We start from the raw sequence: 48869 nt of genomic DNA, 5'->3' as shown, positions 1-48869 counted from the left end.
TAATACGAGGAAATTATACACATCAATTCTGTAGAAGCGTTTTTCAGCTTCATGAAATTCATTTATTGTGAATTAAACATCCTAAAGAATAAAAACAAGAAAATTGAGCGCCTGCCAGTTTTCCTCACATGCGTTTGGAAAGGCAGATGCGCAAAAAAAATCGACGGCTCATAGTCGCCTTAACGATTTTTTTGTATTTAAAAACAAAAATGGAGGTAGCAATATGAAACTTGAAAAATTAATTGGTGATCGTTTTAAAGAAAGACCATCTGATTGTGTAGTTGATAGTCATGCATTGATGGTTAGAGGAGGATATATAAAAAGTGTTTCCAATGGAATCTATTCTTCATATACTCCACTGAAAAGAATCACAAGAAAAATAGAGCAGATTATGCGTGAAGAAATGGATGGGATTGAAGGACAGGAAGTACAGTTTCCAGTAGTTATGCCTGCAAGTTTATGGGAAGAATCTGGGAGATATGAAAGTATAGGTAACGAACTTGTTAGATTTAATGATAGAAATAAAAGCCCTCTAGTTCTTGGTATGACACATGAGGAGGCGGCTGTTCAACTTGTACGTGAATATGGAAAAAGTTATTTAAAATACCCATTTATGATTTATCAAATACAAACTAAATTTAGAGATGAAGCTCGTCCTAGAGCAGGATTAATTCGCGTTCGTGAATTCACTATGAAGGATGCATATTCTTTCCATACAAGTAAAGAGGATTTGGAAGAATACTATATCAGTTGTTATGAAGCTTATGAAAGAATCTATAAAAGAACAGGAATACCAGAAGTAATATCCGTAGCCTCTGATTCTGGTATGATGGGAGGAAGTATATCTCATGAATTTATGCTTTTAACTCCTATTGGAGAGGATTCAATAGCTATATGTAAAGAATGTGATTATCGCGCAAATATAGAAGCTGCTGAAAGTATAATTCATAATAATAAAGATGAAGTTTCAGAAAAACTGACACTTGTTCATACACCAAATATTCATACCATTGAAGAGGTTTGTAAGTTTTTAAATAGTAAAGAAAGCCTTTCTTGTAAAGCTGTTGTATATCAAAGAAATTCGGATGATAAGTATGTTGTGTTATTTATACGTGGAGATATAGAGGTAAATGAAACTAAATTATCGAATTATTTAGGTGAAGAAATTCATCCAGCAATAATTACTGAAGATAGTGGACTTACTCCAGGATATATAGGACCATATAATTTAGAAGGTGATTTTATTGTGCTTTTTGACTCTTCACTTAAAAATACTAACAATCTTTCTTGTGGGGCAAACAAGGAGGAGTATCACTATACTGGATTAGATATTAGTCGTGATATCGGAGAGGTTGAGTATCATGACTTTGCTAAGGTTATTGAAGGTGGTATATGTCCTAATTGCGGAAAGCCAGCTATTACAATTTCACGTGGGGTAGAAGTAGGCAATATTTTTCAACTAGGCGACAAATATACTAAATCTATGAATATGACTTACCTTGATCAAGATGGTAATTTACAAAATCCTATAATGGGTTGTTATGGTATTGGAGTAGGTAGACTTGCTGCTGCAGTATGTGAGGCGCATCATGATGAATTTGGTCCAAGGTGGCCAATATCAATTGCTCCATGGCATGTTCATTTATGTGCGGTACGATCTGATAATACTGAAATAAAGGAATGTGCAGATAACTTATATAAAGAGTTGCAACAAAAAGGTATAGAAGTTATTTATGATGATCGTTCTGTAAGCGCAGGAGTTATGTTTTCTGATGCTGACCTATTAGGAGTTCCAGTAAGAGTAGTTGTTAGTCCAAGAAATTTAAAACAAAATATCATAGAAGTTGTTGCTAGAGATAAGAGCTTTTCTATAAATGTACCAATGGAAAATGCATTAGAATCTATATTGAAGATAGTTTCTGATTTAAGAGCTAATAGCAATATGTAACAAGACTATTTATTTGAAAAAAATAGCAAATTATAATATAATCATCATAAGCCCTCTAAGCATAGAGGGCTTTAATAGTAGGTTGGGGGAATTTTATTTTGTATAATGATATATTTAGCGGGGTAGATTCTATAGGAGGATTCTTTAAGCGAATAGGAATAATAATTATAGCAATTATCATTTTTTTTGGTTATGTTGGAGGAATGGGTACTTTAACATTTAAGGTAATTAGTAGAAATTCTAAGGGATATATGTTGCTTGATACTTCAGTATTGAATTATATTATGCTTATGGCTATACCTATACTTTTAGTTATATTATTGTATATATATTTTAAATTTAGAAATGATGCATATGAACCTTTAGAGTATACGCCTGTTTATAGTGGTATATATAGAAAAAATAAAAGTAATAAAATACAATATAACGTAGTCTTTGCGGGGTTATTTGCAGTATTATTAAGTGCTTATTTATATGGAATAAATAATTATTACGCAGTATTCGAAGATAGGATAGAAAAGCATAATTTATTAAATTTTAAGGATAAAAATTATAGCTATAAAGATATTGAAGAGGTTTCTATCTATGTTAAAGAACATAAATCTGGTGGAAGTTTATATTATAAAGTTTATTTTAAAGATGGATACAAAATAGATTTGTCTAGCTTTGGATCAATATATGATTTGTTGGATATAACTGAGATAGTTAAAGATAATAATGTTAAAATAAATATTGACCACAAGCACTTTAATGAACTTGTTGAAGATTTAGCTGATGAGCATGCAAAACCTTATAGGATACTATTTGAGGAATAATTTATAGGGGAGGTGAGATTTTATGTACAGTATTATGCTTATAGAAGATGATAAAAAGTTACGGGAACTTATTAAAAATCATCTTGAAAGATATGGATATAATATTCAAGAGGTTGAGGATTTCTCTAATATAAAAAGTGAATTTATAAAAAATAATCCAAGTTTAGTACTTATGGATATTAATCTTCCTTTTTATGACGGGTTCTATTGGTGTAGGGATATAAGAACTGTGTCCAATGTTCCTATTGTATTTATATCTGCAAGGGATTCAGATATAGATCAAGTTAGGGCCATAGAAAATGGTGGAGATGATTATATAACTAAACCTTTCTCATATGAGGTATTGCTTGCAAAGATAAAAGGGGTAATAAGAAGAGTTTATGGAAGTTATTCAGAGGGAGTATCCCAAGAGGTCTTTGAGATAGACGGACTATTTATTTATACTGATAAAAATATTATAGAGTTTAGGGATAAAAAGCTTGATTTAAGTAAGAATGAATTTGTGCTATTATTTACTCTCGTAAAGAACATAAATAAGATTGTAAATAGAGATATGCTGCTTGAAGCTTTATGGAGTGATATTGATTTTGTAGATGATAATACTCTTTCGGTGAATATGACTAGGTTAAGAAAAAAACTTGAAGATATAGGTATTAAAGATTCTATTGAAACCAAACGAGGACAAGGATATAAACTTATAAATAATTGGAGATAATTAATCTATGAATAAGGAAATAAATTTTTTTCAATACCTTAAAGATAGGATAGGATACATAGTTATTTATTTTGTAGCTATTTTATTGGTTATATTGACCATGCATCTCACTTTAATAATAGCTTTAAAAGAAGTATTTTTTGAGAATATAGTATATTCTTTATTGATATCAGTTATTTTGCTTAGTGTTTTTTTAGTCTATGATTATAGAAAAAATAGAGATTTCTATAAACAATTAAGTACCTTAGTAAATTCTGATATAGATTTAGATGATTTACTCTACGATGTACAAGGAGTAACAAGAGAACAGGAAATTTTTCAAGTTATTCTAACAAAGCTATATAGAAATTACAAACAGGAAATAACTAGATATGAAGATATACATAACGAGTATTTGGAATTTATAAATCAATGGGTACATCAGATGAAAACGCCGGTATCTGTTATCAATCTTCTTGTGCAAGAAGCTGTTAATAATGAGGGTAATGAAGCCTTTGAAAGTATAGGGGAAGAAAATGATAAGTTATACCATGGATTAGAGATGGTTCTTTATAATGCTAGATTGAATAAGTTTAATTTAGATTTTGTAGTAGAAAATATACACCTTAATGAGTTACTTAGAGAAGTTATAAATGATAATAAGAAGCTTATTATAAAAAATAGAGTTTATCCAAAGATTAAAGGAAAAGAAAATTTAATAGTAAGAAGTGATAGAAAATCTTTATATTTTGTAATAAATCAATTGCTTATCAACGGTGTAAAATATTCAAAAGATGGTGAGAAAAGAAGCATAGATTTTATTATAAAAGAGGAAGAGAAAGAAAATATATTGGTTATTGAAGATAATGGAATAGGTATAGCTAAAGAGGATGTAGGAAGGGTTTTTAGAGCTTTTTTTACAGGCAAAAATGGAAGAAAAATAAATGAATCAACAGGAATGGGATTATATCTATCTAAAAAAGTGTGTGATGAGCTTGGACATAGAATTTGGGTTGAGTCTGAAGAGGGAGTAGGAAGCAAGTTTTATGTAGCATTTAATAAAGAAAAGAGTATATTCAATATGTAGTCTTACAAAATTGAAAGAAATGTAAGTTAAGTTGAAAGAGAAATCGATAGGTAGGTTTCTCTATTTTTTTTATAATATAAATATACTTTTTAATTTAGGAGGATAGAATGGGAAATATAGTTACTGTTATAAAAGGTGTAGTTATAGGTTTGGCAACTTTAGTTCCAGGAGTTAGTGGGGGAACTATGGCAATAATATTAGGTGTGTATGATGATTTAATTCATTCTATTAGTTCTTTTTTTAAAGATTGGAAAAAGAATAGTTTATTTTTAGTTCAAATTGGAATAGGTGCTGTTGTAGGTATGGGTGCGTTTAGTAAAATTATAGAACAGGCACTAGTTAAGTATGAGAATCCAATGATTTATCTGTTTTTAGGTATAATATGTGGGGGGATTCCTGTTTTATATAAAAAGTCATTGAGTTCTGAAAGAAAAAAAGCAGACTTAATGTTTTTAGTTATAGGTTTTATAATTGTATTTATAATGACTTTACAGCCAAGTGCAGTGCTTACTTTAGCTACAGATACTGGTGTTAAGAGTACAATATTTCTTGTAATAGCTGGTTTTATAATAGCTGTAGCTCTTATTCTTCCAGGAATAAGTACTTCATTTATGCTTTTAACTTTAGGATTATATAGTATTACTTTAGAAGCTATAAATACTTTTAACCTTGCGTATTTAGTTCCAATAGGAATAGGGGCTATAATAGGAACTTTATCTACTACAAAGGCTATAGAAAATTTACTTGAAAAGTATCCGAGTAAAACTTATTTACTTATATTGGGTTTTGTAATAGGGTCTTTATTAGAAGTATTTCCAGGAATACCTGAAGGATTTGATATAATATACTGTATAATCACATTTATTGTTGGATTTGCAGTTATTAAATATATGAGTAGAGATACTTAATTTGGAGGAAGGGTAATGAGTATACTAGAAGCAAAAAATATAACTAAAGTGTACACCTCTAAGAGAGGTAGCATGAAAGTTAAAGCTCTAAATAATTTTAGTGTTACTGTAGAAGAGGGGGAGTTTATAGGTGTTATGGGACCTTCAGGAAGTGGAAAAACAACACTTCTTAATATCCTAGCCACATTAGATTATCCATCCTCAGGAGAAATACTTATTAGTAATATTACCCCTTCCACCTTAAATGACAAGGAGATATCTTTATTTAGACGTAGAGAAATAGGATTTATATTTCAAGATTTTAATCTATTAGAGTCGCTATCTATTGAAGAGAATATACTTTTACCATTAGCTTTGGAGAAGGTTGAAGTTTTAGAAATAGAACAAAGACTTAGAAGTATAACTGAATTTTTGGACATAAGAAGTATATTAGGTAAAAGAGTTTATGAAATTTCTGGTGGTCAGAGGCAGAAGGTAGCTTGTGCAAGAGCTTTAATCAATAATCCTTCTATTATTTTTGCAGACGAACCTACAGGAAGTTTAGATTCAAAATCAGCTTACGATATAATGGATGGGTTAAGTAAATTGAATAAAGAGAAAAAATCTACTATCTTAATGGTTACTCATGATCCTTTTGTAGCAAGTTTTTGTAATAAAGTTATCATGATAAAAGATGGAAGATTTTTTCTTGATATAGTGAAGCGGAATAGTAGGGAAACTTTTTTTAAGGAAATTATAGACTCACTTTCACTTTTGGGAGATATAAGGAGGAGTTATAATGACCTTAAGTGATGTTGTATATAAGAATATGAGAGAAAACTTAAACAAATATATTATGTACTATTTAAGTAATGTAATTATAATAATGATATTTTTTATGTTTGGAAACTTTCTCTATAATTTAGAGGTAGGTAATATTCAAGAACTAAACAATATGGATAGGGTTATAAAAATTATAATATATTTTTGTGAAATTACTATAGTAGTGTTTACCTTGATTTTTTCTAGTTATTCTATTTCTAATTTTTTGAAAATACGTAAAAGAGAATTTGCGCTTTTAAAAACTCTTGGATTTACTAATTCTAATATAACTTTATATACATCTATAGAAAATTTGTTGTTTTCACTTATTTCTATAATTACTGGAATTATAGTGGGTATGCTATTTTCAAGATTATTTTTCTTAATTATAACTGTAATTTTAGATTTAGATGAGGTAATAAAATTTCATATATCTAAAAGAGTAACCTTATTAACTTTGGTAGGATTTGTAATTTTATCTCAGGTAATAAATTATATATGTAGTTACAGAATAAAGAAGAGTAGTGTTATTAAACTTTTGAAAGAAGAACAAGAGTCTAGATATGAAACAGAATTTTCTACAGGAAAAGCTATATTATGTTTAGTCCTTTTAGGCTTAGGTTATGGATTAGCTTTATTTTCGGGAAGAGCAATAGAAGTTACAATGGTACCTATCTTAGTTATAACTATACTAGGAACTTATCTATTGTACGCTCAGTTAAGTATATTTTTAACAGATAGACTAAAGAAAAATAAAAAGAAGTATTACAAAGGTATAAACTTAATAAGTATATCTCAGTTAATTTATAAAATAAAAGATAATATTATAATTCTATTTATTGTTTCAATATTTAGTGCTATTAGTTTAACAGCTATAATAAGTGTCTATTCGGTACAAAAGAATGTATTAAACAGTATAAGGCTTAATTTTCCACAGGATTTTGACTTTATTGGGAGAACTGGAGAAAATAATGAGAAATTAGTGTCTGATATATTAGTTTCAAATGGATATGATATAGAGGATAAAATAAGTATAACATTAATAAAAGCTGAGAATTTAGATGCAGTAGAGCCTAAAAAGGGTAATCTTAATACGATTAATAACAAAAAGGACTTTTACTTAATGTCTAATTATGATTACAATAAGTTGGCTTTAAAGCAGGGAAGAGAAGCAGTAAACTTAAAGGATGATGAGGTTATAATACGTACTTATAATGTTATGGGGGGGATTGGAAGTCATTATTTTATAGATGAGAAAGATAGGATAAATTTAGGTGTAGATAAATCAATTGTGGAATTGAATATAAAAAATGAGATTAGTGGTGGAATAATAAATGATGACTATGAAAATACCAATGCTAATACAGCTGTTTTAGAAGATGGATTGTATAACAAAATACTAAGTTACACTAGTGAAAATAATAAGGTTATATATTACGGATATAATTTTAACAACTTTAATAAAGATTTTAATTCTATGAATGAGGTTGGAAATTTATTTAGTAATGATATAGGAAAGTCTTTTATTGAGAGGATACAAAGGTATTCGCCCCTTATTAAAACTATGTCCTTGCTTTTCTTCATAGGAAGTTTTATATCCATAATATTTTTTATTTCAACTAATAGTATATTATATTTTAAAATATTCAATGAAGTTCAAAAGGACAGATATGAATTTATAGCATTAAAGAAAATAGGAATAACAAATGAAGAAATAGAGAAGACAGTAGAGGGCCAGATTTTTATAATATTTTTTATTCCTTTTATAGTTTCTATTTCTCATACATTTTTTGCTATAAAAGCATTAAGCAATTTATTAAATGATAACCTATCAGCATATTTTGTAGTTACAACATTAATTTTCGCCCTTATTCAACTAGCATATTATAAATTTGCCAAAACCATGTATATTAAACAAATAAGAGTTTGGAAAGGATAAGTAATGGATAATTTAATTTTTTTAATAAAATCAGCTATAATAGGTGTGGTTGAAGGGATAACAGAGTTTCTTCCTATATCTTCAACAGGTCACATAATAATATTTCAGAATCTATTAGGGTTTCAAGGTGATAATGAAACCTATGTAAATATGTATGCATATGTTATACAGTTAGGAGCAATACTTGCAGTTGTAGTTTTATATTGGAGAAAAATAAAAGAAACTCTACTAAACTTTTTCCCAGGAAAAGTTGGTTATGAAAAGTCTGGTTTTAAGTTTTGGTTTATGATAGTTATAGCATGTATTCCAGGTGCTGTAGTTCAATTAACTTTAGACGATTTAGCAGATAAGTATTTATTTAATACCGTATCTGTTGCTATTACTTTAGTTTTAGGTGCTGTATGGATGCTTTACGCTGAAAATAGATTTAGAAATGTTTCAGGTGCTAAAGAAATAAATATTAACCCTAAACAAGCAATAATTATAGGTTTATTTCAATGTTTAGCTATAATACCAGGGATGTCTAGATCTGCCTCTACAATAATAGGTGGATGGATAGCTGGATTATCTACAGTAGCAGCAGCGGAGTTTTCATTCTTCTTGGCTATACCAGTAATGATGGGAATGAGTCTTTTAAAATTTATCAAAATTGGAGGAGTTTCTACATTGACTTCAATTGAAATAATGTCATTAGTAGTAGGCTTTCTAGTATCGTTTATAGTTGCATTAATTGTAATAAAAAAGTTTATAGAGTACTTAAAGAAAAAGCCTATGAAGGTATTTGTTATATATAGAATGGTATTTGGAATAATGATTCTAATAGCTGGCTTTTCAGGATTATTTAGTATTAGTTAAATAGTAGAAGAGGTAGATTAAAAAGTTTATGTGTTTATTAATGCACATAGGCTTTTTTGATTACTTAGATATAATTTAATATATTGTAATATACTAAATTCAGGTGTAAGATTATACAGGGTAAATTTAATAGGGAGATGAAGGCGTAATGTATAAACTAACAGACTTGATAGATAAAATAATTAAGATAGAGGAGCTTGGTGCCGAGCTTTATATAAAAAAATCAGAAGGACTTGAAGGTCAAGAGAATATAAAAGTATTAGCTAAAGCATTAGCTAACCAAGAAAGAAAACATGTAAAGATTTATGAAGACTTTAGAGACAACATACTGAACTGTGAGGATATAGATGTTGAATTTGATATATACGATAAAGCAAGTAAGTTAGTATATGAGTTTATGCATTTAAGTGTGAGTAAAGAAATACATGAAGTCAAAGACTTATTAGATTTGGCTATAGGCTTTGAAAAAGATTATTTGGCTTTAGTTAAAAGGATAAGGGGATTATTTGTTAGTGAACCTAATGATATGGAAACTAATAATTATAAGCTGTTGACAGTAATAATAAGCCAAGAAGAAGAGCATGTTAGGGACTTAGAAAGTGTACTTAAAAAGATAAATACTAACATGTGAATAAAAGCATTCAATTAAGGGTTGAATGCTTTTTATGTTAGTTGATACAATTATAAAAAGTAAAAAAGGAGACGTTGATTTATATGAGAAATATGATTGAAATTGGTGATACTATTGGGTTAATAGCCTGTTCAAATGGGCTGGCTATTGAAAGTAATAAGAAAATAAAGAAACTTGAAGAAGTTTTGGTAAGTTTAGGGCTGAAGTTTGTTTATGGAAATGAAATTTACAGAAGTAAAGATGTCTATAATGGAACTCCAAAAGAGAAGGCTGAAGGACTTATGAAGCTTTTTAAAGATAAGTCAGTTAAAGCCATATTTGATATATCTGGAGGAGATTTAGCCAATGGAGTTTTAAATTATTTAGATTTTAATGAGATAGGGAATAATAAGAAACCATTCCTTGGGTATAGCGATTTATCCGTTTTATTAAATCCACTCCATGACTTAAGTGGAATAGATACGTATTATTATCAACTTAGAAATCTTGTTGGGGAGTATAAAGAAGAACAGTTAAAGCTGTTTAAAGGTTTCTTTTTTGAGGGAAGTACTGATTTATTGAATTTTAACTATAAATGGATTAGAGGAAATAAGATGAGTGGAGAAGTAGTTGGGGGAAATATCCGATGTTTTTTGAAGCTAGCAGGAACAAAATATATGGTAGACTTTAAAGATAAGATTTTATTTTTAGAGAGCCTAGGTGGAGATGTTTCCAAAATAACAACCTACTTAACTCAATATGAACAGCTAGATGTTTTTAAAAATATAAAGGGAATAATATTAGGTAGCTTTAGCGAGATGGAGGAGAAAAATTATACACCAAAAACTGAAGAGATTTTGTTAGATATCTTAGGGGATTTAGATCTACCAATAATAAAAACAAATGAGCTTGGTCATGGGCAAAATAGTAAAAGTATAGCTATAGGTAAGCTGATTAATTTATCTTATTAAATAGAGAATATTGATTTGGATGTATTTACTTGAGGATTAACTTTAAATTTGACAACTTAAGTGTTATAATTAAGTTGTTTATAAAATTAGAAAAGAGGAGAATAGCAAGTGCTTTATGATATAAATGAAAGAAAATCAGTTATATCTTATGACAGATACAGTGATAGAATAGATTTAATAAAACTTAATGATGAAGAAAGTGACTACATCATAGACATATTAGAAAAGGCAGTTAAAGTAAGAAGATATAGTAAAATTTCTGCTAAGATTGCATATAGAAATAGAGAATCTTTTTTAAAAAAAGGATATATTATAGAGGCTAGAATACCTAACCTGTATAGAGGGAATGAAGATGGACTATTTTTAGCAAAGTATTTTTCTGTAGAAAGAGAAACAGTGAGATACAAAGAGATTCTTAATAAAGTTATACATGAGGCTGCTAAAAATAAAAATAAGAATAAATATTGTAGACTTTTATTAAGAGAAGATTTAATGTATAGATTAGTGAGAGAAAAAGAGTTAGATGAATTAGTGGACTTCTATAGAAAAAATATAAAATCAAGACTTCTTTCAGTATTTGAGTATAAATATATAGAAGATTTTATTAATAATAATACAGTGTATGGAGCTATATGTAAGAAAGAAAAAATCATAGCGGCTGTTGCGTGTGAAGTAGATAGAGAAAATTTATATGCTGAAATGACTAATTTTGCTGGTGATGAGAATTTTAGAGGGAAAGGTTTAGCACGTTATTTAGTAATCTCTATGGAAGAAGAAATGAAGAAAATAGGAATAAAAACTTTATATTCTGTAGTTAGAGCAAAATCTTTTGATGCAAATATACTCTTCTCCAAAATAGGTTTTAAGTTTTCAGGAACCTTAATAAATAACACTAACATATCTGGTAGAATAGAAAGCATGAATGTATGGTATAAAGAAATATAACCCAGGGGCATTATAATGATGCTCCTTTTATTATGCTAAGATGTTTAGATATTTATATTTGGAACGATATAGAAGATATAGGAATTTATATCGGGATAATAAGGGGGAGAGGTTTTGGAAAGAAGAGTAAAGCATATATATATTGAAGACTTGAAGGATGGAATGGTATTATCAAAAGACTTAGAGATTAATGGAAGAGTGTTATTAGTTCAAGATACATCTCTTACAGAAAATATTATATATAAACTAAAAAATCAATATATTTTAGATAAAATAGAGATCTACGATGATAAATCACAACTATATGAAAATATGTTTTCTGAAAAAGAAAAATCCATAGAAGAAATTGAGGAAAGTTTTCAAAAGTTAACTGATAATATGAAAGAAATATTTGAAGGTATATACAGCATACAGAGTAATGGAATTGAGGAAGTCAGAAAATTTGCTAAAAAAATTCAAGAAGAATTAAAATCAACAAGCTCAGTAATTAAAAATATTGTAATAAAGGGAAGCGGAGATGATGCAATATATAGACATAGTGTAAATGTTGCGGCATTAAGCGCTATTTTAGGGAAATGGATTGGATTAGATGAAGTAAAAATAAATCTATTAACCTATTCAGCTATATTACATGACTTTGGAAAAACTCAAATAAATCCCCAAATATTAAATAAAAAAGGAAAATTAAGAAAAGATGAGATTAAAGAAATAGAAAAACATCCTACAATAACATATAATTATATAAAGGAAATTTCTTTTCTTGATAGTTCTGTAAGTTATGGTGTATTAATGCATCATGAAAGAGAAGATGGATCAGGATATCCATTAGGAATTAAAGGTGATAAAATACATATTTTTTCAAAAATAATAGCTATAGCTGATGTATTTGATGTTGTTAATTCTAATAGAGGTTATAAGAAGAAAAAGGGTGCATTAGAAGCTTTAGAAATAATAAAAGAAGAGGGTTTAAGAAAGTTAAACTATGAGTATTGTGATATTTTTTTAAAACATATAATTAATTACTATATGGGAGAAAATGTTTTATTGAGTGATGGCAATGTAGGTAAAATAATTCAAATTGATATAAACAATATCTCCGAACCTCTTTTATTATGTGAAGATAAGTTTATAGACATAAAAAAAGAAAAAAATATTGTTGTAGAGAATTTAATTTTGTAGTAAATAAGATGTATGAATTGTTATAATTTATACATCTTATTTAAATGTAAAAAATTAACTTTAGAAAAATTTAATACTTATTTTATACATAGATAATAACTTATTTAATATTAGTTTATACTTACTATATAAGATAATTACATAAATTAAAAAATCATGGGGGTTACATAAATGAAAAAGAAAGTAATAGCAATAATTATAGCTGTAGTAGTTGTTGGAGGAGTATTTGGTTTAAATAGAATAAATAGAGCTAGAAATCAAGGAAGTACAGTTAAAACATCAGAAGTTACTCAAGGAGACTTGCAGGTATATTTATCTAGTACAGCTTTAGTTAAATCACAAGAGGTTAAAGATTATTATGGTGCACAAGCAAAAGTAACCAAAGTAAATGTTAAAGTTGGAGATACAGTTAAAAAAGGTGATGTATTAGTAACGTATGATCAACAAGATTTAAATACTCAAGTAAAACAAGCAGAAATACAATATAATAATGCTTTACTTCAAAAACAGGATTTAGTAAATCAAAATAATGATATTAAAAATAAGATAGCTGAATATGATAAAGAAATTAAAGAAGTAAACAATCAAATAGAAAAAGCACAAAATGATCCATTTGATATAGATTTATTACCTACTTTAAATTCGAAGAAGGAAAGTTTAGAGAAAAGTAAGTCTGCTTTAACACCAATATCAGATACAAAGCTTCAACAAGCGGACAATAGCATAAATTCTGCTAAACTAACTTTAGATAATGCAAACAGCAATTTATCTAAAGGAGTAAGTAGTATAACAGCAGATATAGATGGAGTAGTCACAGCTTTAAATGTGGCAGAAGGAGCTATGGGAACTATACAACAAGCTGCTGTAACAGTTCAGAATGTAGCAAATTTAAAAGTTACTTTATCTCTAAGTAGATATGATGCAGCTAAAGTTACTATTGGTCAAGATGCAGTAATTAAGAATAATGGAAAAGAGTATAAGGGTAAGGTTTCTTATATATCTCCTACAGCTGAAGTTGCAAAGACTTCTACAAGTGGAGAAGCTAATCTTAGTGTTGATATTAATATAACGGATGTAAATCCAGAACTTAAAATAGGATTTGAAGCAGATGTTGATATCTTATTAAATGAAGCAAAAAATGTAATTAAAGTACCAACAGAAAGTCTTAAAACAGATAAAACAGGAAAGAGCGTTATTTATATAGTTGAAGATAATAAGGCGGTAGAGAAGGAAGTTACTAAGGGAATTCAGTCTGATACTGAAGTTCAAGTAGAGGGAGTAACAACTGGTGCTAAAGTAATCCTTAATCCTACAGATACAATTAAAGATGGAACTTTAGTAAAGTAGGAGGATATTAAATTGAGTGATGTAAATGTTGTTGAAATTAAAAATATAGTAAAGATATATGAGACTGGGTCAGTAACCTTTAAAGCATTAAAAGGAGTAGATTTAAAAATTACAAAGGGAGAATTTACATCCATAATGGGAGCATCAGGTTCAGGTAAATCAACCCTTATGAATATATTAGGATGTCTTGATAAAATGAGCGAAGGTGAGTATTACTTAAATGGTAAAAACATTTCCATGCTTAAAGATGATGAGTTAGCCTTTATAAGAAATAAAGAAATTGGATTTGTATTTCAAGCATTTAACCTTCTTCCTAGAATGACTGTATTAGAAAATGTTGAGCTTCCTATGATTTATGCAGGGGTTTCACCTAAAGTCAGAAGAGAAAGGGCTATAAAAGCTTTAGAAAAAGTTGGCTTAGGAGATAAACTTCATAATAAGTCTACAGAAATATCAGGTGGACAAAAGCAAAGAGTTGCAATAGCTAGAGCTATAGTTAATGAACCTACTATAATAATGGCAGATGAACCTACAGGAAATTTGGATACAAAATCTACATTTGATATCATGAAAATATTTCAAGATATAAATGATGAGGGAGCAACTGTAATAATGGTTACTCACGAGCCAGATGTAGCTAAGTATACTAAGAGAATAGTAAGGTTTAAAGATGGAGTAATAGTAGAAGATAAGCCTGTAGAAGACAGAACTAGATTATAGGAGGGCTAATAATGAATTTTATAGAAAATTTTAAAATGGCAATAGATAGCATAAAATCCAATAAGATGAGATCCTTCCTTACTATGCTTGGGATAATTATAGGAATAAGTTCAGTTATAATTATTTTATCCTTAGGGGCTGGTGGTAAAAATAGTATTGTAGGAGAGTTTGAGAAAATTGGAACTAACAATGTAACTGTTAGTGTAGATACTAATAAATCAGCAGAAGGAGATAACATAACCTTAAAAGATATAGAAGCTGTAAGAACGAAGGTTGATACAGTAAAATATGTAACGCCTACAGTTTCTCAAAGAGGAAAGGTAAGCTCAAATGACAAAAAAAGAGATGCTACTATTAATGGGGCTAATGAAGATTATGCTCTTATAAATAATACAACTATACTATATGGAAGATTTTTTAGCGAAAATGATGTGTTAAATAGTAAAGCAGTTGCTTTAATTGATGAAAATTCTGCTAAAGAGCTTTTTGGATTTTCAGATGTAGTTGGAGAATCAGTTAAAATAGGGGCGGAAGGAACAAGTAAAAGTGTAACCATAATAGGAGTTACAGAATCACAAAATATAGGCACTGCTGCCAACGAACGAGCCACTATAGTAACACCTATTACTTTTGTACAAAATCTTTATCCAACAACAAGTAAGATATATTCAATAACTGTAACATCAACTTCAAAAGATGATGTAAATGATGCGGCAAACAGTGCAATTAGTATACTTGAAAGTAGACACAATAATTCTGGTAAGGAAGTATATAAGGCACAAAGCATGTTAGACATACTATCTCAAGTTGATAATGTGTTAGGCATATTTACAACTTTTGTTGCTGCGGTTGCTGGAATATCTCTTTTAGTAGGAGGTATAGGAGTTATGAATATAATGCTAGTATCAGTAACTGAAAGAACTAGAGAAATAGGTATAAGAAAAGCAATAGGCGCTACAACAAAAACTATACTTATTCAATTCTTAACTGAATCTTCTATAGTTTCATTAATTGGAGGGTTAATCGGCATGACACTAGGCTATATAGGAGCGGAACTTATAGGTCTAGCAGCAGGAATAGCTCCATCAATATCTATTGGAATGGTATTAGGAGTAATAATATTCTCATCCTCTATAGGAATGTTCTTTGGAATATATCCAGCTAAAAAGGCAGCTAACTTAGATCCAATAGATGCACTTAGATATGAATAATAGTTACATTATAGTGGGCAAGAAATTCTTGTCCACTATAATGATATTTAAGGAGATAGAAGATGTCTATTAAAGTAAGATTAAGATTTTCCTATATAGCAATGCTAGTGATTCCATTTATTCTAATATTAGCTTTGAGTCATATATTTACTTCTTTATTGGAAGGTAGTACAAAATATAGTATTGGTGCAAAAGGTCCTATAGATAAGTTGGATTTTTATACTCAGGTAGTAGCTTCAACTAATAGAGTAATGAAATTTGTAAACAATCAAAGTATTCAGAATTCTGATAAGTTTTTAGATAATGATTTTATGGAGTCGCTAGAAAATAATAGACAATTAGAATATACTGGCTTAGTGATAAGAAAAAACGAAGATATAGTTTACGTATCGGAAGAAATAAAAACTAATCTTGATACCTCAAAGCTACCAAAGTTTAACTTAGAAGAAGTCACAATGGAAGAGCTTTACGAAGAGAAAAAACAAATTACATTAGGGCAACAAGATTTTTATTTTAAAGATGGAAGTGAAGGAAGTGTATTTTATATACTAGATAAATCACACTTAGCTCAATTATTTAAAAGGAATATAAGCTGGCTTCTTATAGGGATTTGTCTAATTTTAGTTAGTACTCATGGGATATTAACTTATTTAGTCTATAAGAGCATAATAAAACCCTTAAAGGAATTAGAAAATGCAGCTAATGAGATTAAACAAGGAAATTTAGATTATAAAATAAATATTGACTCAAAGGATGAAATAGCTCAAGTAGGAAATTCTTTTGAGAATATGAGGATGAGACTTAAGGAGTCTATAGAATTACAGCAACAATATGAAGATAATAGAAAAGAATTAATTTCTAATATATCTCATGATTTAAAAACGCCTATAACGTCTATTAAAGGATATGTTGAAGGAATAAAAGATGGAATAGCAGATACTCCAGAAAAAATGAACAAATACATAAACACCATACATGCCAAAGCAAAATACATGGATGTCTTAATAGATGATTTATTTTTATTCTCCAAACTTGATATTAATAAATTACAGTTTCATTATCAACAAGTTGATTTTACAGAATTTATGAAGGACTGTATAGAAGAGCTTTCTTTTGATATTGCTAAAAACAATATAGAATTAACATCGCATATTCCAAAATCTACAATCATGGTTAAAGCGGATGTTCAAAAGCTTAAGAGAGTTATATTAAATATAATTGAGAATTCTATGAAATATAAAGATGATAAGGCTTTAAAAATAGATATAAATATAGTCGAGAAAAATAATGAGGTAATAGTTGAAATAAAAGATAATGGAAAAGGAATAGATAAAGAAATATTACCAAATATATTTGAGAGATTTTATAGAGGAGATGTAGCTAGAGAAACTATAGGAGGAGGAAGTGGGTTAGGTCTTGCTATAGTAAAAAAAATAATAGAGGAACATCAAGGCGAAATATGGGCTGAAAGTGAATTAAATAAAGGAACTAGTATTTTCTTTAAGTTAAAAAAATATAGGTTGGGAGGGGAAATATGAAGAGAGTTCTAATAATAGAAGATGATATTAGCATTGCAGAGTTAGAGAGAGATTATTTGGAGATTAATGGCTTCAGTGTTGATATAGAAAGTAGTGGAGATAAAGGGTTTTATAAAGTTCAACATGAAGATTATGATTTAGTTATATTAGATGTTATGCTTCCAACTATGGATGGCTTTGAGATATGTAAAAGAATTCGTATTGAAAAAGATATACCTATTCTTATGGTGTCAGCTAAAAAAGAAGATATAGATAAAATTAGGGCTTTAGGGCTTGGTGCAGATGATTATATGACTAAGCCATTTAGTCCCAATGAATTAGTTGCAAGGGTTAAAGCACATATTTTAAGATACGAGCGTTTAGTAAATGGAAGCGGTAAAAAAGAACAGGATATAATACAGATTAGAGGAATTACCATAGATAAAACCTCTAGAAGAATATTCATAAATGATAAAGAAATAAATTTTACAACTAAGGAATTTGATTTATTACTATTACTAGCTAGTAACCCAAATAGAGTTTTTTCAAAAGAAGAGTTATTTGAAAGAATATGGGGTATGGATTCCGCAGGGGAAATTGCAACAGTAACAGTTCACATAAGAAAAATAAGAGAAAAAATTGAGTCTGATTCTTCAAAACCACAATATATTGAGACTATCTGGGGAATAGGATATAGATTTGAGGTATAAAAGAATAATATTTTTATGTACAATCTACTAATAGTGAGGGATAATTATTAGTAGATTTTTTTATTAGGAGTGACAGCATGAAAAAGACTTATAATTTTTATAAATGGAGAATTTGGACAATATTATCTTTGTCCTTTGTTATGTCATTATTTCATAGAAGTGCATTAGGGGTAGTATCAGAAGAACTTTCGAAAACCCTTAACTTATCGGCAGCTCAGATTGGTAATATTGCATCTGTAACCTTTTATAGTTATGCCATTATGCAGATTCCAGCAGGAATTCTTTTAGATGTATTTGGATATAAGAAGATAAGTTACCTAGGCGTTATAACTACAGGAGTGGGTTCTATGCTACTTGGAGCTGCTTCAAATGTATGGATTGCCTATGGAGCAAGACTTCTTGTAGGAGTTGGAACTTCCGTTATATTTATATCAGTACTTAAGGCTCAGGCTATTTGGTTTTCAAAAGATGAGTTCTCAAAGGCATCATCAAAGCTATCTTTTATAGGTAACATGGGAGGGGTAATAGCTACCTTTCCACTTGCAGCCATGGTTATATTTATGGGATGGAGAAACTCCTTTTATGTAATGGGAGTAGCTTGCTTTATTGTTGGATTTTTAGTGTACAAATATGTAATATCTTCTCCAAAGGAAGTAGGATTTGCACCTTTAGGAGTAGACCAAAATGGAGAGAAGTTTAACCTATTTAAAGCGTTAAAAGAAGTAGTAACAAATAAAGCAACTTGGAGAAATTTCTTTATATTATTTTCTTTGGTTGGATGTACTACAACCTTAACAGGACTTTGGGGAGTTTCTTATTTTACTTATGTTTATGGTTTAACTAAAACTTCAGCAGCTTTTTATACTTCTTTTATAATTTATGGATTAGTAATAGGTTCATTGGTAGTAGGACAAGTAGATAGATTTTTAAAAGACTCTATAAAGTGGTATCCAAGAATAGGATTAATTATAAATACACTAATATGGATATACATACTTATAATTGAAGGAGGAAAACCTCCGCTAGTAGTATACCCAGTTATTTTATTAGTTATGGGAACACTGGCTATGGCACATATATTAAGTTTTACAGATATTAAAGACAAGGTAAATAAAAGTTATGGTGGAATAGGAACAAGCATAGTAAACTCAGGAGAGTTTGTGGGAAGTTCAGTAATGAGCATATTAATTGGTTATTTTTTAGACTTAAAATGGAATGGAGAAACTATAGATGGGATAAAGTCATATAGTTTAAGTGAATATAGATTTGCATTTTTAATATTTTTGATAGTTTCAGTTATAGGAATATTGATGTCTTTTATGAAGGACAATAAGGTAAAAGGCTAGGATTATTTAATCTTAGCCTTTTCTTAACTTTAAAATATTGATAATATTATACTTAATTACATAATCTTTATTATAAGAGGGGTGATATAAATGAAGATTGATTTGAGTAAGATAGTTAAAAATAAGAAGATAACAGTTTTAGAAGAGCAGGTGCTTGAATATATTATTGAAAATATTGATAACGTTATGGATATAGGGGTTAGAGGAGTAGCCGCAGCAAACTATACTTCAACTTCTACAATCATGAGGCTTTCTAAAAAGTTAGGTTTCACTGGGTTTATAGATATGGTTTATAATATAACACCTTTAGTAGATAGTAAAAGCACAGGGATAGTTGAAGAGGAAGATACTTTAATAGGAACAGATATAAACTTCTTATCAAAATATGTTGAAGAAGAACATGTTGATAGATTTATACAGTTATTAATAAATAAATCAAATAGATATATATTTATTTATGCTAGGGGATATTCAAATATAGCAGCAGATTACTTTAATAAGAAAATGCTAGGCGTGGGGATTAAAAGTATATTAATAGATTCTATAGGAAGCTTTGAAAACAATGTTGAGGATATGGAGATGCTTATAGTCATATCTAAATCAGGAGAAACTAAGGAAGTATTAGATAAGGTTAAGGTTGCAAAAGATAAAAATAAGCTTGTAGTTTCTTTTACCAAAGAAGTTGAAAATAGTATTTCAAAGCTTTCAGATATATCTTTTAAGATATTTGATATGCATAAGTTAGATGATAGTAATGTTATGGCAAATTCATTTTTCCCTAATATGCTTATGTTTATGGAGTACTTAATTCACAGATATCACCAGGGAGAAAAAGAACATAATGTTAAATAAATACAGAAAAATAGACCTTTTTAAGAAACCTGTTATCTTTTTAGTTAACAGGTTTCTTACTGCCTGAAAACTATTTCTTAAATCTGAAAACGTAATTATAATAAAAACTGTGAAAGAGATAAAAATATATTAAGAGGTGGAAATTATGAAAGAAAAGATTATGAATGCCATGCAAAGATTTTCAAAAGCAATGTTCATTCCAGTTCTAATACTTCCAATAGTAGGTATACTTATTGCTTTTGGAAATATATTAACAAATGCTAGATTAGCAGAATACGCGCCGTTTTTAAAAAACACATTAATATTTGGTTTCGGCAAAATACTTTCAGGATCTTTAGTACCTATATTATCAAATTTAGGAATTATATTTTGTGTAGGTTTAGCAGTAGGTTTAGCTAAAGAAAAGAAAGCAGAATCAGGATTTACATCAGTATTAGTTTATTTTGTATTTATTAATGCTATGAACATCTTCCTTAATCTATCAGGTAAATTAGTGCCAGCTGATCAATTAAGAGGATCTGGTCAAGCAGTAGTTTTAGGAACACAAGTTTTAGATATGGGTGTTTTCTTAGGAATAATTTTAGGTATTGTAGTTGCTTATATTCATAATAGATATTGTAAAAAAGAGTTCAATGGAGCTTTTCAAGTATATGGTGGTTCAAGATTAGTATTCTTAATATTAATCCCAATAGTAGTAGTACTAGCAGTTATACTTTCTTATGTTTGGCCATCAGTACAATGGGGAATATCTAGTTTAGGATATTACATTCAAAAGAGTGGTAACTTTGGAATATTTATATATGGTATGTTAGAAAGACTTCTTATACCTACGGGACTTCATCACTTAGTTTATACTCCATTCTTATATACTCAACTTGGAGGGGTAGAGACTATAGGCGGTCAGGTTATAGAAGGAGCAAGAAACATATACTTTGCTGAGATTGCAGATCCAGCAGTAAAAGTATTATCTGGTAGCGTTATATGGGATGCCAGAGGAGTATCAAAAATGTTTGGTTTAGTAGGAGCTTGTTTAGCCCTTTATCATACAGCAGATGATGATAAGAAAAAGAAAGCAAAAGCTATACTTATACCAGCAGCAGTAACATCAGTAATAGCAGGTGTAACAGAGCCTATTGAGTTCTCATTCTTATTCACAGCACCTATTCTTTTTGGAATACATGCAGTATTAAGTGGACTTGGAATGGTAGCTTTAAATATATTAAACGTAAGAGCAATAGGACCTAATGGACTTATAGACTTCTTATTATATAACTTACCATTAGGTATAGAAAAAACATCATGGCCAATGTTTGTATTAGTAGGAATTGTTCAATTTGCAATATACTACGGTTTATTCAGATTCTTAATAGTTAAATTAAACTTAAAAACTACTGGTAGAGAAGATGATAAGGATGATGTTCAGCTTTATACAAAAAGCGATTATAAAGCAAAAGCAGAAGGTAATAAATCTATAGCTTCTGATGATAAAGCATTAGTTATAATAGAAGCTTTAGGTGGAAAAGAAAATATCAAAAAAGTAGATAATTGTTATACAAGATTAAGACTTATCCTTGAGGATTCAACTAAGGTTGACGAAAAAACTTTAAAAGGTACAGGAGCAGCTGGTGTTGTAATCAAAGGAGAAAATGTTCAAGTAATATATGGACTAAATGTAACAAGCATTAGATCTATGGTAGATAATGCCTTAGGAATAGTAGGAGAATAAAAAGAAACTTAGAAGGAAGGTAATTTATATGAAAAAACATTCTATAGTTATTGCAGGCGGAGGAAGTACATTTACACCAGGGATAGTTATGATGATGTTAGACAACGTACATCGTTTTCCAATAAGAAAATTAAAGTTATATGATAATGATGGAGAACGTCAAGGCATAATTGGAGAAGCACTAAAAATAGTATTAAAAGAAAATGCACCAGAGATTGAATTTTCATATACAACAGATCCAGAAGAAGCATTTACAGACGTAGATTTTTGTATGGCACACATCCGTGTAGGTAAATATGAAATGCGTGAAAAGGATGAAAAGGTTCCTTTAAAGCATGGAGTTCTTGGTCAAGAAACTTGTGGACCAGGAGGAATAGCTTACGGTATGAGAAGTATAGGTGGTATGCTAGAGTTAATAGACTACATGGAAAAGTACTCTCCAGATTGCTGGATGTTAAACTACTCAAATCCAGCAGCGATAGTTGCAGAAGCTTGTCGTAGACTAAGACCAAATTCAAAGGTATTAAATATATGTGATATGCCTGTTGGAACTCTTCGTCGTATGGCAGGAATAGTAGATTTAGAGCCACAAGATTTAGAAGTTAAATACTTTGGATTAAATCACTTCGGATGGTGGACTAGCGTAAAAGATAAAGAAGGAAATGATTATACTCAAAGAATAAAAGATTATGTAGCGGAAAATGGATATCTTACAGTTAAAGAGGTTGAAACTCAACATACAGATCCAAGCTGGCAGGAAACACACAAAAAAGCTAAAGATTTATTAGCAATAGACCCACGTTTCTTACCAAATACTTATCTTAAATATTATCTATATCCAGACTATGTTGTGGAACATTCTAATGCAGAATATTCTAGAGCAAATGAGGTTATGGATGGAAGAGAAAAAGATGTATTTGGAGCAGCAAAAGCTATAGTTGAAGCTGGAACAGCTAAGGGTGGAGAGTTCCACATAGATGCTCATGCAACATTTATAGTAGATTTAGCAAGAGCTATTGCCTACAATACTCATGAAAGAATGTTATGTATTGTAGAGAATAAAGGTGCTATCTCAAACTTTGATCCAGAGGCTATGGTGGAAGTTCCATGTATAGTTGGAAGCGATGGACCAGAACCACTAGCTCAAGGAGAAATTCCAGAGTTCCAAAAAGCTTTAATGCAGCAACAACTTTCAGTTGAAAAACTAGTAGTTGAAGCTTGGATAGAAGGATCTTATCAAAAATTATGGCAGGCACTTACATTATCTAAAACGGTACCTAGCGCTAAGGTTGCTAAGGACTTATTAGATGATCTTATAGAAGCAAACAAAGGCTACTGGCCAGAACTTAAGTAGAAGGTGCAAAGATATGTTTAAAAATTTATTCAAAAAGAAGAATGAAAATCTAATGTATGCTTTTTGTGATGGAGAAAGTCTAGACTTAAGTAAGGTTAATGATGAAGTCTTTTCTCAAAAAATGATGGGAGATGGAATTGCAATAAAACCAAGTGACACTAAAGTATATGCTCCTTGTGACTCAGAAGTAGTTACAATCATGATGGAAAGTAAACATGCAGTAGGACTTAGAACTAAAGAGGGAATTGAGTTACTTATACATGTAGGAATAGATACAGTAAACCTAAAGGGTGAAGGGTTTAGTATCCACTGCAAAGAAAAACAACAAGTTAAAAAAGGAGACTTACTTTTAAGCTTTGATAGAGAAGTTCTTAAAAGAGAAAACTTAGATGACACCATAATGCTAATACTTGCAGAACCGAACGGTCATGAAATAAAAAAATACCATGTTGGGGAAACTATGAAGGCAAGTGAAAGTATTATATTGGAAATAAAATGATATAAAGTGAAACTTGATTCAGATAAGGGTTTGATCCCTATCTGAATCTTAGTTGAACTTATCTAGGGTCGTGCCAATGTTAACTCCAACTTCAATACGGATGGAGTGTTACAGTGGCTAGACATCAGATAATAAAAGAAAAAGAATAAGCTTCACTTAAGGTGGGGCTTGTTCCTTTAGGAGGAGTTTTAAATGAGTATAGTTGAAAACATAATTGGGAATAAAATAGTTGCAGTAATCAGAGGAAACGACAAGGAAGAAGCACTAAACATAATAGAAGGAGCCATAGAAGGCGGCATAAAACTTATAGAAGTAACTTACACAAATAAAGATGCATCAGAAATCATAAAAAGTTTAGTTGGAAAATACAAAGATGTAGTTATAGGAGCAGGAAGTGTTCTAAATGTTGATACAGCTAGAGAAGCTATAAAAGCAGGCTCAGAATTTATAGTAGGACCTAACTTCGATGAGCTTATAAGCGAATACTGTACAGAAAAAAATGTAGAATATATTCCAGGTTGTTTTACACCAACAGAAATAGTAAATGCCCTAAACTCAGGGGTTAAGGTTGTTAAATTATTTCCTGGGGAAGCTTTAGGCCCAAGTTACATAAAGGCAATAAAAGCACCAATTAAAAATGTTAAGATAATGGTAACAGGTGGAGTTAACCTTGAGAACCTAAATGAATGGCTAAATAGCGGAGCAGATTCAGTAGGAATAGGAAGTATATTAACTTCTGGAGCTAATAGTGACAGAGCTAAGATAGCCGAAAATGCGAGAAGATTTATGGAGAAGGTAGGGAAATAACATGGGAAAATTTCTTTCAATAGGTGAAATACTTATAAGATTTACTCCAAAAAACTTTGATGTATACGGAAACTCTAACGAGTTTGAGTGTTTTTATGGTGGATCAGAAGCTAATATATCCTCAATGCTTTCAGCTTGGGATTTAGAAACTTCTATCCTATCAGCACTTCCGGATAACGAGATAGCTAAAACAGTAAAAAGATATTTTAGAGGAGTTGGAGTTGACATAAAGAATATTCTAACTAAGGGAGAAAAGATAGGCTACTACTTTTTAGAAAGAAGCTCTGGAGTTAGAAACAGCAGCGTTATATACGATAGAAAACACAGCAGTTTTTCAGAGTTATCTATAGAAGATATAGATATAAACAAAGTACTAGAAGGGGTAACCTGGCTTCACTTTAGTGGAATAACCCTAGCAGTTGGAGAAAACTCTAGAGAAATAGTAAGAGAAGTTGTAAAGGAAGCTAAAAGAAGAAACATCTTTATAAGCATGGACTTAAACTTTAGAAGCAAGATGGCAACCTTTATGGAAGCTAAAAACTATGCAACAGAATTAGCTCCTTTTGCAGATATATGTTTTGGAATAGAACCAATAATGGTAGACGATAAAGATATAACTATGTTTGATAGAGATAATTCTACAAAGGAAGATATATTTAAACGAATGAAAGAACTTAAAGAAAAATTTGGATTTAAGTACATTTTCCACACAGAAAGAGAAAATGATAAAGAAGATAATAATACCTACTACGCTTACGCCTTAGGCGAGGAAGAAAAAGCAGAGTCAGTTAAACTTACAACTAAAATGGTTGAAAGAGTAGGAAGTGGAGACGCTTTTGTATCAGGAGTAATCTACTCAATTATGAAAGAGAAAACTTTAAAAGAAGCCATAGACTTTGGAGTAGCAGCAGCAACTTTGAAATGCACAATTAAAGGCGATAGTATGCTAGTAAATCCAAAGGATATAGAAAAGATAATAGGAGAAAAAAATTCTATAGAGAGGTAAGGTGAAAACTATGTTATATTCTCAAAAGGTAAGAAAAATAGCTCCAGAAATGGATTCTCTAAAAAGAGGAATGGGATGGACTACAGAAGATTTAGAAAAGATGCAGGTAATAGTAGAAAGTACCTATGGTAAAAGTCATCCGGGAAGCGTTCATTTAGATGTAGTAGTAAATGAAGCTATGGAGGAGCTTACAACCCTAAAAATAAAGGCAGCAGACTATTATGCAACAGATATATGTGATGGTCAAGCTCAAGGACATGATGGAATGAACTATTCTCTAGTATCTAGAGAAATAATAGCAGACATGATAGAAATCCATGCAAATGCTACAGGTTTCGATGGGGGACTATTTGTAGCAAGTTGTGATAAAGGAATGCCAGGAAACCTAGTAGCTATGTGTAGAGTGAACATACCTTCAGTAGTAATACCAGGTGGAATTATGAATGCAGGACCTAATCTTTTAACCCTAAACCAAGTAGGAACCTACAGTGCCATGCATAAAAGAGGAGAGATAACTACAGCCCAGTATGATTTCTATAAAGAAAATGCATGCCCAAGCTGTGGAGCTTGTTCTTTTATGGGAACAGCTGCAACTATGCAGGTATTAGGTGAAGCTTTAGGACTTGCTCTACCGGGAGCAGCGCTCTTACCATCAACCTCAGAGATACTAAAGGAATACACAAGAAAAGCTTCAAGAGCAGTAAAAAACCTAGTAGAAAAAGGAATAAAGGTATCAGATATAGTAAACAGAAAATCAATAGAAAATGCAATAATGGTACATGCAGCTATAGGTGGATCAACTAATGCACTTCTTCATATACCAGCTATAGCAAAGGAACTTGATATAGAAATACGTCCAGAAGATTTTGATAAAATCCATAGAAACATACCATTTATACTAAATGTAAGACCGAGTGGACATTGGCCAGCAAACTACGTATTCTATGCAGGCGGAGTACCTGCAATAATGAATAAAATAAAAAAATACCTTCACTTAGATGTTATGACAGTTACAGGTAAAACCTTAGGTGAGAACTTAGAGGAATTCAATAAAGAAGAAGCTTATGGGAAATATTTAGCTTCAGCACCTAAAATGGACTATAAAGAAGTTATCTACGACGCTGAAAGTCCAATAAGTGAAATAGGAGCAGTATCAGTACTTAAAGGAAACCTAGCACCTGAAGGATGTGTAGTTAAACACTCAAGTTTACCTAAAGGAATGAGAGATATAAAACTAAGTGCTAGAGCTTTTGACTCAGAAGAAGAAGCCTTTGAAGCAACTATAAATGGAAGTATAAAACCAGGAGATGCAATAATAATAAGATACGAGGGACCAAGGGGCTCCGGAATGCCAGAAATGTTCTACACAACAGAAGCCATAGCTTCAGACGAAAAACTAAACTCAACAGTAGCTCTTATAACAGATGGAAGATTCTCAGGAGCAACCAGAGGACCTGCTATAGGACACGTATCTCCAGAAGCCGTAAACGGAGGACCAATAGCCTTAGTTAAAGATGGAGATATAATCCACATAGACATAGAAAACAGAGGAATAAACATCGTAGGAGTAAATGGAGAAGAAAAAACAAAAGAAGAAATAGAGAAAATACTAAAAGAAAGAAAAGAAAAATGGACACCAAAACCTCCTAAATATACTAGAGGAGTACTTGGCATGTACACAAGTTTAGCTACTTCTGGTATGGAGGGTGGAGTAATTAAAATAAGATAAAGAGAATAGTAGAAAGAGCTTAGCAGATTGTTAAGCTCTTTTTAAGTTCAGGGAAAGGAATTTAATGAAGATTGAGAAGAAGCTTCTACAGGGAAGGAATCTAATGAATCTTGAGAAGAAGCTTCTACAGTGAAGGAATCTAATGGAGAATTCCTACGGAATCTCCTACAGGGCAGAAGTGCAGAAGTTAAAAGGAATCTAATGAAGTTCTTCGAACTTCTACAGAATATAAGTTCATAAAAACAGTGGAACAGTGTTATGTTGGAACAGTGAAACAGCGGAACAGTGGAGCATTGGAGAAGGGAAACATAAGAACAGTGCAAAAGCGGACTGTTGGAAAAGAGGAACAGCGGAGCAGTGGAATGTTGTAATGTTTGAATATAGGAGCAGTGGTATGAATAGAATATTAGTAAAAATTGTTTATAGGAGAAGAATGATGAATAAAAGTGAAAAGGAAGTAAAGGGAAATATAGAAGAGCTAACACCTAAAAAGCAAGAATATGCTAAGGGTGCTATATGGACAGATGGGGAGGTGATTAATGAAAATGTAATAAAGGAATTTCATATAGAAGAAGAGTTAAAAAGTAGAGGTGTTAGTACGATTTCTAATAAAGGAAATATAAATATAGAGAGTAATAAGATGATAAGTAGAGTAATGAGTTTAGAAGAAAAAGAAGAGTTCTCTATTAGAAAGAGTTTTAGTATTAGAGAATCAACTGCACAAATGTTAAATGAGCTTAAGTTCTTACATCCAAATGTAAATATAAGATTAAACATATTAATAGATAATGCTATAAGACATTATCATGAATATATAATAGATCGGGGTGGATTCGAATAGTAAAGATCTTATGGATAGGAGAGAGAGGTTTTGAGTGTTTAATTTTGTTTAAATAATTAGATTTAATAAGTGGTGCACAAGTTTTAGATACATCTAATAAGTCTATAAGATTAATATAACTTATTAAAGACTTATAGAGCTATATATAGAAAAAATCTAATTAAACCACAACTTAGCATAATTAAAATTGGATTGAATTTTGTTTTTCTTAAACTTATTAAAGCTAATGAAAAAAGAATAATAGAAACAAAATCAATATCAGAAGGATTTAGAGATATATTTCTTTCTTCCCATATAGATAGTGTAAAAATAGATATACCAGCTGAAGCAATTAAGGCTATGATTAGTGGGCGAAGGCTTTTAAGAATTCCTTGAACCATATCTACATGTTTATATTTAAAGTATAGCCAAGCTAATAAACACATAATAATACATGATGGTAATACACAGCCTAATGTTGCAATTATAGCTCCACTTAATCCAGCAACTCGTATTCCTACAAAGGTTGATGAATTTATGGCTATAGGACCTGGGGTCATTTGAGAAATTGTAATTAAATCGGTAAATTCACTTTGTGTAAGCCAGTTATTATTATAAACTACTTGCGTTTGAATTAGTGGGATAACAGCATATCCACCTCCAAAGCTAAATAGACCTATTTTAAAAAAACTCCAAAAAAGATTAAATAGAATCATAAATTATTTTTTCTCCTTACGTTTAGTGTTTAAATAAGTTTTCAATGCGCCAATTGCTATACATATAATAAGTAGATAAATTACACTAATTTTAAAGAAATGAGATAATATAAAGGTTATAATCATTAGTAATATAGATAGTTTTTCCTTCTCTTTAAAGATATCTTGTCCCATATTGATAACAACATCAATAATGACAGCAGCAACACCAGCCTGCATTCCATCGAGTATAGTTGAAACAATCACGTTTTGGCTAAAAGATTTATAAAATAAAGAAATAGTAGATAAAATTATAAGTGGGGGTAAAACAGTTCCTAATATAGTTATTAATGCACCTAGTACACCACAAACCCTATAACCTATTAAGATGGAGGAATTTACTGCTACAGAACCTGGTGCTGATTGAGCTATTGCAACTAAATTTAGAAGTTCGTCTTTTTCAATCCATTTTAAATCATCTGAGAATTTTTTTTTCATCAAAGGTATAATAACAAATCCACCACCGAAAGTTACTGCGCTTAAATAAAAAGTTGAAGTGAACAGTATTATATAGGTATTAATATTTTTACGCATAAAGCATCCCTCCGCAATATAAATTCTACTACTTGAAGGTTCATATGTAAAATAATATAATAATATAAATATCATAAGAAAAAATTATATTATTTAAGGTGGAATATATATGACATTAAGGCATATGAAAATTTTCGTTGCAGTATGTGAATGTAAAAGCGTTACTGCAGCTGCAAAAAAGCTCTTTATAACTCAACCTGCAGCAAGTCTCGCAATTACGGAACTAGAAGCTTATTATGGGGTAAGGTTATTTGATAGAATTTCAAAAAGATTACATATAACTGAAATGGGTAAACAATTACTTTCTTATGCAACACATATAGTCGCTTTGTTTGATGAAGCAGAAAAAAGTATTAGAAACTTAGATAGTATTGGAATTTTGAGAGTAGGAACGAGTATAACTATTGGAAATTATCTACTCCCTAACTTTGTGAAAAAGTTTCAAGATACTCATAGAAATATAAAAATTAATGCTATAATTGATAATTCAAAGAATATTGAAGATTTAGTATTAAGCAATGAAATTGATTTAGGACTAATAGAGGGATTTTCTCATAGTGAATTTATTGAAAGTAAGATTTTTATGACAGATAGAATGGTTCTTATATGCTCACCTGATCATGAGTGGTCTAAAGTAAAAGAAATAGAAATATCTGATTTAAATAATTCAGAATTTATTTTAAGAGAAAATGGAAGCGCTGGTCGAGAAATAATAGATAATATTTTTGAAATGCATAGAATAAATATAAATCAAAGATGGCAAAGCCTAAGTACACAAGCTATAATAAAAGCGGTTAGTAAAAATTTGGGTATATCTGCATTACCATATCTTTTAGTTAAGGAAAACTTAGATAGGGGAGAGGTCGTAGAGGTAGCAATAAAAAATATAACATTGATACAAAACTTTTCAATTATTAGTCATAAAAATAAATTTTTAACTAATTCTGCAAAAGATTTTATGGAGCTTTGCTTGAACTAATAATTCTGCGTTACTTTAAGATTTTATAGTTTTTAAGTTTGGATAATTTACATTAAAAATAGAGTGTCGACTTTGTCGACACTCTTAAATAGTAATAAATTTAATTCAGTTAATACGCGATTACTATTCCGCCATTATCAGCATAGACAGTACTTAATCCACTAGCCTCAAAAATAATTACATCTTTAAATGGATATCTATTTTCTATAACTACTTTAAGCTCAGTGGCTTTTTCTAATGCATGTACGTGTGTTATAGCTAAAACTGTATTTTTAAAGTCAATAGGAGCTTCACCTATCATATCTACAAGTCTTGAGAAAGCTTTTTTCTTTCCTCTAACTTTTTCTTTTAGCACAATTTCACCTTGACCATTTTCACCCATTATAGGAACGATATTAAGTAAATTTCCTATAACAGCTTTATAGTTGCTTATTCTTCCATTCTTAGCTAAATTATCTAAAGAATTAAGAACAAAAAAGGTTTTTAATTGTGAAATATAACTATTAACTTTTTCTACTATATCTAAAGAGCTAAGGTTTTGAGCCAGTAATTCTTTTACTTTTAGAGCAACTAAAGATTCCCCAGCAGATGCTGATTGTGAATCAAAAACATGAACTTGACTTCCAGGTTCTATTTCCTCAAACATGTCTTTTGCAGCTAATGCACTATTATGAGATCCACTTAGCTTTGATGATATAGTAACAACATAATTTTCAGCATTCTTTTTAAAGCTCTCAAGAAAATCATTAGGTGAAGGGCAAGCCGTTAAAATTCTATCTTTGGTTTCTTTCATCTTTGATAATAAATTAGAAGTATCTAAGTTTTTGTCTATTATATCGTTACCATCAATTGTAACTATAAAAGGAATTCTCTTTATTTCTGTATCATCCCCAAGGACTTCATTATTAAAATCTACACAACTATCTGTTATTAACATATTTTCTCCTTAATCTATACTTATTAATTGTTAACTTATAATTAATATTCTTATCTATATTATGTGTAAAATTAGAAAGAAAATCAAGGCTTATGGCATAGAAATTTCTTTTTACAAAAATAGAAAGTCTTAATGATTAATATTAGGTTATAATAAAAAAGTAACTGTGAATATTTAAATAGGGGGATTTAGAGAATGAAATACAAATTATTAGCTATTGATATGGATGGTACTTTCTTAGATGGCGAACATAAGCCGCTAGAAGAAAATTATATTGCGATAAAGAAAGCTGCTGAATTAGGAATAAAGGTTGTAATATGCTCAGGAAGAATTCCAGCAGCACTTAAATTATTTATAGATGATATGCCGAAGAATCAACCTATTATAGCAGGTAATGGAAGTATAGTGTACGATGGTGATTTAAATGAGATTTATAAAGAATACATAGATCCAGATACTGTAGGTGATATAATTTCAATGCTTAGAAACGAGTATGACAATGTATATTATCATGTTATGGATCCATATGTTGTGTATTCAGAAGGTATTGGAAGAATAGTACAAGACTTTTTATTTAAATTAAATCTATCGCTTCCTAGAAAACATAGAATGGAATTTCGTCTAGTTCCAGACTTAGTAACCTATATTGATGAGCATAGGGTGAAAGCTTTAAAAATAGAAATTCATGAAGATGATAATAATCTATTTAATGAAATAAGAAGAAGAATTGAAACTATACCAAATGTGGAAGTAGTGACTTCTGGTTTTGGTTCATTAGAAATAGTTAGGAAAGGAATTAATAAAGGTAAGGCTCTTGAAGTATTAGCAAAACACTATGGATATTCTTTAGAGGAATGTATAGCTGTTGGTAATGATGAAAATGATGTTGAGATGATACAAGAGGCTGGACTTGGGATAGCTGTTAAAAATTCTAATCCAAAGGCTAAAGATGTTGCAGATTATATAACAGAAAATGATAATGATAACAATGCGGTTGCAGAAGTTGTGGAAAAGTTCATACTTAATGTGGATTAAAATAAATTAAAAATATATCTAAATATGTTTTACGAAGGGAGAAAATTAAATGAGTAGATTACCAGAAGGATTTTTATGGGGAGGAGCTACCGCTGCTAACCAATTAGAAGGTGCATACTTAGAAGTTGGAAAGGGATTATCTACAGTTGATGTAGTTCCAGCAGGAAAAGATCGTTTCCCTGTGGCACTTGGAAAAATGAAGATGTTTGAATGTGATGAAAATCATTATTATCCAAGTCATGAGGCAATTGATTTTTATCATAATTATAAAGAAGATATAGCACTATTTGGGGAAATGGGTTTTAAAACTTTTAGACTATCTCTTGCTTGGTCACGTATATTTCCAAACGGAGATGATGAAACACCAAATGAAGAAGGTTTAAAGTTTTATGAGGATGTATTTGATGAATGTCTAAAGTATGGTATAGAGCCATTAGTAACAATTACTCATTTTGACGTACCTATGAACTTAGTTAAGACAGTTGGTTCATGGAGAAGTCGTAAAATGGTAGGATATTATGAAAGATTATGCACTACTATTTTTACGCGTTATAAAGATAAGGTTAAATACTGGCTAACATTTAATGAAATAAATATGTTATTACATTTACCTTTTATGGGAGCAGGACTTGTGTTTGAAGAAGGGGATGATGTAGAAGCTATAAAATATCAAGCTGCACACCACCAATTAATAGCAAGTGCAAAAGCAACTAAGATTGCTCATGAAATTAATCCAAACTTTAAAGTTGGTTGTATGTTAGCAGCTGGAAATACTTATGCTAATACATGTGCACCAGAAGATGTATGGAAGTCGATGGAGAAGGATAGAGAAAATTATTTCTTTATTGATGTTCAATCTCGTGGAGAATATCCTAACTATGCTAAGAAAATGCTTGAGAAGCTTAATATTAATATAAAGATGGAAGATGGAGATCTTGAGCTTTTAAAAGAACATACAGTTGATTTTATTTCCTTTAGTTACTACTCTTCAAGGTTAACTAGTGCAGATCCTAAGATAAATGCACAAACAGAAGGAAATGTATTTGCAACTTTAAAGAATCCACATTTAAAAGCAAGCGAATGGGGATGGCAAATCGATCCACTAGGTCTTAGAATAACTATGAATGCTATGTATGATAGATATCAAAAGCCACTATTTATTGTGGAAAATGGATTAGGTGCTGTGGATAATCCAGATGAAAATGGATATGTAGAAGATGATTATAGAATAGAATATCTAAGAGAACACATAAAAGCTATGAAAGATGCAGTAAATGAAGATGGGGTTGAACTTATGGGGTACACTCCATGGGGATGTATAGACCTTGTAAGTGCATCTACTGGTGAAATGAAAAAGAGATATGGTTTTATCTATGTAGATAAAGACAATGAAGGAAATGGAACCTTAAAGAGATCTAAAAAGAAGAGTTTCAATTGGTATAAGAAAGTCATTGAATCTAACGGAGAGATTTTATAAAGAATATATATAAAACACTGAGATAAAAGTTTCAGTGTTTTTTCTTTTATAATATAACTTATGCTAAAATAAATATAAAGGAAAATAAGTATAATTAGGAGAATCTGTATGAATAAAGATATTCATGATAAATTAATGGCTTTAACAGATGAAGAGCAGAAAATTTTAAATGGAGAGGATGAGGTTAATAAAAGTCTATATACTGATAATGGACAATTTATAATAGATAGTAATAAGCTTTTAAGAAAAGAAGAGCTAATAGATATAAGAAAACATACAAGATTTATTCATTTTCCTAAACATAAACATAATTATATTGAGTTTAACTATGTTTATCAGGGAAGCCTGACAGAAACAATTGATGAAGAAGAAGTAACTCTTAAAAAAGGAGAGTTAATTTTTCTAAATCAATATATCACTCATGAAATAGAGCCATCTAGTGAAGAAGACATAATAATAAACTTCATAATAAGGCCAGAATTCTTCGATTATATTTTAGGATTATTAGAAAAAGATAATATAATTAGTAGCTTCCTAATAACAACTCTATATACCAATTATGAAAAAGGAGAGTATCTCTACTTTAAAGTTTCAGACAATAAGGAGATACAAAGCCTAGTAGAAAGAATAATAACTGAACTTTATACTCCATCTATAATGAGTAAAGCTACAATAAAGCTATTAGTAGGACTTTTGATAGTAGAGCTTGTGAAGAATTCTCATAATATTGAGACTTATTCTGTAGACAATTATGAAAAGATGATAATAATTCAATGTTTAAAATATATAGATGATTTTTATCAAAAAGGGAACCTATTTGAAATAGCTAATAAATTAAATCAACCTCATTATAAGCTTAGTAAGTTGATTAAAAAACATACTAAGATGACTTTTAAAGAATTGCTACAGGAGAAAAAACTTAGTAAGGCTGTAGAATTATTAAAGGTCACTGAGTATTCTATAGTTGAAGTTATAGAACTCGTTGGATATGAAAATCTTACTTATTTTTATAAGATATTTAAAGAGAAATATGGGGTCACCCCAAAAGAATATAGAGATAGAAAGTAAAATGACTGTTGCATAAGTGGATAAAATCCGCTAGTAACAGTTTATTTTTTATATCTATCTCGATACTCCTGAGGACTACAACCAGCATATTCATAGAATCTTTTATAAAAAGCAGTCAAATTATTAATACCAATAGTTTCGGCTATTTCATAAATAGGTAATCTTTTATTATGTAAAAGTATGATTGCTTTTTTCATCCTCTCATCATTTACTAGTTGTTTAAAGGTTTTTCCTGAAAATTTTTTAATAAGTTTACTTGTATAAGAAGGATCATATCCAAAATGAGTACACATATTCTTTAAGTTTCCTTCTATATAGTGACTACGTATATAAACTAATATATCTTCCATTAATTGTTGATTTCTAAACATATCTATAGATAAATTAGTTTGGTATTGAAATTTTCTAACTAAATGTGTAATTAATATCATAATAAAGTTGTCAATTAAGTCATCTGAGCATATAGTTGAATCTAAATATTCGCAAAGAATGTTTTGTATACAATTATGAGTCAATTCATCATTTTGTGTAAAAAATAATAAATAATGATTATGGTTATTTTTGTTATTCATAAGTTCAAACATAAATTGAGATATTAGCTTATCATTAGGTAGGTGATTAATAAATTTTTTAGAGAAATAAGCTTCATTTAAAACTATATTTATACCTAAATCATTTTCGCTTGTTCTTTTCACACTATGAGGTACATGTTTATCAAAGATAATTAAATCTCCTTTATGTAAAACAATCTCTTCATCTTCAACAATTATTGATAGTGTACCAGAATAAACATAAGTAATAACTATGTAATGATAAATATGCATAGGTACTTTACCAGCATTTCGTTTATGAAAGGATATTATGTGATTTTTGCCTTGGAACTGCCTATCGTGATTAAAAACAAATAAAAAATCATCATTAAACGGTACAGTTTTATGCTTAGTTTGGAAATGTGATATTATTTCTTGTTCACTTGTAGTATCTAAAGTTACATCACTATTTAGCATGTTTTCTAACGCACTGTAATTCAAAACAATCACTCCTTTGAATTAAGTATATAATATAAAGTCTAAATTTGATAGTCTTAAAAACATTTATTAGCATTGTCTCTTAACTTTAAAATCATTTATAATTACATTGTCAAAAGAAAAGCTTTTCAAATAAAATATTTGTTTTCGAAAATAAAAAATAAGAATAAAGGGGAATTAAATCATGAAAGAAACTATAGGGAATTTTATTGATAATAAGTTACTTCCAATAGCTGATAAGGTTAGTAGACAACGTCATTTGACTGCTTTAAGAGATGGAATGCTTGCATACTTGCCATTTACTATAATTGCATCTGTATTTTTAATATTAGCATTTATACCTATTCCAGGATATACAGAATTCATAACTAATTTATTAAATGACGGAGGAGCTTGGCAAGGAAGATTAATCTATGTAGCAAACTCAACTATGGATGTTGGTGGATTATTTGTTTTAATAGGAACTGCATATAGTTTAGCTAAATCATATAATATTGATAAATTACAATCTTCACTAACAGCCTTGGCATCATTTATATTAGTAACGCCTTATATTATAGGTGATGCTGGAAGTAGTATTCCGGTAGATAAAATTGGAGCTAAAGCAATGTTTGTAGCTTTTATTGTAGCAATGGTTGCTGTTGAGATATATAGAAAGATGGAACAAAAGGGTATTGTAATTAAAATGCCAGATGCAGTTCCACCAGCAGTGGCTAAACCATTTGCATCTTTAATACCAGCTTTTTTAACAGTAGTATTTTTCTGGGCAATAAGATTAATATTTGATATTGGGTTCAATTCTGACTTATTTACAATAATAAATCTGGTAATAGGAAAGCCATTATTACTATTGGGAGGAAGCTTAGGTGGTTTTGTTGTAGCATACTATTTGAACAACTTTTATGGTTTTTTGGTATTCATGGAGGTTCAATTGTATCATCTGGAGCTATGAATCCTATCTGGACTATGTTGGATGATGCAAATAGACTTTCATCAATTGCTGGAGAAGTGCCTAAAAATATTATAAGTTTAAGTTTTAGAAATTCATTTGCAAGCATTGGTGTAGTTGGGGCAATAATTGCAATAGTTATAGTTGCAAAAAGCAAGCAATACAAAGAAGTTGGGAAAGTAGGACTTGTACCATATATCTTTAATATAGGAGAACCTGTATTATTTGGTATACCTCTTATGTTAAATCCATTATACTTTATACCTTTAGTAATAACTCCATCAGTGTCAGCAGTAATAGCATATATTGCGCTTGCAACAAAATTAGTTCCAATACCAACAGGTTTAGCTCAATTGCCATGGACAACACCTCCAATAATCAGTGGATATTTGGTAACTGGAAGCATCAGAGGAGCAATATTACAAATTGTATTATTAATTGTTACAACTTTAATATGGATTCCTTTTGTTAAGATGGCTGATAAACAAATATATAAAGAAGAAGCTCAATATAGTAAGGGAATAGAAGCTTAAATCTAGGGGGATTTATGAGAGGGCAGTTAGTAGTGAAAAAATTATTGATAGTTTATGTGATAGCAGTTATGATGGCTGGACTATTTGTTGGATGTGAACAAAATAAAAAAGAAAAACATTCAGACGTTGAAAAGAAATTAAGTCCAGTTAAAAGTGAAAGAATAGAAAACTATAACTACTATAGTTATGATGCTACAAAGGATGGTTATAAATCAATAAGAAGTGATGTTTTAACACCTAAATACTATATTTTTGCTGGGAGTAAAACTGAAGATACAGCTAATGATTTAATTGGGAAACTTGAAATGTTAGACAATGTTCAGGAATGGGCTGGACAAGTTTATGTTATTAATCCTATCAATGGAAAAGAATACAGTAATGATGATAAAGAAGCATTTATAGACTTAGTTGGAAGCGCAATCAGTAATGTAAAAGTAATAGGAATTGATGAGGGTGCAACATTTGTTAATAATTATCTTTCACAATCATGTTATTTTATAGCTGGAATGATGATTTATGGTGGAGATATTGATGGAAGCTTAGAAACAGGGGATGTAGTACCAGTGTACTTGAGTAAAACAAGTGATACGATTGTAGATTACTATATGAAGGTAAATAACGCTAAAAATAAGAGTAAGAAAACTGGTTATGAATTATATACAAATAATGATAAAACTTTACAAGCTGTTGCAGTTGCTTCTAAGAAGAATGAGAATTTAGCTGAGGCCTTTGATAATGCATGGGAAAGCATTTTCTCAAAAAATTACCGCCAACATAATACTACGGCAGAGTTTTATATGGTTAGTGCTAGAAGTGCTACAGAAAATTATGATTTAATTGAAGCGCCTATTTTTGAAGAGTTAGGAATAACGTATAACCAAGAAATTGACAAAAGTGTATCAGGAATGGATGGAAAATATACTTGGTTTGAGTATGTACCTAACACTGTTAAATCTAGCGAAAATAATAGTGTTCCTTTAGTAGTTTCTTTACATGGAAACCAAAATGATCCAAGACTACAAGGTGATACAACAGGATGGCCTGAATTAGCTGCAAAAGAAAACTTTATAGTTGTAGCTCCTGAATGGCAGCAAAAAGATGTTAATTTCTTTAAGGTTGATGGTCTAGAAGAAGAGGGTGTTATAAATTTAGTTAAAGATTTACAAGTTAAATATCCTCAAATTGATCCATCTAGGATTTATGTAAATGGACTTTCAATTGGTGGTGCAGAATCCTTCTTATTGGGGTTAAAGCATAGCAAAATATTTGCAGGAGTAGGAGTGGCTTCTGGAGTTAATGTATTTGCAGATCAGGTTACAGAAGTCGCTAATAACTATTCTGGGGGCGAAGTACCATTACTATATATGTGTGGAGATCATGATTTCTTTCAAATGATTCCTGTTGATGGAAGTAGTAAATATGGAACAGCATATTTATTTGGAAATCAGGTTTGGAATGAAGATAAAAATGTACACATTTTTAGTGCACTACAATCTTATCAAAAAATAAATGGACTAAATGTAAATGAAATGAATATGACTGAGAATGAATATTATGGAATTAAGCTAGATAATCAAGGTTGGATTAAGTTAGGGGATAAGGATATGTATACTGGAACCTTATCAAACAAAAATGGAGTAGTCATGGAATTAGCTGCTATTAAGGATTTAGCCCACTGGAATTACAAGCCAGAAGCAGAATATATATGGAGATTTTTTAAAAGTTATAGAAGAGATATTGAAACAGGGAATTTAATTTTTATTAAATAAAACAAAGAAGAAAAAAGCTGTTGCGTAATAGCAACAGCTAGGTATTAAGGAGGAAAAGTAGTGAAAAATATATTATTAGTATGCGCAGCAGGTATGTCAACAAGCCTTCTAGTAAATAAAATGAAAGATGCAGCGAAGAAAAAAGACATAGAAGTAAATATTGATGCTCTATCAGTTTCGGAATGTTCAAAAGTGGTAGATACAGTAGATATTGTTTTACTAGGACCGCAGGTTAGATTTCAAAAGTCTCAGGTTGAGTCTTTGGTAAATGGAAGAATTCCTGTTGAGGTAATAGATATGAAGCATTATGGAACAATGAACGGTGAGGCCGTATTAGAAAGAGCGATACAGTTAATAAAATAGGCTTATAAGTATGTACTTGATGTTAATGGGAGGAAGAATTAAATGAACAATATGGAATTAGTAGCATTTGAAATAATAAGCAATGTAGGAATGGGAAAATCTTTGGCTATAGAAGCAATAAGAGAAGCAAGAAAAGAGAACTACGAAGTAGCGGATAGTAAAATAGAGGAAGCAAAAGAATTTTTACTTCAAGGACATCATGCACATGCTGATTTAATTCAAAAAGAAGCAAACGGAGAAAAGGTGGAATTTTCTCTAATAATAATGCATGCTGAGGATCAGTTGATTAGTGCAGAAACTATAAAGGACTTAGCAATTGAAATAATAGAGATGCATAAAGATTTAAAGAATAAATAATATACATTAATACGAAAATAAAATTTAAAATTATTAGGTAGTATATTGAAGTTTAATATAAGTCAAAAAACTATATAGTTCTTGTCTTAGTGATATTTTAAATTCATATAAGGCAAGAACTTATTAAAATTTATAGAGACTTAAAGGAGGAGGGTAACATGAAAGTAAGTAATATTAAAATAAATTATCAGTATGAATGTATAAGTATAGATACAAATTCACTAATAGTAAGTTGGGAAGTTGATACAAATCAAACTGAATATGAAGTAAAGATTAAAAAAGATGAGGTTACTATTTACGAAAGTTATAAAGTAAACTCCTTTAATAATGTAGTATATATAAAAGGTCTAGATTTAAAACCAGAGACAGAATATAGAGTAATAGTTAATGTGTGGAATGAATGTGAAAAATTTAGTGACAGTAAAAACTTTAGAACAGCAATTTTTGGTAAGTTTAATGGTAACTGGATATCAAATGGAGAAAGATTAATAAATGAACTTGAATATTATAATGATAATAGAAATTGTTTGTTAAAAAAGAACTTTACTATTAATAATGTAGTAAATGATGCTTATTTATATATTGTAGGCTTAGGGTATTACAATGTTTATTTAAATGGAGAGAAAGTAGGAAAAGCTGAACTAAATACTGATTGGACTAACTATTCTAAATGTATTTATTATGATGTGTATGATGTTAGCAGTTATTTAAATAAAGGTGAGAATGTAATTTCAGTAGAATTAGGCAATGGATGGTATAATCCTTCTCCATTGAAGTTATTTGGTAAATACAATTTAAGAGACGTATTAGACATAGGAGAACCCAAATTAATAGCTGATTTGAACATAAATACAAAAGATAATGAAAAAGTAGTTATATATACAGATGATACTTGGGAAGTAGCTAAGGGACCATACTTATTTAATAATATATATCTGGGAGAAAAATTTGATTATAAATTGTTTGATGAGAATTGGAGAAATATAAATTCAGGGAATGTAGAATGGAAAAAAGCAACTTTAACCAAATCACCAGGAGGGAAGCTAGAGGCAAGTTTTATCAATAAGGTTGAAGCTACAAAAACAGTTAGAGCAAAAAGCATAGTAGTTAATGAGAGCAATAATCTATTAGTAGACTTTGGAGAAACTGTAGAAGGATTCATTGATATAAGCATGAACGGTAAGATTGGACAAGAAGTTGAATTAATATATGGCGAAAATATAAATGGGGATGGAACAATAAATGCTGACACAACCTTAGCAGGAGGTGTAGGAAGACTAATTAATAACGAATTTAAGATAGATGGGGGAGCAACATCGCCTAAAAATGCGATACAAATGGACATAGTTATGTTAGGAGATGATGAAACTCGCTATGTAAATAAGTTTACTTATCATTCTTTTAGATATGTAGAAATTAAAGGAATAGAAAAAGAAAATATTAATGATATTAAAGCAATATATGTTCATACTAACTTAGAAGAATCAGGTTCATTTAAATGTTCAAGTGAGTTTTTAAATAAATTATATACTACAGCTAAAAATACAAAAATTAACAATATACGGTCAGTTTTTGAAGATTGCGCAAGAGAAAGATTTGGTTATGGTGGAGACATGGTATGTTTAGCCGCATCTCAGATATTTATGTTTGATACTGAAACACTATATGAAAAAATAATAAAAGATTTTAGATACGACATAAGAGATAATGGGGGAATTACAGAAACAGCTCCGTATATGGGAATAAAGAGTAATGGAACAGGTGATGGGGCAGGCCCATTAGGATGGCAATTAGCATATTCATATTTAATTGATAAATTATATCAATATTATGGAAATATAAAAATTGTAGAAAATGAATATGATTATATAAAGAAGCAAGTAGAATACTTAAGTAATTTAGGTATAGAAAACTTGTCTAAGTGCTGCTTAGGAGACTGGGGAAGTGCAGAAGCGAAAGAAGGTTCTTATAGGAAAGTTACACCAGCAGTTGAATTTACAACATGTTGTTTCTATTATCATCATATAGAACTACTAGCTAAATTTGCAAAGCTGCTTGGAAATGAAGTCGATTATACTAAATATATTAATAAAGTTGATGAACTAAAGAAATATATTGTTGACACATATAAGAATGAAGATGGCTCTTATTCGGATAGAAGTCAAACTAGTTATGTTTTTGCTTTATTTTTTGATTTAGATAATGAACCAACAAAACTTGCAAAGGAGTTTGTAGATAAAATAATAAATAATAATTACTATATAACTTGTGGAATTTTTGGAATGTTTATGACTTATGAAGTTCTTATGAGGTATGACTATCAAAATATTATTTATAGATGGTTAAATAAAAAAGATGAAAATAGTTTTTATAGTATGCTTAAAGATGGACAAAGTGTATTAAGTGAACATGTTCATAGAAATTGGTCTGAAGGATCAGATAATCATGGAATGTACAGTTCTTATATACAATGGTTTTATGAAGGGCTGGGTGGAATAAATATTTCTTAAGATGCTTTTGGAGCAGATAAAGTATTTATAAAACCATATTTTGAAGAGGAGATAGGATTTGTTGAATGTAAATATAGTTCTATAAAAGGTGATATAATGAGTAATTGGAGTAGAAATGAAAAATATATTTCATTACAAGTTAAAACACCTAAAAACTTGAAGTCAAGTTTACTAATCTTGGATAAGAAATATAAAGATTGTCTTAAAGGATATAAAATTGAAAAAGAAGATGATAACTATATTTATATAGATATATCGTTGATTAATAAAGAAATAAATTTAAAATTAATATAGTAAATTAATTAAATCTTACAATATTTAAATAAAATTTTCGAGTATAAGTGAGGAGTTACCCCAAAAGAATATAGAGATAGAAAGTAAAATGACTGTTGCATCAGTGGATAAAATCCGCTAGCAACAGTTTATTTTTCTTGTTTTGAGTTTATAGAAAAGGAATTTAATGAAGCATTCCAGCAGTCCTATTTGCCAATGTTGAAAAAGCGCACCATCGTTATGCAAAAGCACAGGTGCAGTGGAACATTGGAAAAGCGCAGCGGTGCACTGCTGTTCGGTGGACGCGATTTTCAGCGTCAATCTAATCTTTTGCTAGAAGTTAAAAGGATTTGATGGAGCTTGTGAAGAAGCTCCTACAGGTAGTAGTTAAAAGGAATCTAATGAAGCTGAGGAACGCTTCTACAGGATAGATGTGCACACCAGGTTAATAATTTATACAAATAGAGTTATTAAATATAGCTCTCATAAATAATATAATCAAGTTGTGAAAATGATTACTAGGTAAGGAGGACAACTCATGGAATACCATCTAGCCATTGATATTGGAGCTTCTAGTGGAAGACATATACTAGGATTTATAGAAGATGAACAACTTAAATTAGAAGAAGTCTATAGATTCGAGAATGGGATTAAAAAGGTTAATGATGAATATTGTTGGGATATCAATAACCTATTTCTAGAGATAAAAAATGGCATAAAGAAATGCAAAGAAATAGGAAAAATTCCTAAGAGTATAGGAATAGATACTTGGGCAGTGGATTTTGTATTGTTAGATGAAAATGAAGACATTTTAGGAAATACAGTTGCCTATAGAGATGATAGAACAGAAGGGATTATGGAAGAGGTTTTTAAAGTAATTCCTCAGGACATGCTTTATCTTTATACAGGAATTCAGTTTCAGAGATTTAATACAATATATCAGCTGATGGCTATTAGAAAGAAAAATCCTGAGTATCTTAAAAAGGCTAAAACATTTTTAATGGTACCTGATTATTTCAACTTCCTTCTAACAGGGAAGAAAGTTAATGAATACACAAACGCTACATCAACTCAGCTTGTAAATTCCTTTGATAGAACATGGGATGAAAGTATATTAGATACTTTAGGAATAAATAAAGAGATATTCCAAGAAATAAAACTTCCTAAAACTAATCTTGGAAATTTAAGAAGCGAGTTATCAGAAGAATTTGGATTTGATATGGAGGTAGTTTTACCTGCAACCCATGACACAGGCTCTGCTTTTATATCTTCAGTATGTAATGATGAGGATAGTGTTTATTTAAGCTCAGGAACTTGGTCACTTATGGGAGTTGAGAACAGGTTTCCAATATGTGTTCCACAGTCGATGAACTACAATTTTACAAATGAAGGCGGAATTGATTATAGATTTAGATTTTTAAAAAATATTATGGGACTTTGGATTATTCAGGAAGTTAAAAGGATGTACAAAGATGAATATTCTTTCCCTGAGCTAGTTGTAAAAGCTAAGGAAGCAGATAACTTTAAATCATTTATAGATGTAAATCATGATAGATTTTTAAATCCTGAGGATATGATAGAGGAGATACAAACCTATTGCAAGGAAACTAATCAAGAGGTACCTAAAACTCCTGGTGAAGTAGCTTATTGCGTATTTAATAGTTTAGGAATCAGCTATGGAGAATCTATTAAAGAACTTGAAGAGATATTTGAAAAGAAATATAAAAGAGTCAATGTTTTTGGTGGTGGATGTCAAAATGAGCTTCTTAACCAATTAATAGCAGATAGAACCAATAAAGAAGTTCTGGCAGGACCAGTAGAGGCAACCGCTATAGGAAATATTGCGGCACAATTATTAAGTTTTAATAAGGTTAATAATCTTGGAGAAGCAAGAGAGCTTATATTAAATTCATTTGAAATAAAAAAATACTTACCGAAATAAAATTTAAGGAGGATATCATGAATATAAAAGAAAGATATTTAGAAGCAAAAAAGGATTATGAGAAGTTTGGTATTAATGTAGATAAAGTATTAGAAGATCTTGAGAAGGTTAAGATTTCTATTCACTGCTGGCAAGGGGATGATGTAACTGGTTTTGAAGTTTCACAAAGTGAACTTTCTGGTGGAATAGCAGCTACAGGGAATTACCCAGGAAAAGCTAGAAATGCTGAGGAATTAAGAGCTGATTTAGACAAAGCTTTATCATTAATCCCAGGAAAGCATAAGGTCAATTTACATGCAATATATGCAGAAACTAATGGAGAAGTTGTAGAGCGAGATGAAATTAAGCCAGAGCATTTTGAGAATTGGGTAAAGTGGGCTAAAGAAAAAGAATTAGGTTTAGACTTTAATCCAACAATATTCTCACATCCTAAGGCTTCAGATGGATTAACTTTATCACATCCAGATAAAGAAATAAGAGATTTCTGGATAAGACATTCAATAGCTTCAAGAAAAATAGGAGAGTATTTTGGAAAAGAGCTTGGACAAACTTGTTTAACTAATCTTTGGATTCCAGATGGATATAAGGATATTCCAAGTGATAGATTGGGACCAAGAGCAAGACTTAAAGATTCTTTAGAGCAGATTTATTCTGTAGACATAGATAAAAATTATAATTTAGACTGTGTTGAATCTAAGGTTTTTGGAATAGGTGCAGAATCTTATACAGTAGGATCAAGTGAGTTTTATATAAATTTTGCAGCTAGAAATAACATAATGTCTTTAATGGATACAGGACATTATCACCCAACAGAGGTGGTTTCAGATAAATTATCGGCTATGCTTTTATTTAATGAAAAAGTTGCACTTCATGTAAGTAGACCAGTTAGATGGGACAGTGATCATGTAGTAATTTTTGATGATGAACTTAAAGAAATTGCAAAAGAAATAGTAAGAAATGATGCTTTAGATAGAGTAATAATAGGTCTTGACTTCTTTGATGCAAGCATTAATAGAATTGCAGCATGGACTATAGGTACAAGAAACATGATAAAAGCCTTGTTATCTGCAATGCTTACACCTAATGAATTATTAAAGAAATATCAAGATGAAGGAAATCTCACTGAAAGATTAGCTTTAATGGAAGAAATTAAGACTTATCCAATGGGTGATATTTGGAACTATTACTGCGAGAAAAATGGAGTTCAAGTAGCTGAAAGCTGGATAAAAGAAGTTAAAGAATATGAACAAACTGAATTATCAAAAAGAAAGTAGGGATGCAAAATGGCTATAGCAGATATGCACTTTATTAAAGAATTTCAAAAGATAACAAATGATGCCTGGCTTAAAGGATGGCATGAAAGAAATGGTGGAAACATCACTTATAGATTAACTAAAGATGAAGCTTTATGTGTTAGTGGATTTATAGATGAAAATGCATCTTATAAGCCTATAGGAGTAACAGTTAAGAATCTTGCTAATGAATATTTTTTAGTAACTGGAAGCGGAAAGTTTATAAGAAATATAGCTCTTGACTTAGAAGCTAATGTAGGGATAGTTAAGATAGATGAAACTGGAGAAAACTATAAAATAGTTTGGGGGCTTATAAATGGAGCTAGACCAACTAGTGAATTACCATCACATCTTATGAGTCATTCAGTTAAATATGCAGAGACAAATGGCAAACATAGAGTTATAATGCATTCTCATGCTACAAATTTAATAGCATTAACATTTGTACTACCGCTTGATGGAGTAGTATTTACAAGAGAATTATGGGAAATGGCTACAGAGTGTCCAGTAGTATTCCCAAGTGGAATAGGTGTAGTGCCATGGATGGTTCCAGGTGGAGCAGAGATTGCAGAAGCTACAAGTGAATTAATGAAGAAACACGATATAGTAATATGGGCTCATCATGGAGTATTCTGTTCTGGAGAAGATTTAGACTTAACTTTTGGACTTATGGATACTGTAGAAAAATCAGCTGAAATATTAGTAAAAGTTTTATCTATGGGTGGAAAGAGACAAACTATAAGTTCGCAAAACTTTAGAGATTTAGCTAGAGACTTTAAGGTAAGTATTTCAGAAGATTATCTTAAATAGTAAAGTTACCCTCAATTTTAATTGAGGGTAATACCTAAATTTTTTAATATGAAAAGTTAATTATTTAACAAAAATATAATTATTAAGAGGAGATTGATTTTTATGGCAAACAGAATGGTCTTAAACGAGACAAGCTACTTAGGTGCAGGAGCAATAGAAAATATTGTGACAGAAGTTAAGGTAAGAGGGTATAAGAAGGCATTGGTAGTTACAGACAAGGATTTAATAAAATTTAATGTAGCTACAAAGGTAACTGACTTATTAAAAGAAAACTCTTTAGATTTCGAAATATTTGATGAAGTAAAAGCAAATCCAACTATAAATGTTGTAAAAGCAGGTATAGAAAAATACAAAGAAAGTGATGCGGACTATTTAATAGCAATAGGCGGAGGTTCCTCAATTGATACTGCAAAAGCAATTGGAATTATTATAAATAATCCTGAGCATGCAGATGTAAGAAGTCTTGAAGGTGCAATTCAAACTAAAAATAAATGTGTAGATATTATAGCTGTACCAACAACAGCTGGAACTGCAGCAGAAGTTACAATAAATTATGTTATTACAGATGAGGAAAAGAAACGTAAATTTGTTTGTGTAGACCCTCATGACATTCCAGTAATAGCCGTAGTAGATTCTGAAATGATGTCATCAATGCCAAAAGGACTTACAGCAGCAACTGGTATGGATGCTTTAACTCATGCTATAGAAGGATATATAACTAAAGGCGCTTGGGAATTAACTGATACCCTTCATTTAAAAGCTATAGAAATAATAGGACGTTCACTTAGAAGTGCTGTAGCAAATGAACCTAAGGGTAGAGAAGACATGGCTCTTGGACAATATGTAGCAGGGATGGGATTTAGTAACGTAGGACTTGGGATAGTTCACTCAATGGCACATCCACTTGGAGCTTTCTATGATACTCCTCATGGAATTGCAAATGCAGTATTACTTCCATACGTTATGGAATACAATGCAGAAGCAACAGGAGAAAAATATAAAGATATAGCTAAAGCTATGGGAGTTACAGAAGTAGATTCTATGTCTCAAGAAGAATACAGAAAAGCTGCTATTGATGCAGTTAAAAAACTTTCTGAAGATGTAGGAATTCCTAAAGTATTAAGTGAAATAGGAGTTAAAGAAGAGGATTTACAAGCACTTTCAGAATCAGCATTTGTAGATGCATGTACTCCAGGTAATCCAAGAGATACAAATGTAAGTGAAATATTAGAAATTTATAAAAAAGCTTACAAATAAAGAAATAAAACTTTTAGAAAGATGATTTCTGTATTGAACAGAAATCATCTTTTTTGCTATAATTAATGAACAATTTATAAAATCAATATTCCTCTAATCTTAAGGTAATGCCTACAGGTGGTGTTATAAAGAGAATATAAATGAATGGTTTAAAGCTGGAGCTAACTGCACTGGAATAGGCAGTGATTTAAATAAAGCTTATAAAGTTAATGGATTTGATGGAGTAAAGAATTATTGTGAGGGTGTTATAGAAGAAATTAAATAAGTTGAAGCTATAATAGATTTACACGGATGATTACATAATCAAGATGATAAATTCTTAACATAATATTTAATGAATAATATTATAATGTAATATATAATATTTAGTATATTAATATTTTAGGAGAATTATCATGTTTGAGTTTCGAAAGTTATTGATATTTTTGGCCGTAGCCATACTGCTTTTCTATATGATTAAATTATTATACTTCACTAATAAAAAATGGCCTCTTAAATCATATACCTTCCTTATATTAATAGGAGGATTAGCTTTACTAACAGTTGCAACCTTTGCTGATTTTATAGGAAGTATTTTTGATTATGAGTTTATTAGCAACATAAGA

At 30.2% G+C, this 48869-nt stretch carries 44 protein-coding genes and 1 pseudogene (1 of these 45 only partly in view); 41 read left to right on the top strand and 4 right to left on the bottom strand.

Annotated features, from left to right (window positions below; all coding sequences use genetic code 11):
• Nucleotides 1-223: 223 nt before the first annotated feature.
• The 26 genes from B3N22_RS16210 to B3N22_RS16085 all read left to right on the top strand — a co-directional run bounded on the left by B3N22_RS16210 (nt 224) and on the right by B3N22_RS16085 (nt 28417).
• Nucleotides 224-1948, top strand: a complete 1725-nt coding sequence (locus B3N22_RS16210) for a proline--tRNA ligase (RefSeq protein ID WP_286908725.1) — start codon at nt 224-226, stop codon at nt 1946-1948.
• 98 nt (nt 1949-2046) lie between these two features.
• Complete coding sequence (locus tag B3N22_RS16205; protein WP_286908724.1) at nt 2047-2763, top strand: hypothetical protein; 717 nt, start codon at nt 2047-2049, stop codon at nt 2761-2763.
• A gap of 22 nt (nt 2764-2785) precedes the next feature.
• Nucleotides 2786-3478: a response regulator transcription factor gene (locus tag B3N22_RS16200; protein WP_286908723.1), complete on the top strand. Its 693-nt coding sequence runs from the start codon at nt 2786-2788 to the stop codon at nt 3476-3478.
• Nucleotides 3479-3497: 19 nt separating this feature from the next.
• The gene (locus B3N22_RS16195) at nt 3498-4544 is read left to right on the top strand and encodes a sensor histidine kinase (RefSeq protein WP_238902305.1); all 1047 of its coding nucleotides are present in this window, start codon (nt 3498-3500) and stop codon (nt 4542-4544) included.
• A 107-nt stretch (nt 4545-4651) separates the two neighbouring features.
• On the top strand, nt 4652-5452 hold the full coding sequence (locus tag B3N22_RS16190) for a DUF368 domain-containing protein (protein WP_238902095.1): 801 nt from the start codon (nt 4652-4654) through the stop codon (nt 5450-5452).
• 15 nt (nt 5453-5467) lie between these two features.
• Entirely contained in the window at nt 5468-6244 is a 777-nt protein-coding gene (locus B3N22_RS16185; protein ID WP_238902094.1) for an ABC transporter ATP-binding protein, read from the top strand.
• Entirely contained in the window at nt 6231-8192 is a 1962-nt protein-coding gene (locus B3N22_RS16180; RefSeq protein WP_238902093.1) for an ABC transporter permease, read from the top strand. Before B3N22_RS16185 ends, B3N22_RS16180 begins: the two co-directional genes overlap by 14 nt.
• Before the next feature lie 3 nt (nt 8193-8195).
• Nucleotides 8196-9047 carry an undecaprenyl-diphosphate phosphatase gene (locus B3N22_RS16175; RefSeq protein ID WP_238902092.1) on the top strand — a complete coding sequence of 284 codons (852 nt, stop codon included), beginning with the start codon at nt 8196-8198 and terminating at the stop codon, nt 9045-9047.
• Between the two features lie 148 nt (nt 9048-9195).
• The gene (locus B3N22_RS16170; protein ID WP_238902091.1) at nt 9196-9678 is read left to right on the top strand and encodes a ferritin family protein; all 483 of its coding nucleotides are present in this window, start codon (nt 9196-9198) and stop codon (nt 9676-9678) included.
• A gap of 83 nt (nt 9679-9761) precedes the next feature.
• Nucleotides 9762-10628, top strand: coding sequence for a S66 family peptidase (locus tag B3N22_RS16165; protein WP_238902090.1), 867 nt, complete (start codon nt 9762-9764; stop codon nt 10626-10628).
• 108 nt (nt 10629-10736) lie between these two features.
• The gene (gene ablB, locus B3N22_RS16160; protein WP_238902089.1) at nt 10737-11573 is read left to right on the top strand and encodes a putative beta-lysine N-acetyltransferase; all 837 of its coding nucleotides are present in this window, start codon (nt 10737-10739) and stop codon (nt 11571-11573) included.
• A 114-nt stretch (nt 11574-11687) separates the two neighbouring features.
• Nucleotides 11688-12752: an HD-GYP domain-containing protein gene (locus B3N22_RS16155; protein WP_238902088.1), complete on the top strand. Its 1065-nt coding sequence runs from the start codon at nt 11688-11690 to the stop codon at nt 12750-12752.
• Nucleotides 12753-12923: 171 nt separating this feature from the next.
• Nucleotides 12924-14099, top strand: coding sequence for an efflux RND transporter periplasmic adaptor subunit (locus B3N22_RS16150; RefSeq protein ID WP_238902087.1), 1176 nt, complete (start codon nt 12924-12926; stop codon nt 14097-14099).
• Nucleotides 14100-14111: 12 nt separating this feature from the next.
• Nucleotides 14112-14819, top strand: a complete 708-nt coding sequence (locus B3N22_RS16145) for an ABC transporter ATP-binding protein (RefSeq protein WP_021803377.1) — start codon at nt 14112-14114, stop codon at nt 14817-14819.
• 11 nt (nt 14820-14830) lie between these two features.
• Nucleotides 14831-16030: an ABC transporter permease gene (locus B3N22_RS16140; RefSeq protein WP_286908722.1), complete on the top strand. Its 1200-nt coding sequence runs from the start codon at nt 14831-14833 to the stop codon at nt 16028-16030.
• 62 nt (nt 16031-16092) lie between these two features.
• Nucleotides 16093-17568, top strand: coding sequence for a sensor histidine kinase (locus tag B3N22_RS16135; protein ID WP_286908721.1), 1476 nt, complete (start codon nt 16093-16095; stop codon nt 17566-17568).
• On the top strand, nt 17565-18257 hold the full coding sequence (locus B3N22_RS16130; RefSeq protein ID WP_238902085.1) for a response regulator transcription factor: 693 nt from the start codon (nt 17565-17567) through the stop codon (nt 18255-18257). The genes B3N22_RS16135 and B3N22_RS16130 overlap by 4 nt, the downstream gene beginning before the upstream one ends.
• A 77-nt stretch (nt 18258-18334) precedes the next feature.
• Nucleotides 18335-19603, top strand: coding sequence for an MFS transporter (locus B3N22_RS16125; RefSeq protein ID WP_286908720.1), 1269 nt, complete (start codon nt 18335-18337; stop codon nt 19601-19603).
• A 90-nt stretch (nt 19604-19693) separates the two neighbouring features.
• The gene (locus B3N22_RS16120) at nt 19694-20455 is read left to right on the top strand and encodes a MurR/RpiR family transcriptional regulator (RefSeq protein WP_238902083.1); all 762 of its coding nucleotides are present in this window, start codon (nt 19694-19696) and stop codon (nt 20453-20455) included.
• Nucleotides 20456-20600: 145 nt separating this feature from the next.
• Nucleotides 20601-22181 (top strand): PTS transporter subunit EIIC, encoded by a 1581-nt coding sequence (locus tag B3N22_RS16115; protein ID WP_238902082.1) that lies wholly within the window; start codon nt 20601-20603, stop codon nt 22179-22181.
• 28 nt (nt 22182-22209) lie between these two features.
• Nucleotides 22210-23535: a 6-phospho-alpha-glucosidase gene (locus B3N22_RS16110; protein WP_286908719.1), complete on the top strand. Its 1326-nt coding sequence runs from the start codon at nt 22210-22212 to the stop codon at nt 23533-23535.
• Between the two features lie 13 nt (nt 23536-23548).
• A complete protein-coding gene (locus B3N22_RS16105) occupies nt 23549-24034 on the top strand; it encodes a PTS sugar transporter subunit IIA (RefSeq protein ID WP_286908718.1) in 486 nt (161 codons plus the stop codon).
• 192 nt (nt 24035-24226) lie between these two features.
• Entirely contained in the window at nt 24227-24841 is a 615-nt protein-coding gene (locus B3N22_RS16100; protein WP_286908717.1) for a bifunctional 4-hydroxy-2-oxoglutarate aldolase/2-dehydro-3-deoxy-phosphogluconate aldolase, read from the top strand.
• A gap of 1 nt (nt 24842) precedes the next feature.
• Nucleotides 24843-25847 carry a sugar kinase gene (locus tag B3N22_RS16095; protein WP_286908716.1) on the top strand — a complete coding sequence of 335 codons (1005 nt, stop codon included), beginning with the start codon at nt 24843-24845 and terminating at the stop codon, nt 25845-25847.
• Nucleotides 25848-25857: 10 nt separating this feature from the next.
• A complete protein-coding gene (gene ilvD / locus B3N22_RS16090; protein ID WP_286908715.1) occupies nt 25858-27576 on the top strand; it encodes a dihydroxy-acid dehydratase in 1719 nt (572 codons plus the stop codon).
• A 394-nt stretch (nt 27577-27970) separates the two neighbouring features.
• Nucleotides 27971-28417 carry a hypothetical protein gene (locus B3N22_RS16085; RefSeq protein ID WP_286908714.1) on the top strand — a complete coding sequence of 149 codons (447 nt, stop codon included), beginning with the start codon at nt 27971-27973 and terminating at the stop codon, nt 28415-28417.
• 131 nt (nt 28418-28548) lie between these two features.
• Here B3N22_RS16085 and B3N22_RS16080 read toward each other — a convergent pair whose 3' ends face one another.
• Nucleotides 28549-29112, bottom strand: a complete 564-nt coding sequence (locus tag B3N22_RS16080) for a chromate transporter (protein ID WP_286908713.1) — start codon at nt 29110-29112, stop codon at nt 28549-28551.
• Nucleotides 29113-29115: 3 nt separating this feature from the next.
• On the bottom strand, nt 29116-29685 hold the full coding sequence (locus B3N22_RS16075) for a chromate transporter (protein ID WP_286908712.1): 570 nt from the start codon (nt 29683-29685) through the stop codon (nt 29116-29118).
• A gap of 109 nt (nt 29686-29794) precedes the next feature.
• Between B3N22_RS16075 and B3N22_RS16070 the strand changes: the two genes are divergently transcribed.
• Nucleotides 29795-30664, top strand: a complete 870-nt coding sequence (locus B3N22_RS16070) for a LysR family transcriptional regulator (protein ID WP_286908711.1) — start codon at nt 29795-29797, stop codon at nt 30662-30664.
• Between the two features lie 109 nt (nt 30665-30773).
• On the opposite strand, the gene B3N22_RS16065 is transcribed toward B3N22_RS16070, so the two are convergent.
• Nucleotides 30774-31601 carry a DegV family protein gene (locus B3N22_RS16065; protein WP_286908710.1) on the bottom strand — a complete coding sequence of 276 codons (828 nt, stop codon included), beginning with the start codon at nt 31599-31601 and terminating at the stop codon, nt 30774-30776.
• A 195-nt stretch (nt 31602-31796) separates the two neighbouring features.
• On the opposite strand from B3N22_RS16065, the gene B3N22_RS16060 reads away from it, so the two are divergent.
• From B3N22_RS16060 to B3N22_RS16050, 3 genes are all read left to right on the top strand, one after another.
• Nucleotides 31797-32636, top strand: a complete 840-nt coding sequence (locus tag B3N22_RS16060) for a Cof-type HAD-IIB family hydrolase (protein ID WP_286908709.1) — start codon at nt 31797-31799, stop codon at nt 32634-32636.
• A gap of 49 nt (nt 32637-32685) precedes the next feature.
• A complete protein-coding gene (locus B3N22_RS16055) occupies nt 32686-34113 on the top strand; it encodes a 6-phospho-beta-glucosidase (RefSeq protein ID WP_286908708.1) in 1428 nt (475 codons plus the stop codon).
• A gap of 108 nt (nt 34114-34221) precedes the next feature.
• Entirely contained in the window at nt 34222-35181 is a 960-nt protein-coding gene (locus tag B3N22_RS16050) for an AraC family transcriptional regulator (RefSeq protein WP_238902069.1), read from the top strand.
• 41 nt (nt 35182-35222) lie between these two features.
• Here the strand turns inward: B3N22_RS16050 and B3N22_RS16045 are convergent, their stop codons facing one another.
• Nucleotides 35223-36212, bottom strand: coding sequence for an AraC family transcriptional regulator (locus B3N22_RS16045; RefSeq protein WP_238902068.1), 990 nt, complete (start codon nt 36210-36212; stop codon nt 35223-35225).
• Between the two features lie 181 nt (nt 36213-36393).
• On the opposite strand from B3N22_RS16045, the pseudogene B3N22_RS23725 reads away from it, so the two are divergent.
• The 11 genes and pseudogenes from B3N22_RS23725 to B3N22_RS15985 form a co-directional block, all read left to right on the top strand.
• Nucleotides 36394-37691: pseudogene (locus B3N22_RS23725) on the top strand (PTS sugar transporter subunit IIC).
• A gap of 14 nt (nt 37692-37705) precedes the next feature.
• Entirely contained in the window at nt 37706-39460 is a 1755-nt protein-coding gene (locus tag B3N22_RS16030; protein ID WP_238902066.1) for a CE1 family esterase, read from the top strand.
• Between the two features lie 60 nt (nt 39461-39520).
• Nucleotides 39521-39823: a PTS sugar transporter subunit IIB gene (locus B3N22_RS16025; RefSeq protein WP_238902065.1), complete on the top strand. Its 303-nt coding sequence runs from the start codon at nt 39521-39523 to the stop codon at nt 39821-39823.
• 42 nt (nt 39824-39865) lie between these two features.
• Nucleotides 39866-40180 (top strand): PTS sugar transporter subunit IIA, encoded by a 315-nt coding sequence (locus B3N22_RS16020; RefSeq protein ID WP_238902064.1) that lies wholly within the window; start codon nt 39866-39868, stop codon nt 40178-40180.
• A 158-nt stretch (nt 40181-40338) separates the two neighbouring features.
• Entirely contained in the window at nt 40339-42690 is a 2352-nt protein-coding gene (locus tag B3N22_RS16015; protein ID WP_286908706.1) for a family 78 glycoside hydrolase catalytic domain, read from the top strand.
• 27 nt (nt 42691-42717) lie between these two features.
• The gene (locus B3N22_RS16010; protein WP_286908726.1) at nt 42718-42984 is read left to right on the top strand and encodes an alpha-L-rhamnosidase C-terminal domain-containing protein; all 267 of its coding nucleotides are present in this window, start codon (nt 42718-42720) and stop codon (nt 42982-42984) included.
• A 517-nt stretch (nt 42985-43501) separates the two neighbouring features.
• Nucleotides 43502-44905: a rhamnulokinase gene (rhaB, locus tag B3N22_RS16005; RefSeq protein ID WP_286908705.1), complete on the top strand. Its 1404-nt coding sequence runs from the start codon at nt 43502-43504 to the stop codon at nt 44903-44905.
• Nucleotides 44906-44922: 17 nt separating this feature from the next.
• Nucleotides 44923-46179: an L-rhamnose isomerase gene (rhaA, locus tag B3N22_RS16000; protein ID WP_286908704.1), complete on the top strand. Its 1257-nt coding sequence runs from the start codon at nt 44923-44925 to the stop codon at nt 46177-46179.
• 9 nt (nt 46180-46188) lie between these two features.
• Complete coding sequence (gene rhaD / locus B3N22_RS15995; RefSeq protein ID WP_286908703.1) at nt 46189-47007, top strand: rhamnulose-1-phosphate aldolase; 819 nt, start codon at nt 46189-46191, stop codon at nt 47005-47007.
• A 102-nt stretch (nt 47008-47109) separates the two neighbouring features.
• Nucleotides 47110-48264 carry a lactaldehyde reductase gene (gene fucO, locus B3N22_RS15990; protein ID WP_286908702.1) on the top strand — a complete coding sequence of 385 codons (1155 nt, stop codon included), beginning with the start codon at nt 47110-47112 and terminating at the stop codon, nt 48262-48264.
• A 395-nt stretch (nt 48265-48659) separates the two neighbouring features.
• Nucleotides 48660-48869: the beginning of a GGDEF domain-containing protein gene (locus B3N22_RS15985; protein ID WP_286908701.1), read on the top strand. The gene runs 549 nt beyond the window's last position; 210 of the gene's 759 nt are visible here — the first part of the coding sequence; it begins with the start codon at nt 48660-48662; the stop codon falls past the right edge of the window.

Source organism: Clostridium sp. UBA1652 (assembly GCF_002320975.1).
Taxonomy (GTDB): Bacteria; Bacillota; Clostridia; order Clostridiales; family Clostridiaceae; genus Clostridium_T; species Clostridium_T intestinale.
Note: the sequence above shows the minus strand (reverse complement) of the source record. Positions and strands in the feature narration are given on the sequence as shown.

Bases quoted from the DNA above. Each gene is read 5' to 3' on its own strand.
- B3N22_RS16210 (WP_286908725.1), top strand. From the start codon at position 224: ATGAAACTTGAAAAATTAATTGGTGATCGTTTTAAAGAAAGACCATCT.
- B3N22_RS16200 (WP_286908723.1), top strand. From the start codon at position 2,786: ATGTACAGTATTATGCTTATAGAAGATGATAAAAAGTTACGGGAACTT.
- B3N22_RS16190 (WP_238902095.1), top strand. From the start codon at position 4,652: ATGGGAAATATAGTTACTGTTATAAAAGGTGTAGTTATAGGTTTGGCA.
- B3N22_RS16185 (WP_238902094.1), top strand. From the start codon at position 5,468: ATGAGTATACTAGAAGCAAAAAATATAACTAAAGTGTACACCTCTAAG.
- B3N22_RS16180 (WP_238902093.1), top strand. From the start codon at position 6,231: ATGACCTTAAGTGATGTTGTATATAAGAATATGAGAGAAAACTTAAAC.
- B3N22_RS16175 (WP_238902092.1), top strand. From the start codon at position 8,196: ATGGATAATTTAATTTTTTTAATAAAATCAGCTATAATAGGTGTGGTT.
- B3N22_RS16170 (WP_238902091.1), top strand. From the start codon at position 9,196: ATGTATAAACTAACAGACTTGATAGATAAAATAATTAAGATAGAGGAG.
- B3N22_RS16165 (WP_238902090.1), top strand. From the start codon at position 9,762: ATGAGAAATATGATTGAAATTGGTGATACTATTGGGTTAATAGCCTGT.
- B3N22_RS16150 (WP_238902087.1), top strand. From the start codon at position 12,924: ATGAAAAAGAAAGTAATAGCAATAATTATAGCTGTAGTAGTTGTTGGA.
- B3N22_RS16140 (WP_286908722.1), top strand. From the start codon at position 14,831: ATGAATTTTATAGAAAATTTTAAAATGGCAATAGATAGCATAAAATCC.
- B3N22_RS16135 (WP_286908721.1), top strand. From the start codon at position 16,093: ATGTCTATTAAAGTAAGATTAAGATTTTCCTATATAGCAATGCTAGTG.
- B3N22_RS16130 (WP_238902085.1), top strand. From the start codon at position 17,565: ATGAAGAGAGTTCTAATAATAGAAGATGATATTAGCATTGCAGAGTTA.
- B3N22_RS16125 (WP_286908720.1), top strand. From the start codon at position 18,335: ATGAAAAAGACTTATAATTTTTATAAATGGAGAATTTGGACAATATTA.
- B3N22_RS16120 (WP_238902083.1), top strand. From the start codon at position 19,694: ATGAAGATTGATTTGAGTAAGATAGTTAAAAATAAGAAGATAACAGTT.
- B3N22_RS16115 (WP_238902082.1), top strand. From the start codon at position 20,601: ATGAAAGAAAAGATTATGAATGCCATGCAAAGATTTTCAAAAGCAATG.
- B3N22_RS16110 (WP_286908719.1), top strand. From the start codon at position 22,210: ATGAAAAAACATTCTATAGTTATTGCAGGCGGAGGAAGTACATTTACA.
- B3N22_RS16105 (WP_286908718.1), top strand. From the start codon at position 23,549: ATGTTTAAAAATTTATTCAAAAAGAAGAATGAAAATCTAATGTATGCT.
- B3N22_RS16100 (WP_286908717.1), top strand. From the start codon at position 24,227: ATGAGTATAGTTGAAAACATAATTGGGAATAAAATAGTTGCAGTAATC.
- B3N22_RS16095 (WP_286908716.1), top strand. From the start codon at position 24,843: ATGGGAAAATTTCTTTCAATAGGTGAAATACTTATAAGATTTACTCCA.
- ilvD (WP_286908715.1), top strand. From the start codon at position 25,858: ATGTTATATTCTCAAAAGGTAAGAAAAATAGCTCCAGAAATGGATTCT.
- B3N22_RS16085 (WP_286908714.1), top strand. From the start codon at position 27,971: ATGAATAGAATATTAGTAAAAATTGTTTATAGGAGAAGAATGATGAAT.
- B3N22_RS16080 (WP_286908713.1), bottom strand. From the start codon at position 29,112: ATGATTCTATTTAATCTTTTTTGGAGTTTTTTTAAAATAGGTCTATTT.
- B3N22_RS16075 (WP_286908712.1), bottom strand. From the start codon at position 29,685: ATGCGTAAAAATATTAATACCTATATAATACTGTTCACTTCAACTTTT.
- B3N22_RS16070 (WP_286908711.1), top strand. From the start codon at position 29,795: ATGACATTAAGGCATATGAAAATTTTCGTTGCAGTATGTGAATGTAAA.
- B3N22_RS16065 (WP_286908710.1), bottom strand. From the start codon at position 31,601: ATGTTAATAACAGATAGTTGTGTAGATTTTAATAATGAAGTCCTTGGG.
- B3N22_RS16060 (WP_286908709.1), top strand. From the start codon at position 31,797: ATGAAATACAAATTATTAGCTATTGATATGGATGGTACTTTCTTAGAT.
- B3N22_RS16055 (WP_286908708.1), top strand. From the start codon at position 32,686: ATGAGTAGATTACCAGAAGGATTTTTATGGGGAGGAGCTACCGCTGCT.
- B3N22_RS16050 (WP_238902069.1), top strand. From the start codon at position 34,222: ATGAATAAAGATATTCATGATAAATTAATGGCTTTAACAGATGAAGAG.
- B3N22_RS16030 (WP_238902066.1), top strand. From the start codon at position 37,706: ATGAGAGGGCAGTTAGTAGTGAAAAAATTATTGATAGTTTATGTGATA.
- B3N22_RS16020 (WP_238902064.1), top strand. From the start codon at position 39,866: ATGAACAATATGGAATTAGTAGCATTTGAAATAATAAGCAATGTAGGA.
- B3N22_RS16015 (WP_286908706.1), top strand. From the start codon at position 40,339: ATGAAAGTAAGTAATATTAAAATAAATTATCAGTATGAATGTATAAGT.
- rhaB (WP_286908705.1), top strand. From the start codon at position 43,502: ATGGAATACCATCTAGCCATTGATATTGGAGCTTCTAGTGGAAGACAT.
- rhaA (WP_286908704.1), top strand. From the start codon at position 44,923: ATGAATATAAAAGAAAGATATTTAGAAGCAAAAAAGGATTATGAGAAG.
- rhaD (WP_286908703.1), top strand. From the start codon at position 46,189: ATGGCTATAGCAGATATGCACTTTATTAAAGAATTTCAAAAGATAACA.
- fucO (WP_286908702.1), top strand. From the start codon at position 47,110: ATGGCAAACAGAATGGTCTTAAACGAGACAAGCTACTTAGGTGCAGGA.